This window comes from Succiniclasticum sp. (assembly GCF_056977735.1).
On sequence record NZ_DBMCWA010000017.1, the window covers coordinates 1 to 50,275 of the forward strand.

The 50,275-nt window shown below is 46.3% G+C and carries 48 protein-coding genes, 1 pseudogene and 1 other annotated feature; of the genes and pseudogenes, 39 read left to right on the plus strand and 10 right to left on the minus strand.

Annotated elements, in window-relative coordinates; all coding sequences use genetic code 11:
- Positions 1-164 precede the first annotated feature (164 nt).
- From ACZOWY_RS09820 to ACZOWY_RS09830, 3 genes are all read right to left on the minus strand, one after another.
- The gene (locus ACZOWY_RS09820; protein WP_484396631.1) at positions 165-365 is read right to left on the minus strand and encodes a hypothetical protein; all 201 of its coding nucleotides are present in this window, start codon (positions 363-365) and stop codon (positions 165-167) included.
- A gap of 35 nt (positions 366-400) precedes the next feature.
- A complete protein-coding gene (locus ACZOWY_RS09825) occupies positions 401-589 on the minus strand; it encodes a hypothetical protein (protein ID WP_484396635.1) in 189 nt (62 codons plus the stop codon).
- A gap of 249 nt (positions 590-838) precedes the next feature.
- Positions 839-1,396 (minus strand): helix-turn-helix domain-containing protein, encoded by a 558-nt coding sequence (locus ACZOWY_RS09830; RefSeq protein ID WP_484396638.1) that lies wholly within the window; start codon positions 1,394-1,396, stop codon positions 839-841.
- Between the two features lie 424 nt (positions 1,397-1,820).
- On the opposite strand from ACZOWY_RS09830, the gene ACZOWY_RS09835 reads away from it, so the two are divergent.
- From ACZOWY_RS09835 to ACZOWY_RS09895, 13 genes are all read left to right on the plus strand, one after another.
- On the plus strand, positions 1,821-2,654 hold the full coding sequence (locus ACZOWY_RS09835) for a hypothetical protein (protein WP_484396642.1): 834 nt from the start codon (positions 1,821-1,823) through the stop codon (positions 2,652-2,654).
- Positions 2,655-2,964: 310 nt separating this feature from the next.
- Positions 2,965-3,207 carry a hypothetical protein gene (locus ACZOWY_RS09840; protein ID WP_484396647.1) on the plus strand — a complete coding sequence of 81 codons (243 nt, stop codon included), beginning with the start codon at positions 2,965-2,967 and terminating at the stop codon, positions 3,205-3,207.
- 284 nt (positions 3,208-3,491) lie between these two features.
- On the plus strand, positions 3,492-4,085 hold the full coding sequence (locus tag ACZOWY_RS09845; protein WP_484396652.1) for a hypothetical protein: 594 nt from the start codon (positions 3,492-3,494) through the stop codon (positions 4,083-4,085).
- A gap of 201 nt (positions 4,086-4,286) precedes the next feature.
- Entirely contained in the window at positions 4,287-4,808 is a 522-nt protein-coding gene (locus ACZOWY_RS09850) for a lecithin retinol acyltransferase family protein (RefSeq protein WP_484396657.1), read from the plus strand.
- 17 nt (positions 4,809-4,825) lie between these two features.
- On the plus strand, positions 4,826-5,524 hold the full coding sequence (locus tag ACZOWY_RS09855) for a DUF6557 family protein (RefSeq protein WP_484396663.1): 699 nt from the start codon (positions 4,826-4,828) through the stop codon (positions 5,522-5,524).
- A 44-nt stretch (positions 5,525-5,568) separates the two neighbouring features.
- Positions 5,569-6,156, plus strand: coding sequence for a hypothetical protein (locus ACZOWY_RS09860; RefSeq protein WP_484396668.1), 588 nt, complete (start codon positions 5,569-5,571; stop codon positions 6,154-6,156).
- Positions 6,157-6,297: 141 nt separating this feature from the next.
- Positions 6,298-8,619 (plus strand): cell division protein FtsZ, encoded by a 2,322-nt coding sequence (gene ftsZ, locus ACZOWY_RS09865; RefSeq protein WP_484396672.1) that lies wholly within the window; start codon positions 6,298-6,300, stop codon positions 8,617-8,619.
- Positions 8,620-8,892: 273 nt separating this feature from the next.
- Positions 8,893-9,375, plus strand: coding sequence for a hypothetical protein (locus ACZOWY_RS09870; RefSeq protein WP_484396676.1), 483 nt, complete (start codon positions 8,893-8,895; stop codon positions 9,373-9,375).
- A 30-nt stretch (positions 9,376-9,405) separates the two neighbouring features.
- Positions 9,406-9,729, plus strand: coding sequence for a hypothetical protein (locus ACZOWY_RS09875; protein ID WP_484396681.1), 324 nt, complete (start codon positions 9,406-9,408; stop codon positions 9,727-9,729).
- 284 nt (positions 9,730-10,013) lie between these two features.
- Positions 10,014-10,226, plus strand: a complete 213-nt coding sequence (locus ACZOWY_RS09880; RefSeq protein ID WP_484396686.1) for a helix-turn-helix domain-containing protein — start codon at positions 10,014-10,016, stop codon at positions 10,224-10,226.
- A gap of 31 nt (positions 10,227-10,257) precedes the next feature.
- The gene (locus tag ACZOWY_RS09885; RefSeq protein ID WP_484396690.1) at positions 10,258-11,151 is read left to right on the plus strand and encodes a TFIIB-type zinc finger domain-containing protein; all 894 of its coding nucleotides are present in this window, start codon (positions 10,258-10,260) and stop codon (positions 11,149-11,151) included.
- Positions 11,152-11,334: 183 nt separating this feature from the next.
- The gene (locus tag ACZOWY_RS09890) at positions 11,335-11,955 is read left to right on the plus strand and encodes a hypothetical protein (protein ID WP_484396694.1); all 621 of its coding nucleotides are present in this window, start codon (positions 11,335-11,337) and stop codon (positions 11,953-11,955) included.
- 293 nt (positions 11,956-12,248) lie between these two features.
- Positions 12,249-13,871: an NADase-type glycan-binding domain-containing protein gene (locus ACZOWY_RS09895; protein ID WP_484396698.1), complete on the plus strand. Its 1,623-nt coding sequence runs from the start codon at positions 12,249-12,251 to the stop codon at positions 13,869-13,871.
- Between the two features lie 166 nt (positions 13,872-14,037).
- Here ACZOWY_RS09895 and ACZOWY_RS09900 read toward each other — a convergent pair whose 3' ends face one another.
- Complete coding sequence (locus ACZOWY_RS09900; RefSeq protein WP_484396702.1) at positions 14,038-15,036, minus strand: transglycosylase domain-containing protein; 999 nt, start codon at positions 15,034-15,036, stop codon at positions 14,038-14,040.
- Positions 15,037-15,253: 217 nt separating this feature from the next.
- Here ACZOWY_RS09900 and argF point away from each other — a divergent pair, with 217 nt between their 5' ends.
- From argF to ACZOWY_RS09930, 6 genes are all read left to right on the plus strand, one after another.
- Entirely contained in the window at positions 15,254-16,195 is a 942-nt protein-coding gene (gene argF / locus ACZOWY_RS09905) for an ornithine carbamoyltransferase (protein WP_484396707.1), read from the plus strand.
- A gap of 232 nt (positions 16,196-16,427) precedes the next feature.
- Positions 16,428-17,657: an argininosuccinate synthase gene (locus tag ACZOWY_RS09910; RefSeq protein ID WP_484396712.1), complete on the plus strand. Its 1,230-nt coding sequence runs from the start codon at positions 16,428-16,430 to the stop codon at positions 17,655-17,657.
- On the plus strand, positions 17,657-19,069 hold the full coding sequence (gene argH / locus ACZOWY_RS09915) for an argininosuccinate lyase (protein WP_484396715.1): 1,413 nt from the start codon (positions 17,657-17,659) through the stop codon (positions 19,067-19,069). The genes ACZOWY_RS09910 and argH overlap by 1 nt, the downstream gene beginning before the upstream one ends.
- A 245-nt stretch (positions 19,070-19,314) precedes the next feature.
- Complete coding sequence (cdaA, locus tag ACZOWY_RS09920) at positions 19,315-20,202, plus strand: diadenylate cyclase CdaA (RefSeq protein WP_484396718.1); 888 nt, start codon at positions 19,315-19,317, stop codon at positions 20,200-20,202.
- Positions 20,199-21,143 (plus strand): CdaR family protein, encoded by a 945-nt coding sequence (locus ACZOWY_RS09925; protein ID WP_484396723.1) that lies wholly within the window; start codon positions 20,199-20,201, stop codon positions 21,141-21,143. The genes cdaA and ACZOWY_RS09925 overlap by 4 nt, the downstream gene beginning before the upstream one ends.
- A 33-nt stretch (positions 21,144-21,176) precedes the next feature.
- On the plus strand, positions 21,177-22,853 hold the full coding sequence (locus ACZOWY_RS09930) for an NAD(P)/FAD-dependent oxidoreductase (RefSeq protein WP_484396828.1): 1,677 nt from the start codon (positions 21,177-21,179) through the stop codon (positions 22,851-22,853).
- Between the two features lie 103 nt (positions 22,854-22,956).
- Here the strand turns inward: ACZOWY_RS09930 and ACZOWY_RS09935 are convergent, their stop codons facing one another.
- Both ACZOWY_RS09935 and thrS read right to left on the minus strand, forming a co-directional pair.
- On the minus strand, positions 22,957-23,610 hold the full coding sequence (locus tag ACZOWY_RS09935; protein WP_484396728.1) for a 3'-5' exonuclease: 654 nt from the start codon (positions 23,608-23,610) through the stop codon (positions 22,957-22,959).
- Positions 23,603-25,519 (minus strand): threonine--tRNA ligase, encoded by a 1,917-nt coding sequence (gene thrS, locus ACZOWY_RS09940; RefSeq protein ID WP_484396734.1) that lies wholly within the window; start codon positions 25,517-25,519, stop codon positions 23,603-23,605. Before thrS ends, ACZOWY_RS09935 begins: the two co-directional genes overlap by 8 nt.
- 559 nt (positions 25,520-26,078) lie before the next feature.
- Here thrS and ACZOWY_RS09945 point away from each other — a divergent pair.
- The 10 genes from ACZOWY_RS09945 (at position 26,079) to ACZOWY_RS09990 (ending at position 34,037) form a co-directional block, all read left to right on the plus strand.
- Positions 26,079-27,743 carry a DUF4127 family protein gene (locus ACZOWY_RS09945; RefSeq protein ID WP_484396739.1) on the plus strand — a complete coding sequence of 555 codons (1,665 nt, stop codon included), beginning with the start codon at positions 26,079-26,081 and terminating at the stop codon, positions 27,741-27,743.
- An 18-nt stretch (positions 27,744-27,761) separates the two neighbouring features.
- A complete protein-coding gene (locus ACZOWY_RS09950; RefSeq protein WP_484396744.1) occupies positions 27,762-27,965 on the plus strand; it encodes a hypothetical protein in 204 nt (67 codons plus the stop codon).
- Between the two features lie 81 nt (positions 27,966-28,046).
- Complete coding sequence (locus tag ACZOWY_RS09955; protein ID WP_484396749.1) at positions 28,047-28,643, plus strand: chromate transporter; 597 nt, start codon at positions 28,047-28,049, stop codon at positions 28,641-28,643.
- 15 nt (positions 28,644-28,658) lie between these two features.
- A complete protein-coding gene (locus ACZOWY_RS09960) occupies positions 28,659-29,234 on the plus strand; it encodes a chromate transporter (RefSeq protein ID WP_484396755.1) in 576 nt (191 codons plus the stop codon).
- Between the two features lie 262 nt (positions 29,235-29,496).
- Positions 29,497-30,012 carry a translation initiation factor IF-3 gene (infC, locus tag ACZOWY_RS09965; RefSeq protein ID WP_484396834.1) on the plus strand — a complete coding sequence of 172 codons (516 nt, stop codon included), beginning with the start codon at positions 29,497-29,499 and terminating at the stop codon, positions 30,010-30,012.
- A 15-nt stretch (positions 30,013-30,027) separates the two neighbouring features.
- The gene (rpmI, locus tag ACZOWY_RS09970; protein ID WP_484396759.1) at positions 30,028-30,225 is read left to right on the plus strand and encodes a 50S ribosomal protein L35; all 198 of its coding nucleotides are present in this window, start codon (positions 30,028-30,030) and stop codon (positions 30,223-30,225) included.
- A gap of 28 nt (positions 30,226-30,253) precedes the next feature.
- Positions 30,254-30,610, plus strand: coding sequence for a 50S ribosomal protein L20 (rplT, locus tag ACZOWY_RS09975; RefSeq protein WP_484396764.1), 357 nt, complete (start codon positions 30,254-30,256; stop codon positions 30,608-30,610).
- A 172-nt stretch (positions 30,611-30,782) separates the two neighbouring features.
- Entirely contained in the window at positions 30,783-31,592 is an 810-nt protein-coding gene (locus ACZOWY_RS09980; RefSeq protein ID WP_484396767.1) for a TrmH family RNA methyltransferase, read from the plus strand.
- A 14-nt stretch (positions 31,593-31,606) separates the two neighbouring features.
- Complete coding sequence (locus tag ACZOWY_RS09985; protein ID WP_484396770.1) at positions 31,607-32,512, plus strand: LysR family transcriptional regulator; 906 nt, start codon at positions 31,607-31,609, stop codon at positions 32,510-32,512.
- Positions 32,513-32,780: 268 nt separating this feature from the next.
- Positions 32,781-34,037 (plus strand): SLC13 family permease, encoded by a 1,257-nt coding sequence (locus tag ACZOWY_RS09990; RefSeq protein WP_484396775.1) that lies wholly within the window; start codon positions 32,781-32,783, stop codon positions 34,035-34,037.
- A 184-nt stretch (positions 34,038-34,221) separates the two neighbouring features.
- On the opposite strand, the gene ACZOWY_RS09995 is transcribed toward ACZOWY_RS09990, so the two are convergent.
- On the minus strand, positions 34,222-35,439 hold the full coding sequence (locus ACZOWY_RS09995) for an iron-containing alcohol dehydrogenase (protein ID WP_484396780.1): 1,218 nt from the start codon (positions 35,437-35,439) through the stop codon (positions 34,222-34,224).
- A 181-nt stretch (positions 35,440-35,620) separates the two neighbouring features.
- On the minus strand, positions 35,621-36,220 hold the full coding sequence (locus tag ACZOWY_RS10000; RefSeq protein ID WP_484396784.1) for a hypothetical protein: 600 nt from the start codon (positions 36,218-36,220) through the stop codon (positions 35,621-35,623).
- 243 nt (positions 36,221-36,463) lie between these two features.
- Here ACZOWY_RS10000 and ACZOWY_RS10005 point away from each other — a divergent pair, with 243 nt between their 5' ends.
- Together ACZOWY_RS10005 and ACZOWY_RS10010 are read left to right on the plus strand one after the other, a co-directional pair.
- Positions 36,464-36,946: a GAF domain-containing protein gene (locus ACZOWY_RS10005; RefSeq protein WP_484396787.1), complete on the plus strand. Its 483-nt coding sequence runs from the start codon at positions 36,464-36,466 to the stop codon at positions 36,944-36,946.
- Between the two features lie 85 nt (positions 36,947-37,031).
- Positions 37,032-37,196 carry a hypothetical protein gene (locus ACZOWY_RS10010; RefSeq protein WP_484396790.1) on the plus strand — a complete coding sequence of 55 codons (165 nt, stop codon included), beginning with the start codon at positions 37,032-37,034 and terminating at the stop codon, positions 37,194-37,196.
- A gap of 216 nt (positions 37,197-37,412) precedes the next feature.
- On the opposite strand, the pseudogene ACZOWY_RS10015 reads toward ACZOWY_RS10010, so the two are convergent.
- Both ACZOWY_RS10015 and ACZOWY_RS10020 read right to left on the minus strand, forming a co-directional pair.
- Positions 37,413-37,807, minus strand: a pseudogene (locus tag ACZOWY_RS10015) (hypothetical protein).
- Between the two features lie 9 nt (positions 37,808-37,816).
- Positions 37,817-38,059 (minus strand): hypothetical protein, encoded by a 243-nt coding sequence (locus tag ACZOWY_RS10020; protein ID WP_484396794.1) that lies wholly within the window; start codon positions 38,057-38,059, stop codon positions 37,817-37,819.
- A 426-nt stretch (positions 38,060-38,485) separates the two neighbouring features.
- Positions 38,486-38,689 (plus strand) — a binding site (T-box leader).
- A gap of 94 nt (positions 38,690-38,783) precedes the next feature.
- Between ACZOWY_RS10020 and pheS the strand changes: the two genes are divergently transcribed.
- The 8 genes from pheS to ACZOWY_RS10060 all read left to right on the plus strand — a co-directional run.
- Entirely contained in the window at positions 38,784-39,809 is a 1,026-nt protein-coding gene (gene pheS / locus ACZOWY_RS10025; protein ID WP_484396839.1) for a phenylalanine--tRNA ligase subunit alpha, read from the plus strand.
- Positions 39,810-39,823: 14 nt separating this feature from the next.
- Positions 39,824-42,256 (plus strand): phenylalanine--tRNA ligase subunit beta, encoded by a 2,433-nt coding sequence (gene pheT / locus ACZOWY_RS10030; protein WP_484396799.1) that lies wholly within the window; start codon positions 39,824-39,826, stop codon positions 42,254-42,256.
- A 110-nt stretch (positions 42,257-42,366) separates the two neighbouring features.
- Complete coding sequence (locus tag ACZOWY_RS10035) at positions 42,367-43,566, plus strand: coenzyme F420-0:L-glutamate ligase (protein ID WP_484396803.1); 1,200 nt, start codon at positions 42,367-42,369, stop codon at positions 43,564-43,566.
- 138 nt (positions 43,567-43,704) lie between these two features.
- The gene (gene guaA / locus ACZOWY_RS10040; RefSeq protein WP_484396808.1) at positions 43,705-44,688 is read left to right on the plus strand and encodes a glutamine-hydrolyzing GMP synthase; all 984 of its coding nucleotides are present in this window, start codon (positions 43,705-43,707) and stop codon (positions 44,686-44,688) included.
- Between the two features lie 44 nt (positions 44,689-44,732).
- On the plus strand, positions 44,733-46,346 hold the full coding sequence (gene pckA / locus ACZOWY_RS10045) for a phosphoenolpyruvate carboxykinase (ATP) (protein WP_484396812.1): 1,614 nt from the start codon (positions 44,733-44,735) through the stop codon (positions 46,344-46,346).
- A 316-nt stretch (positions 46,347-46,662) separates the two neighbouring features.
- Complete coding sequence (locus tag ACZOWY_RS10050) at positions 46,663-47,724, plus strand: Fic family protein (RefSeq protein WP_484396817.1); 1,062 nt, start codon at positions 46,663-46,665, stop codon at positions 47,722-47,724.
- A complete protein-coding gene (locus ACZOWY_RS10055; RefSeq protein WP_484396822.1) occupies positions 47,721-49,223 on the plus strand; it encodes a class I SAM-dependent DNA methyltransferase in 1,503 nt (500 codons plus the stop codon). The genes ACZOWY_RS10050 and ACZOWY_RS10055 overlap by 4 nt, the downstream gene beginning before the upstream one ends.
- A 75-nt stretch (positions 49,224-49,298) precedes the next feature.
- A partial coding sequence (locus tag ACZOWY_RS10060; protein WP_484396825.1) for an HAD family hydrolase occupies positions 49,299-50,275 on the plus strand: 977 nt, incomplete at its 3' end.

Consider the following 50,275-nt stretch of genomic DNA (forward strand, 5'->3'; position numbering starts at 1 on the left):
TGGTTTCTTTTCTCTTCTTGCCATAATAAAAGGCCTCCTATGATTTTATTTTATCATAGAAGACCTATTTTTGCTTTTTACAGACTTTTTTTCATAGTCTCAATAAAACCTAAGAAAATGCGTTCTGACAATGCTGATTGCCAGAACGCATTTTTTAATACGGTTTAATCGTCGTCCTCATTATTGCTACGTTCACTTCTCCACTCATTTATTTTTTCTCTATCAGATCTAAACTTATCACGAGCATCATTAAACTTTTCTCTTTGTTTATCATTCATTCTATTGCCGTATTCTTTTTCTAAGCGATTAAAAGTTCGTTCGCGATTATCGCACATGTCATTGAACAGTTTATCCAAAAAACTCACTATAATCCTCCTTTTAAAAGACTAATAAAAAATTGTCATTCATCTTTCAGTTTCTGTGCTTTATCACGATTTCGCTTTGCTCGGTCAAAAGCATCTCTTGCTTTAGCATAGTGTTCTCCACCTTGTCCATTTTTAGCGTATGCCCATTCTCTTTTCCCTTTCTTTTCATAAGTATCTGCCGTAGACTCAAAACGTTTAATAAGAGTTTCTTTTGATGCTGTCATTAAAACACCTCCTCAAAAAATGAACAACAAGATCATTGTTAACATTTCATCTTTATGGATACAAAAATTATATCATGTTAATTTTAGAAATACAATATTTCAGTCGTATCGTAAACGTCATATTTCAAAATCTACTAAAATACTAGGGAAGCCCATAGTTTAAAGCTTTATGTAAACCATTGTTCCTATTAATGTTGATCCCACAAAATGCCCAGATGTCAATTTTAATCTTGCACTGAAGATTTGCAATCAATTGGAATCTAAGGAAATAAGAATCATTCTCAACGCCTGAATATCTTTATCAAGTATTTTAATTTTCTTTTTTGCCTGGATAAGTTCACGTTTATACTCTATGGTATCAACCGGCTCGAGCTCAAGTTCTTCTAACTCAAGTTCAGCTTCCTCCTTCTGTATTTTTTTTAATTTAATCGTTTCTTCTACAGTTACTTTATTATCTGGTCGGGTTGCAATGACGTTTTCGTTGCCCCAATTAGGAACAATATTATTTCTTATTGCATAATTTTCTAATACTTCACGGCGGATATGGTAACTTCCACGACCACGTCCACCTGACACTTCATAAGGTATCAAACCTTCTTTCATTTTTTTGAGGATTGTGGGTTTGCTCATTCCCAAGACTTGCATCGCTTCTTCAGTGGTATACAAATCTTTTAAATTATTAGAGGATTCTTTAATATCAAGTCCGTTTATTATTGCAGCACCTGTTGTAGCCGCAGCACCTACTGCAATGCCGGCAGGTCCAAATAAAGCACCGATTGCGGCACCTAAAAACAATGGCAAAGACATGTAGCATCACTCCTTTCAAATTTATATAAGTTATCAAGATTAATTTCTAACCTAATGATACTATAAAAGATAAAAATAATCAATAGTAAAATAAAAAAATATTTTACAAAACTTGATTAAAAAACAATTTAAATTAAAATTAAAATAAAAATTTTATAAAATAAAGATTGACAAAAGATAAAACACTTGATATTATAATTACGCAAAACAGAACATTGAAAATTAAATACCGGTAACCCCAAACAGAAACCTGTCCAGTGAGAGAGCCCCTTACAATGTAAGGGCGCGACGACCTCACATGCGCGAGCGTGATGAAACTAACGAAACGGCAGGCGAAGACCGCAGCAGGAAGATGAGAGTGTGTTACTGTTGAAAACCAGTGCGATTATTAAAACATTGTTCATTTAAAAAAAGGAGAAAATGGATGAGTAATAATACTATGTCGGACAAAGGAAATGTTGGAAATATTGTAAAGAATGGTTATGAGTTAAAGGCTGGTATTGAGGCATTAAATCGTGCTGGTCGTAGTAAGAATCTGCACGGAAACGTACTTGAAGTGATGTTCAAAGATGGCTACAATGCGAATCCTGGAAATTTCTTAAATGGCAGAACCTGTCAACTCACGAAAAGCACAACGGCCCAGATGAAAGATGTTATTATGACGAAAGGAAATAAGGTTTGCGGGCATGCGCAATTAAAGGATACAGCACGGAGCATAAGCAAGACCGTGAAACAAATAAACAGCGGTCATTATGATAAAACGCGCGTGTATGGAACAACAGAAACAGCAGCAAAGATAGCAGGAAAGACAAAACAAGCGGTACATGATACCGGAATTTCAAGCACAACTACGAAACGGATTGCAAACAAGGCATTGGGCAAGATGCCGACTGTCGGAGCGGTGAGTACAGCAGCAAAAGCCGGTGGCGTTACAGGAGCAGCTGTTGGTGCAGGAATAGAGACGATCTGTTCAATCGGTGGCGTGATTACTGGGGAGAAAGATATTGTAGACGCAGCTTGCGACATTACATATGCGGGAGCAAAAGGCGGAGCAGCCGGATATGCGGGAGCTGCAGCGGGAGCAGTAGCGGCAGGAGCAGCAGGTACTGCTATCACGGCTTCAGGGATTGGCGCAGGTCTCGCGGCAGGCGGCGCGGCAGCTACTGCGGTAGCATTTGCCCCGGCAGTAATTGGATTTGGCGTTGCTTGTGCTGTAGGAAGTTTGGTGTGCGATTTGTTTGATTCAATTTTTGGCTGATAATCGTTAATGAATAAAGCATCTGTTTTATTGGAAAGAAGAACATGGCGATTCTTTATAAAGTTGCTTATATAGAGTTGTTGCGTTGAGAGTAGGCATATACACATGTTTCAATGTATAAAGAATTAGTACAAGCAACAGAAAATCAATTACATTAAAACCGCAGTCTACGAGATAATTGAAATCAAATCTTCATTGAAGTTTCAGTATGAACATGATACAATAAAAATGTATCAGTTTGTTGATACTGAAATGATGCAGGTTCATAAGTATTAAATAGCACGATTAATTGCTTGAAGAGGTTAAGTTTATGTTAACAGACGATATGTTAGGCAAAATATTCAACGAAGGTGCAGATGCTGGCTATCAAAAAACTAAAACAGAAATGGAATTAGATGAACGAACTGATATTAATGATGATGATAAATTAATGTTGTACTTAGGTGCAGCAAAGAGAGCTGGTGCACCAGGGAAAAGTTTCGAAGAAGAACTAAAAAAATTCATCAATGAATATGAAGAAAACGGAATGTCTTTTAATGGAATGAAGTGGTAGTTGGCTCCGGATGTTTGACGCTCACAAGTGCGGTCTGTATGATTGCAGGCTGCACTTCATTTTAATTTAATAAATTTGTAAATATTTTTGCCATGGACAATATGTGTCCATGGCTGTTTTTATAATACAAAGTGTAAGGATGGTCGTAAAGGTTAGCAAAGCGGTTATCCAACAAAGAAATATTATAAGAACGGGAGGGAAAAAGAAACATAAAGCACACACTATTACGTTATTCGTTATCTGTCTTAAATTAGTGAATGATAATTTCTTGGAGGTGTAGGAATATGTTACCGGTATTGATTGGCGCTGTAATCGGTGCGGTTGCTTACAGTTGTTTATCCGATGATAAGGAAACTGAAACTTATAGTAATGGCGAATATAAAGAGCCCGACTTTTTGAAAGACGAGACTGACAGGACAGAGATTGAGGAGCTGGCGGAGAGTTTAAAAGAACTGGTCCTGAACAAACGCAAAAGTCTTTTTGAAAAACGGGAAGAGGCGCTGGAACGGCGCGATGTGGAAGCGGCCCGGCGGATTGATGAAAAGCTGAAGCTGATGGAAGAAGACCTGTTAAAGATTGCGCAGATTGTGGACAGTGTTGCGGAAGAGCGCAGGGAAGTGCTGAAGAAACTCTTGAAAGAATTCTCGGTGCTTGTGGAGGATGTCACAAAAAAGTGCAAAGAAGAAAAGAAATCTTCGACCAAAGCCAAAGACGCGGATTCTGAGGAGGCTTCTTTGAAGAAAAAAGATATCGTGGATGTGGAGGCAGAAGTTACGGAAAAAGAGTTGAAGGATTTGAAAGAAGAAGGGCTGAAGACCGAAGAAACCTTAAAGAACATCCGCGAAAATATGAGGAGACTGTTGTTGGAAACAGACTGAGTACATTTTTCCGAAAGTTGTTTTACCAACAGTGATTAAGCAAAAGTTTCAAAGTTATACGGGAAATTCCCGTCATAAGCGTGAAATGCTCATAATTCCGGGAGTGACAGTTATTGTCACTCCCGTTTTCCAACACTGAAACTAAAGGTAAAGCGACGAAGCAATTGTTGAAAACAAAATTAAGGATAAAGGGATGGTGCAATGATCGGCGGGTTATTACTGGGAATCGGCATTGGGTTCATTGGATCGATGCTTGACGGGGAAGATGAGACGTGGGACAGGCCGCAGGTTCATAAGCGGCTGTATCCCGGAGACGTTATCTGTGTAAAACGCTGGGGAAATCTGTATCGGCATTATGGCGTATATGCGGGCCATGGGAAAGTGATCCATTATGCCGGCACGCATGGAGATTGGAGCGGGGAACGTTCTGTAAGGGAGGTTCCCCTGAAGGATTTTATGCGGGATGCTGAGCGGTATATGATCTGCGCATTTCCGGAGCATTGTGATGTCCCGGGTTATCATCTGTACAGTAAAAATGAAACGGTAAAACGGGCCAGTTCCCGGTTGGGGGAACATGAATATGATTTAATTTTCAATAACTGTGAACACTTTGCCGTCTGGTGCCGGACGAACGTGGCGGAAAGCAAACAGACGAAGCGGGTGGAAGATGCGATGCAGGGCGTGCTGGATTATCTGGATGAATTAAATGCGAAGTTGGAATAAGAGGGAAAGAGCTAACTATGAAAACCGTACAGGAATGTTTACAGGAACTGGATATCGAAGAATTAACGGATTCTTATCTTGCAATTCCCTGCATCCGCAGGGAATTGACGGAACTGATGAGAAAAGAAAGAACGATGATCTGCAAAAAAGCATGGGACGTATTTCGGAACAGAATCCGGGAGTATATTGGTTATATGCGCACAACACCTGTTGAAACATCTGAAGATCCGGCAATCCTGTATGTGTATGAAGTGTTGGAAGGAGATATCCGTAACAAATACTGGCACGGGCTGGTTTATCTTTCAGAACTGAAGGAAAAAGGCGTGGAAGCAGAGGATTATTCCTATACGCTTTGTTCATTTAAACAGATTGCCGGTTTTATGGTGGCTGATACAAAACTCACGCAGGATAATCTTCTGACCCTGATGACGGACGTTTTATATGAAGCCACGTTCAGCGGTTATACAGAAGAAGATAAGGAAAAAGAAATCCGGGAATTCGAAGAAGCCTGCAATGAAGTGGAGGCAGATGGAGAAGGCGCAGACGAAGAGGATGATGAATTCTGCAAAACTGTTTCGCTAAAACCAGAGCCGGAAACGCGGTCTGAAGAGGAAATCAGATTAGCGGATGCGTACAGAAAGGCCAGAGAGGAGTACAGTGATTTTCTGCGCAAAAAAGCATTGCGTGACGTGATAGATTCCCTGGGTCTGAAATAAAATGAATCAATTGCTGCCGGAACGGTTTGCTATGGGGGACATATATGAATCTTTTAAACTGGATAGCTGCATTTGGTATATTGATCGCAGGAGCCGTGCTATCAGTCTGGACGGATCTGCTGGCTCGCAGTAAAAATTACCGGGTGGCGATTGGCGGCAATCTCCTGAAGGCGATATTTGTTCTGGTTTTGGTAACAGGCGTATATTTTTCGGACCTGCTCCGTAAAGGGCGTTGGTCCGGAAATCCAGTGCTGGACATGCTGAACGTTATGGTGGTTCTTTTGGCTGCTTTGTTTTTGGTTATGTATTTTTGCAGCAAGCTGGAAAGGTGCCGGATCATATTAGATACACGTAACTGTTCCGTGAAAGAAAAACGGCTTTATTTATATCGCAGGCTGCAGGAGATGAATGCCGGGTTCCGGGTTGTATATGTGGTTGGAAAAAATATGCTGTTGTGGTTGCTATACGTAACTTTGATAGCGGGTTTGCTGGCTCACGCAGTGGTGTCTGATGATGCAAGTATCATTCTTACGGGGTTGTATTTGTTAATGTTTACGGGGCAGGTACTCAAGAAATTTGAAGAAGTAAAACGGAAACGGAAATTGCTGCGCCGGTTTGAAAACGGTTTGTAAGTATTTCTGGTTGCATCTTGTTTTTAGTTTTATAAATTTAGTAATATTTCCGCCATGGACAATAAATGTCCATGGCTGTTCTTATAATACAAGGTGTAAGGGTTGCACACAGATTCAGAAGCGTTGCAAAGGGGGATTATCATGTACAAAGAAACCGAAAAGAAAAAAACTGAAGAAAATATAAACTGTGTGGTTAAAATGAAAAATGAAAAAATGCCTGGCCGGGAAGAATATGCTTTTCCGCTGTTGGTTTTGTTAAATCCGGAAAAGAAGGGTGATTGGAAATACATCGACGAAACAACAAAGACACAATGTTCTGTCCTTGAGAGAACGCTGGCGGATTTCGGTGTCAGCGCCAGAGTTACAGGTGTGACAAACGGACCTTCTGTAACCCGTTTAGAATTGGAACCGGCGCCCGGTGTTAAGGTCGGTTCTGTTGTAAATCTGGCTGACGATATTGCGTTACGTTTGGCGGTTCCCTGTGTCCGGATGGAAGTACCGGTGCAGGGTAAAGCGCTCATCGGCGTCGAAGTACCTAATATGAAAGAAGAGCGGGTATGCTTCCGGACAATCGTAAACTGCAAAGAGGTCTGTAACAATCCTTCCGGGTTATACAATCCTTCCGGGTTATGCGTAGGACTGGGCGTCGACTTGGCGGGTAACGTCATTACGATGGATTTAACAGGGATGTCTCACCTGCTGGCAGCGGGAATGTATGCGCCCGATATAACAGGATTCATTGATACACTATTGGCAGGAGTGTTTTACAAAGCGCGTCCGGAGGAAGTCAAAGTAATTCTCATAGATAATAAGGCCGGACGTTTCATAAAATATAACGGCGTTCCGCATCTGTTAGGATCGGTTATAACCGATACAAAGGAAGCAGTGTCTGCATTACAATGGGCTGTAAAAGAAATGAAAACCCGCTGTCATACCTTTGCGGATTTCGGTGTCAGCGATATCAGGGCCTACAATGCCATCGTTGCGGAAAAGATGCCGTATATCATGATTGTCGTCAGCGAACTTTACTGTCTGATGGCGAAAGCGCTGACCGATACAGAGGATATGATTTACACTCTGTCCCAGATGGCTCCCGCCTGCGGGATCCACATGGTGTTGGCAACACAGACGGCGGGTACTGTAACAGAAGTTGTGAAGATGAGCATACCCTCCCGTATCGCATTTGCGCTTTCCTCACTGAAAGAATCCCGGACTGTTTTGTATAAAGGCGGGGCGGAAAAACTGCTGGGCAAAGGGGATATGCTGTTTTATCCGGCAGGCGCGACGAATCCGTTGCGTGTACAGGGCGCTTTTATCAGCGAAGAGGAACTGAACCGGGTGACAGATTATATAAAACGAAAGGCGGTTCCAATTACAGACAATTCTGAAGCTACAAATGCGGCGCTCACCTGCGGTGACCTGAAAGAAGAGATGATAGCCGCGCCAGAAGCGGGAACGGTACAGGAGGAATGTAATCAGGACGAACTGATGGAATTGTTGGACGGGGAAGAAGATGTGTGCGGTAGTCGTCCGGATGCTCCACCCGCAAAAATTATAGTAGTGGGTGTAGGCTGCGGGGGAATCTGTTGTATCAACAGCATGGTTTCCTGCGGCGTACAGGGGGTAGAGTTCCTTGCTGTGGATTGCGATGCACAGGTATTACGTTCTTCTATGGTTCAGAACCGAATACAGATTGGCAGACAACTGACAGAGGGGCTTGGCGCAGGTTCTCTCCCCGCAGTCGGCTGGACTGCTGCGGAAAAATCCAGAGACTTACTGTTGAATCGGTTAAAGGGTGCGGACATAGTCTTTGTAGTGGCCGGTATGGGCGGTGGAACAGGGAGCGGAGCCGCTCCTGTTGTCGCGGAATGCGCACGGGAAGCGGGAGCGCTGACGGTCGGTTTCGTTGCCAGGCCGTTTCATTTTGAAGGCAGGCACCGAATGAATCAGGCGGATTGTGCCATTGAAAAGATGAAGACTCATGTTGATGCGCTGATAACGATTCCTAATGACCGCCTTTTGCAGACGGCAGAAACAGTGGAAGAAGCTCCGGCTCTGTTCCACAGTGCGTTTGCGGATGCGTTGCGGCTGGGTATTCAGGGAATCACTGACATAATTGCAGTACCGGGACTGATCAATGCGGATGTTGACGATGTTAAAATGCTGCTTGCCGGTACAGGAACGGTCTCAATGGGAATCGGGACTGCCAGGGGAGATGACGCTGCGGCAGAAGCAGCAAAAACGGCTGTAAGGAATGCTTCAGTAAAAGGCGTCGGCAGTGTACTGTTCAATATTACAGGCGGAAACAATTTATCCCTGTATGATGCGGCCGGGGCTTCTGATATTGTTATAGAAGACGTGGACCCTGATGTGTCTGTGGCTTTTGGTGTGATCATAGATGAGAAGATGGAGGAGGACGAAGTGCGTGTAAGCTGTTATTTCATACCGGGCGCATCCTGTTGAAGAAGAAATATAAGAAAATACAAATAGTTTTAAAAAAATCTTTATATTTTTAATTAAATTTCCCGCTTGGCCAATATCTGGCCAAGTGGGATTTTATAATGGGAATACAATTTAATAATTTGATGAATAAACAGAACCTTGAAAACTGAATAAGACGCGGTCCCTGACCAGGCGGAACAGAAAGACCGGAACGCTCTGTGCCACAGGTATTTCTTTTTGTAGAAATATAGACGACTTCAGTTTCAGGCGGAGTTTTGTAAAGGGGGTATGTCTATGAACAATCGCAGTCGCATGATGCAGAAAGCAAAAGAACAGGTAGAAAAAAAGAATCGCTGGTGGGAAAAGCTAATGGAAACTATTAATATGGCAAGAAGGGATAACCGCAAACCCCACGAGAAAGTAATCGATACCACATTTGACAGAGCGCCGGAATTCTACGACGGATTCAAAAGTCTGACTACAGACGACCCGCAGGCAGAGTGCAAAAAAGGGCTGGAACACCTTCATCGCGGAAAAGGTTATGTTTGGGAGGAATATATGAAAGCCCATGTGTGTTTTTTGAAAGCGGCAAGGGCAGGTTTTTCGGAAGGTTACTACCGGTTAGGAAACATGTATATGTATGGGCGCTGTTATTCAACAGATTATAACATGGCGGAGTGCATGTTCCGTGAAGCGGCGAAAGGCGAATTTGCGGAACAGGCGGCAGATGCACTGAAAATACTTGCAAGGTACAGGGCAAAAGAAAAGCCGGAATAAATTTTTAGAAACCAGGGAGGAGGAACGCAGATGAATAAGCTGATGCAGCTGGCCAACGCAATGGTTTGCTGGTCTGAATTGGGGAAGCTTGACAAGAAAGAAAAAGGATTTCGCAGGATTGGCGATGTCTTTGATTCCTGGATCGGACGTTTAACGTTCTCGCTGATTCTGGCATTCGGCATTTTTAAGGGTTGGGTGCACATCCCGGGCTATCTCGGTGACGGGTACAGCTACGACAATTTTGACCGCAAATCATGTGATGACCCGGAGTACAATTATCTGAAGGGTTGTTATATGGATGAGCAAGGTATGCCGAATTCCGTGCCAGCTGTTAGAAGGGTGCATAATGTATGAGTTATTTCGTGAATTGATAATGCTTTTTAATAACTTTATAAGAGTTTTTGAGATGGACATTATCCGGCCATCTCATTTTTTATGCTGAAAATGAAATAACTGCTTAATTGCAGGAAATATGGCTGGCAGCTTTAGGAATTTTATCTGAGGGCTAATTATTAAACAATAAGTATATATATAGCTTTATAGTTTGTGGATATTTTTCAGAATTCTGTCATAATTTAAGTGTGGAAGGAATTCCCTGAAAGGAGGCTGGATAGTGATTGTTTGCGACGCAATATAAGATGATTGGTGCACGAATCGTTTACTATCGGAAGATACGGGGAATGACTCAGGAGTATCTTGCTGAAATTGTAGGAATCTCGCCTCAATATTTATCCAAAATAGAAAATGGAAATTATAGTAAAAGCGTATCCTTTTCAGTATTGATGCGGATAGCTGAAAAATTGAATGTAAAAATTGAAAAACTGGTTCATGACATTGATTCAGGAGAATGAGTTCAAATTGTTAAGCTAATGGAGGCAAATTATGTTAAAAAAACTATTATGTTCTTCATGCGGTAGCAATGAATTTGAAAACAAAGACGGAATTACCATATGCAAGTATTGCGGCACACAATACATTTCAGAACTGACAGAAGAGCAAATGAGGATTCAGGAGGAAATAAAACGGATTATTAAAAGTGCAGACTTGTCATTAATGGTTCAGGACTGGAACCGGGCAGAATCGATTTATGATAAAATTCTGGATTTGGACCCCTCTAACATTGAAATGATTTTCTTTATGGCATATTGCAGGATGAGAGAATCAATGCAGGTATCTAATTCCCCACTTGACAGACAGAATATAGCGAACGTTTTGATGAACTCTTTTGATATGGTAAAAAAGAATTTCAATTACTCTTCTGACGATTCTGTCGTCTCTATTGAAAAATTTGGCAAGTATGTCAATGATTTGTTTAACGCTTCTTATGTTTACAATGTCAAGACCGATCAGTATGGATTTGAAAAGGAAAACAATTCAGACGAAACACAAATTATTATTGTCCAGATTGTTATGAAATTTATCCTCATGATTGAAGATATAATTCACAAGTATTCGCCCAACAATCAAAATATTCAATATATTCAAAGACTGAATGATGTGTCTGCAGGATTATTAAACGGGGCAGATATGGAAGAAATAATACCGCTTAATAACGATGATTTGGTGAACAGAGCCAAAATGTTACAACAGCACATTGGATCCAGAAAACAGCTTTTTGAATCTGACGGTAATCTTGTTACAAAGTTTAAAGAATTTGAGGGTTCAAAAGAAAAAGTAAATTTGGATGCCCAAGAGTTTAATATTACAAATTCAAATATTACCTGGTATGAAATTGTTATTGCTATAGTTGTAATTTATTGGATGTTCTTCAGTTAACGCATTTTTATAAAAGTCTGCTTTTAAATAGTTATAGCTTTAAAAGTTCATAATGGAAATGTAGGTCACATGCCTGTTGCATTGCACAAGTGGGATTGGAGAAACAGTAAACGGAGAACTTAATTAAGACTGAACGCAGAAAAAAAGAAAAGGAGGGCCGAGCAACTGCTCGACAGAAAATCTATGAAAAAAACATTTAGTATTCTTCTTGTTATGCTGACAATTTTAACGGCGTTGGTTTCAGGTTGTGGCAAGCCTAAGCCATTGACATTTGCTAATTATAAAAGCAACTGGAACAGCATGGTGAAACAGAATATAGAGAAAAATAGGACAAATTTGCCAGAATCAGCTTTAAAGCTGCCTGATGCAAAACCGAATAAGGATTATACCGGCAAACTGGTTTATAATATACCTATTGTCAATGTCACACAAACAAAGAACATGCTGGTTGTTGGAGTTGATGAATCAGACCGAATTACATCCCTTGCGCTTCACGCAATGATTTCTGGCAAGAACGAAGCAGATGCAAAGGATGATTTTAGCCAGGTAGTAGATCTTACTAGCATTGCAATCGCTTCAATGAAAGCCCCTGATACGGATAAAGCGCTAAAAACCCTGTTGGGCAGCTCAAATTACGTACAGTTAAAGTATTTACTGGGCAGAAAACGCACATATACAGATGAAAACGGAAATGAATACTCAATTAACGCAACCGAAGGGGATTCCCAATATAACGGCTATGAGTACGTTCAGACTGCCTGCAGGATTACGTTAGTAATCAAGCCCAAACTTGAATCAAAATAGACTATAGTGAAAAACTATAGTATTATAACACCGGTTTAATGAAAAACTAACAACCCTTCTGCCTATATCGGCAGAAGGGTCGATCTGTGATTGAAGCGAAATTGGTAAATATCTTCAGTGGGTGTACCTAAAAGGAAATATTTTAAGGTTGCATAATATACTAAATACTACGTGTTGACAATCGCCTGTATAGTGAAATAGTTTAGGTAACGACGCTTTTCAGGAATGAAGCCAATACTAGTTTATTCGAACATTCCTAATATTATTGATTCAAATCAGAAAGGAGACCTGCGATGCAAAAAATAATATTTTTGCTAATGGCTGTTCTGATGGTATTATTATCTGGTTGTAGCAGTGAAGAAAGTAAAGCTGCACAGGAATTCAAGAACACTGCTAAAGAAAACTTTAAATTACTCCAATCAGATAAATCAAATATTGAAATTGCAAGAACGCTTGCTCAAAATGCATATAATGTAACTTGCAAAACTTACAAGGTTCAGGAACCGCTTGAGTCTGAAGAAGAGAAACTGATGGCAGAAGTTAATCTGGCAAAAGCTAAAGCTGTTTTAGGCTATATAGACAGGGGAAATCAAAATTTCTTTAGTCTAGGGGATAAAAATAGTGCAGATAAAGTAAAAAAAGATATGGAACCTGCTCTAAAAAAAATTAATGAATGGAAGGAAAAACATAAAGAATATATCCAGGCTGTAACAGAATACAACAACTCGATAAGTAAGGTTGTAGACCTATCATACAGTCGAAGGAATGAAGACTACTTTATTAATCCAAATATAAAAGGTGAAGCGATTCAATTAGCAAAAAGCAATAATTATAAGAATTTGAACTTCTCAGATTTGAATATGGAGAGATTTTTGGTACCGAACGAAAAAAGGTTGGAAGAAAAGCGAATGGCTAGAGAAATGCGTGAAGCTGAAGAAGCCAGAAAAGCTGAAGAAAGAAAACGGACTGAATCTGTATTGATGGGTGAAATTAAAGATAAACGTGCTGAATTGGTCACCACACCAGATGCAAATTATAAAGTTATACGCCCGTTAAATGTTGGGGAAAAGTTTATAGTCATGGACGATGATTCCGGGGGACCTAATATAAAGATTAAAATGTTGAATACTGGAGAAGAAGGTTGGATTTGGCACACATATGCGAAATATGACTACGTCAAAAAAGATGCTGTTCCACAAGCAGTACAAAATACCAACAGATCACTCTCTTCAAGTTCCAACGTATATTATGGTATTATAAATGGCAATGAAGTGAATGTTCGAAAAGGTCCAGGCAAAGAATATCAAAGCTTAGGAGTCTTCTTTAAAGGCGACAAAGTTCGGATAGTAGGTGAACAAGGTAATAATATTGGCGAAAATTGGTATCAGATTGAATACGATAATCCTTCGGCAGGCTTGATAAAAGGATGGGTTCGAAAAGATTATATTAACGTTAGTAAAACTGGCGAGACTGCTGCAGCCAATCAACCCATCAAAATTAAGCGAATTACCGGATCATCTCATTTAGTTATGAAAGAAATTAATAAAGCTTATCCTGCATCGCAAATAGCTGATGGAGTGATAGAAACTTGCTGGTCAGAGGGAATTCCCGGTTATGGGGTGAATGAAAAACTAAACTACGAACTTGATGATGTTTACGAAGTAAGAGGCTTCAATATCTGGACTGGATATCAAAAATCTGAGGACTTATTTTATAAAAATGGCCGGCCTATTGCGTTAATGGTTCGTAGCGAGGATGGTTACAGTAATTTACATAAGTTTAACGATTCTATGGGAATGCAACAAATTACTTTTACAAGGCCGATAAAAGCAAGATATCTATCTTTTACTATTATGGAAGTTGCGCCAGGTAAAACGTCTGAGGATGCATGTATTTCAGAACTGTCTTTGTTTTAATTGGTTGTATTGATATTTTAAATTATATTTAAATTCTTTGACACTTTTCCCACTTAGCTAATATCTGGCTAAGTGGGACTTTATAATTGGTATTACAGTTTAAGAATGCAAAGCAGTTATTTTAATTGCATATATGGAAGCAGGCAGGGGTTCTTTTTAATTATTTTTATTCCAGTAACAGTGTCCTGCCGTTTTTGAGGGTTACGCCTTTATCCAGCGCTTCCTGCAGTTCAGTGTTGCCGATGTATCCGTATTTCAGCATTTCTTTCAGGACGAGCCGCACCCGTTTGGCACAGCCGCTTGGATTCTCATAAGGGTTCAGGGCGCTGGGGGCGTAGGGCAGGGCTGCCAGCATGGCGCTTTCGGGAAGCGTCAGTTGCACTGTATCTTTTCCAAAATATTTTTGGGCAGCATCCCGGATTCCGTAAGCGCCGGCACCGAAGTAGGTTGAGTTAAAATACATTTCCAGTATTTCATCTTTGGAATATTTGCGCTCAACCCAGGTGGCCAGGATTGCTTCTTCCGCTTTCCGGGTCATCGTCTGTTCACTGCTTAAAAAAACATTTTTCACCATCTGCTGGGTCAGAGTGCTGCCGCCCTGCTGCACTTCGCCCGCTTTCAGATTGGCGAAAGCCGCCCGCGCGATGCCGGTAATGTCCAAAGCGCCGTGCTTGTAAAAGTCATGATCTTCAATGGCAAGCAGGGCTTTGCGGGTGTGATCCGGTATCTTTTGCAGACTCAGCCACCCCGGATCGGAACGCAGTGAGTTAACGGTTTCTTCCACGTGCCAGACAGTGGAGACTTTCACTAAAGCGGAATCACCGCCCTGTTTCACCTGTTTCCCTAATTTGTCTGCACCCTTGACAGCAGAATCTGCCAGCTTTCCTGCCTTATCGGGCAATGCAGTGCCTTCCAGCGTTTTCCCGGCATTTTTGGCTGCGTCACCGGCTTTATCGGTTACCGCTTTCGCATGTTCCCCGGTCAGGTCAATGATATTTTTTATTTTAGGATTCTGCTTAAAATCCGCCGCAGCCTGGCTTAAAGGCTTTGGTATTTCAGGCTGTGGGCCCAGCATACTCCAGCCGATAAAGAGCAGGACAAAGAGTACGGTCAGTCCCAGAATCTGCGGAATCCGACTATTTTTCTGTTTCTTCTTTTTACGCATATTAGCTCCGTGAAAAGGTTAATGTGTTTACTTGTAATTATTATTGTTAGTCTGTTAACACCATTGTATCAAGCCACAACGCATTTGGCAAAACAACTTTGTGAAATTTTTACTATAAAAATACAACAAAATATGATAAAATATAATACCATATCAGGCAAGCACTGCTTAATATGAGTTGACCGGTTTTTACAAAATAAATGTGAGAGGGGTTATTATGGGCTTACAGCATAAGGATCTGTTGTGCATTCATGACTTATCGACAGAAGAAGTTTTAAAAATTCTGGACGTAGCAAAAAAACTGAAAAAAATGCAGAAGAACGGGGTTCCCCATGAATTCTGTAAAGGAAAGACACTGGCCATGATGTTTTCCAAGGCATCTACCCGTACCCGTGTTTCTTTTGAAACCGGCTTCCATCAGCTGGGCGGTCATGCGATTTATCTGAATGACCGGGATTCCCAGATCGGCCGGGGCGAACCGATCCGTGATACAGCCCGGGTCTTATCCCGCATGGTGGACGGCATCATGATCCGCACCTTTTCCCACGACTCCGTCATTGAACTGGCGCAGTATGCGTCCATCCCGGTCATCAACGGACTGACAGATCTGCTGCATCCCTGCCAGGCGCTTACAGATCTGCTGACCATTGAGGAGCATCTGGGCGGGTTGAAAGGCCGCAAGCTTGTATATGTAGGGGATGGCAACAACATGGCCCATTCCCTGATGTATGCCTGCGCCAAAGTCGGTATGGATATGGTTTGCGCCAGCCCGAAAGGCTACCAGCCGGATCCCGCAGTGCTGAAGCAGGCGCAGGAAGATGCGGCGCAAACGGGCTGCACTGTTTCTGTGGAAGAAGATATCTTTAAAGCAGTGAAAGGCGCCGATGTATTGTATACGGATGTCTGGACCAGTATGGGACAGGAAGCGGAACGGGAGATCCGCCTGAAAGACCTGCATGATTACCAGATTAACAGCGAACTGCTGAAAGCAGCGAATAAAGGCGCAATTGTATTGCACTGTCTGCCGGCCCACCGGGGCGAGGAAATCACGGAAGAAGTGCTGGAAGGGCCGCAGTCCTTTGTATGGGATCAGGCCGAAAACCGCCTGCATACCCAGAAGGCGATTATGGTGCTGCTGATGAGCGACGCGGAGTTGTGATATTTAGTAGTGAGATAAGTTCACACCGGTTTTTGCGGTATCGAAAAAGTCCGCTGTATACAGTGTACTGCATGAAATATTTTATATTTATTCAAAAATAATGGAAAATATTGCATAAAAACACTTGCAATATTTTAATAACGTGCTACAATAAGCATGTTAAAACTTTTACCTTGCATAAAATGCAAACGGGTACAGGAATATCAAATTACGACAAGGGAGGCCTATTGAAATGGCAAAAGTAAAAAAGGAAAACATTAAAAAAGTTGTATTAGCATACAGCGGCGGTCTGGATACCTCCGTTATCATCCCCTGGTTAAAAGAAAATTATAATAACTGCGAAATCATCGCGGTCTGCGCGGACCTGGGCCAGGGCGACGAACTGGATCCGGTTCATGACAAGGCCATCAACTCCGGTGCCAGCAAATGCTATATCCTGGATCTGAAAGAAGATTTCATCGCCAACTATGTATGGCCCTGTGTGAAAGCCGGTGCTGTATATGAAAAGAAATATCTGCTGGGTACTTCCTTTGCCCGTCCGCTGATTGCCAAACATCTGGTGGATATCGCCCATAAGGAAGGGGCTGACGCTGTAGCGCATGGCGCAACCGGCAAGGGCAACGACCAGGTTCGTTTTGAACTGACCGTCAAATCCCTGGATCCGGATCTGGCGATCATTGCTCCCTGGCGTGAATGGGAACTCCGGTCCCGCGATCAGGAGATCGATTATGCAGCAGCCCATAACATTCCGATTCCCGTATCCCATGAAGACGATTACTCCATGGACCGCAACATGTGGCATCTGTCCCATGAAGGTTCCGATCTGGAAGATCCCTGGAATGCGCCCCAGGCAAAAATGTTCCGGGTAACCTGCACACCGGAAACGGCGCCGGACAAACCGGAAATGATCGAGCTGGAATTTGAAGAAGGCGTTCCGGTAGCGGTAAACGGGAAAAAGATGAGCCCGGCTACCATCGTTGAGACCCTGAATGCCATCGGTATCCGCAACGGCGTAGGCATCAGCGATATCGTGGAAAACCGTCTGGTCGGCATGAAGAGCCGCGGTGTGTATGAAACTCCGGCGGGCGCCATCATCTACTATGCCCATAATGAACTGGAAAACCTGTGCCTGGACCGGGATACCTATCATTACAAAGAAGGCCTGGCCATCAAATACGCGGAACTGGTGTATGACGGAAAATGGTTCTGCGCGCTGCGGGAAGCACTGGAAGCTTTCGTTAACGAAACCCAGAAGACCGTTACCGGTACAGTCCGCCTGAAACTGTATAAAGGCAACATCATCAGCGCCGGCGCCAAATCCCCGTATTCCCTGTACAGCAAGGAATATGTGACATTCGGTGAAGACGAAGTATACGATCAGAGCGACGCAACCGGATTCATCAATCTGTTCGGCCTGCCGTTAGCCGTACGGGCCATGATGAAGAAAGGTACCTTAAAATAATGGCCAAATTGTGGGGCGGTCGGTTCAGTAAGAATACGAACGAATTAGTGGACGCATTCAATGCGTCCATTAATTATGATAAGCGTTTGTATCAGGAGGATATCCGGGGCAGTATTGCCCACGCCAACATGCTGGTAAAATGCGGCATCATTCCGGAGGCAGACGGAAAGAAGATCGTGGCAGGCCTGCAGGATATTCTGAGCGACATAGAAGCCGGCAACTTTGAATTCAGCGTAGCGCTGGAAGATATCCATATGAACGTGGAAGCGCGACTGACGGAACGGATCGGGGATGCGGGGGCAAGACTGCATACGGCCCGGAGCCGTAACGATCAGGTGGCGCTGGATATGCATATGTATATGAAGCGGCAGATCGTGGAAATTGCAGAACTGCTGCTGGAGTTTGAAAAAGTGATCCTGGCCATGGCGAAAAAACATGACAAAACGCTGATGCCAGGTTACACCCATCTGCAGCGGGCCCAGCCTATTACCTTTGCCCATCACCTGCTGGCCTATTTTAATATGTTGCAGCGTGACTTCCGCCGCCTGCTGGATGTGTGGGAAGATGCGGACATTATGCCGTTGGGCGCGGGCGCCATTGCCGGAACTACGTTCCCCATCGACCGCTTTTATGTGGCGGAACAGCTGAATTTTGCAAACGTATATGCCAACAGCATGGACGCGGTCAGCGACCGGGACTATGTGCTGGATTTCCTTTCCTTTGCATCTGTACTGATGATGCATATGAGCCGCCTGTCCGAGGAACTGTGCCTGTGGAGCAGTACGGAGTTTGGTTTTGTGGAACTGGATGATGCCTTTGCCACCGGTTCTTCCATGATGCCCCAGAAGAAAAATCCGGATATCTCGGAACTGGTGCGGGGCAAGACCGGCCGCGTCTACGGTGAACTGATGGCCATGCTGACTACCTTGAAAGGCCTGCCGCTGACGTACAATAAAGATCTTCAGGAAGACAAGGAAGGCTTATTCGACGCCATCGATACCGTGAAGTTCACGCTTCAGGTCTACAAGGACATGATCGCAACCATGACGGTGAAAACAGATCGGATGAAATGGGCGGTTGCACACGATTTCTCCAATGCTACCGACCTTGCGGATTATCTGGTCCGGAAAGGTTTGCCGTTCCGCAAGGCTCATGCGGTAGTAGGACAGTGCGTAGCGTATGCCATTAAAGAGAATAAGTTCCTGCTGGATATGACTTTGGACGAATACAAAACGTTCAGTGAGCTGTTTGAACCTGACCTGATGCAGGCCCTGGATCCGGAACATTGCGTCAATGCCCGTGTCTCGTACGGGGGACCCAGTTATGTAGAAAATGACAAGCAGCTGGAAAAAGGCGAGGCCATCCTGAAAGCGCAGGAAGATAAACTGAAAACCTTGCAAAAGAAAATTTGATGATTCATAATAGAACTCTTTTGACAGGATGTTTCCTTGTGAAATGTAAGGAAGAATTTCTGCAAAAGAGTTCTTGGTTTTTATAGCAGATTTGGGAAAAGTTTGTTATAATAAAAAATAAGGCAAAATTTGTGTTTGGTTGCTTGTTTTAGATGATCCGAAGGATACCGGCTTCTGATTCAGAAACAGTAAATGATGTATTCCGCCGGTCAATCTTTTCAGTTTAGAAAGTAAGGGTGAAACCATTGCTGGAACAATTTCAGGCATTAGGCAGGACGATTGGCATTCTGGATGTCATTGATACGGGCCTGGTTGCTTTTTTTCTGTACAGAATTTATATTATGCTGAAAAATACCAGGGCTGCGGCGCTGGTTAAAGGGTTGATGGTGCTGGCGGCGCTGGTTATTGCCAGTAAATGGCTGAACCTGCATGTCATCAACTGGATACTGGAAAAAGCAATGACCATGATGATGGTTGCGTTGCCGGTGGTTTTCCAGCCGGAATTGCGCCGCGCGCTGGAGCAGATTGGCCGCGGCCGTCTGTTCCGTAAACATGTGGAACTGGATGAAACGGAACTGAATGATATGATCGAGGCGGTAGCCAATGCTGCGGTCATTATGGGGCAGCGAAAAGTTGGCGCGCTGATCGTGTTTGAACGGGCCGTGGGTCTGGAAGAACGGATTGAAACCGGTGTAAAAATTGACGGGCTTGTGACAGACAGCCTGCTCCTGAATATTTTTGAGAAGGATACACCGTTGCACGACGGTGCGGTCATTATCAGGGGGAACCGTATTATTGCGGCTTCCTGCCTGCTCCCGCTGACAGATGCCAGAGGCCTGAGCCAGGAGTTGGGCACACGTCATCGGGCGGCGATCGGTATTTCTGAGCAGTCAGATGCCCTCGTTGTAGTCGTCAGTGAGGAAACAGGTACCATTTCTGTTACCAGAAATGGCGAGATCTACCGTTACCTGCGGCGGGAAGATGTGGTAGATATGCTTCAGTCAGCCTTTGAGAGCCACCACCATCTGACGATTAGGCAGATGATCCGGGAAAAGCTGAATGAATTCCGCAATAAGACGAACGATGACAACGAATCAGAAAAGCAGATTGCTAAACCGGGAGGCAAATCATGATTAACAAGAATACCGAAAACCGTGATAAATGGTTTGCCCGGTTTATGTGTGTGTTTATTGCCTGCTGTTTATGGTTGTACGTGATGAGCGAACAGAACCCGATCATGGAAAAGGAATTTGCGGTTCCGCTGGCCCAACGTAATCTGGCTGAAGGAATGATCGTCTTTAATATGCCGGAAAAAGTCAGTGTACGGGTCCGGGGAACGCGAACCGCGTTGGCGGATATGCCGGTAAGTGATATTTTTGCTTTTGTCAACATGAGTAATCTTTCGGTGGGAACGCATACGGTTCTGATCAATGCCCGCTTTGCGAGAGGCGACGTGGTTCAGGTCACCCCGCCGGCGGTGAATCTGTTTATCGATGTGAAGAAGGATAAGATCGTGCCTGTCACGGCAGAAATTATCGGTTCGCCTAATAAAGATTTTGCCGTGGAGGCCCACCTGCTGACCCCGTCGGAAGTGAAAGTTGAGGGAGCCGCGACCCGTCTGGAAGCATTGGATAAGATTTTTGTTCCGGTAGATGTAGGCGGACGAAGCGAAGAGTTTACTGTAACACAGAAACCGCTGGCCGTAGCAAAAGATGGTATGGATATGCAGGACGTGAAGATTGATCCGGCGGAAGTTATTGTCCGCACTAAACTGAAAATGAGAAGCCAGATGGCTACGGTTCCTGTAAAGGTTGCTTATGTAGGCGAATTGGCGGACGGGTTAAAACTTACCAGTGCTACCGTAAACCCGTATAAGGTTACTGTGACCGGTGCGCCTTCCGTTGTAGACAATCTGAAGGAACTGAAGCTGGAACCGGTTGACCTGGGAAGGATTACCAAAGATGCAACCGTACCGGTGAAGATCATACTGCCGGAAGGGGTACGTTCATCCAGACAAACAGTGGATGTTGATATTACAGTAGACAGTACTTCTGCAGAGGGAACAAACGAATAAATCTTGAAACGGTAAAGGAATACGATGACACTGATGCAGTTGCGGGTAAACGATGTTCGGATGAGCCTGCTCAGGGAAAAGACGCTGAAAGAGTGTGTGGCAGACAGGCTGGGAGTCAGGAAGACTGCCCTGCGGAAGGTGCAGGTATTGCATCGCGCTGTGGACGCCCGCAAAAAGAATAATATAGCGCTGTTGTTTCATGTAACAGCAGAGGTGGATGTGCCTCAGTCTGTAAGCCGGAAGATAATCTGCCGGCCGGGTGTCAGTGAATTTGCCCCTGTACAGCCGGGCGTACCTGAATTGGGAGAAGTGCCCATGAAGGAACGCCCCGTTATCATTGGCGCCGGTCCTGCGGGTCTTACCGCGGCGCTGGAACTGGCAAAGTACGGGTACCGGCCTGTGGTTCTGGAGCGTGGCCGGAATCTGGCTGAACGGGTGACTGACGTTGAACGGTTCTGGCAGACCGGTGAATTTGATCCCGTGTCTAATGTGCAGTTCGGCATGGGCGGGGCCGGAACGTTTTCGGATGGCAAACTGACCACCCGTGTGAATGATCCGGTTATGGCTGATATCCTGCAGGCGTTTGTCAAAGCAGGAGCGCCGCGGGAAATATTAACAGAACACAAGCCTCATGTAGGCACGGACAAACTGCGGACGATGGTCCAGGGGCTGGTTGCGGAAATCGAACGATGCGGAGGGGAAATCCGCTGCGAAACGCAGGCTGTTGATTTTTCAGTCAGGAATGACAGACTGACAGGACTGCTGCTGAATGATGGAACGGTTCTGGCAACGGAAACGGTCATTCTGGCCTGTGGGCACAGCGCCAGGGATACCTATCAGGCACTGGCCTCCAAAGGCGTTGGCATGGAAGCGAAAGCATTCGCCATAGGTGTGCGCGTGGAACATCCGCAGGCATTGATTGACAAGGCACAATATGGGGATTTTGCAGGGCACCCGCGCCTTGGCGTGGCGGATTATGCCCTGGTCTATCATACGGAAGACAGGAAACGCGTGGCGTATTCGTTCTGCATGTGCCCGGGCGGGCAGGTTGTGGCGGCTGCCTCCGAAGAAGGCGGTGTAGTGGTCAACGGCATGAGCCTGTATCAACGGGACAGCGGTACTGCCAACAGCGCGCTGGTGGTCAATGTGACACCTGATGATTTCGGAACAGATCCGCTGGCAGGCGTTGCGTTTCAGAGAAAATATGAAAGACTTGCTTTCACGGCAGGCGGACGGAACTATAAAGCCCCTGCCCAAAGTGTGCAAAGCTTTTTGCAGGGGACGGCGCCTGCATTACGGGATGCGCAGCTGCGTATGAAAGAGTTTACTGCGCAATACAGGGATATTTCCGGGGCCGAAAAGACACTTTTGTCTGTTAACGGATCCGTACCCAGTTACCGGCCCGGTGTGACGGAATGTGCTTTAGAGCCGGTACTTCCCTCTTATGTTGCCGACACGCTGAAACAGGGGATTCACTATTTTGGCCGCAGGATAGAAGGGTTTGACGGTCCGTCCGGTATTCTGACAGGGGTAGAAACGCGAACCTCGGCGCCTTTGCGGATTGTCAGGGGATCCGATTATCAGAGTGTAACACATGCCGGCCTTTATCCCTGCGGGGAAGGATGCGGCTATGCTGGCGGCATTATGAGTGCCGCGCTGGACGGTTACCATGTGGCCCGGGCCATTATGAAAAAATATAAGCCGTTTTAATCAAGGCAGGAAAAGGAAATCAGTAAGTCCTTTCTGTTTTCATGATGTGATGAACTGTAAAGGATGCAAAAAAGAGTTGTAACAAAAACCGTTTAAAGTTTTGTTACAACTCTTCTTTTTTATTTTCGTATTCTTTTAACAGACACTGATAGACGGCCCAGGCAGAATAGCAGTCTGCAAGGGCCCTGTGCTCTCCTTCGGCCTGAAGATCATAGTATTTCATCAGTGCGTCCAGCCCAAACTTACCGCCTGTCTGCGTGGGCAGAAGCCGCTTGGCGATGCGCTCCGTATCCAGAAATTGGGGCAGGAACAGCTTCTGGCGCTGAAATCGGCGGCAGGCCATGTTAATGTTCATGATATCATTATAACCGATATCGTGTCCCAATACGATGCTGTCGCCTACAAATGCAAAAAAATCATCCAGTACGTCTGCCAGTTTTGGCTTATCTGCCAGCATATCTTCCGTGATTCCGGTTATGGCGATGACACGCCGGTTCAATTTGGTGATAGGTCTTACCAGCTGCTGGTAAACTTCCTGGACATCACCGGAAGGAGAAATCCGGATAGCAGCAATTTCGGTAATATCTTCCTCCAGAAAACCGGCGCCTTCCAGGTCAAAAACAATAAAACCGCAACGGCGAGGTTGGAGGATTTCATTTTTATTGACCTGGTTTTGCACTTGTCTGCGCCAGTTTTGCCTGCGTTTTTTTGCCAGGGCAAGTTTTTTTTGTTTGGGGGTCAGCGTTTCTTCAGTCATTGGCCTTGGTATCAATGTCTTTCTGCATGCGGGCAATGAAAGCGTCCAGCGTCATGGCGCCCAGATCGCCGCCGTGGCGCTGGCGGACTGCAACGGTGCCGGATTCTTCTTCTTTTTCACCGACGATCAGCATGAAGGGAACTTTCTGTACCTGGGCCTCACGGATCTTTTTGCCGATCTTTTCATTCCGGTCATCTAACTGGGTACGGTAACCCAGTTCAAAGAGTTTATCATTGATTTCTTTGGCATAGGCCTGCTGCTTGTCGGTGATGGGCATGACGCGCACCTGGTTGGGAGCCATCCATACGGGGAAGGAACCGGCATAGTGTTCGATCAGGATGCCGATAAAACGCTCGATGGAACCGTACACTACGCGATGGATCATGACAGGACGGTGCTTCAGTCCGTCTTCCCCGGTGTATTCGCAGTTGAATTTTTCCGGCAGCTGCATATCCAGCTGGATGGTGCCGCACTGCCAGGTCCGGCCGATGGAATCCTGCAGATGGAAGTCAATTTTCGGGCCGTAAAATGCGCCGTCGCCTTCGTTGACGATATAATCCAGATGGTTGGCTTCCAATGCCTTGCGCAGGCCTTCGGTTGCCAGTTCCCAGGAAGCGTCGTCGCCCATGGAGTTCTCCGGACGGGTAGACAATTCTGCGTGGTATTTCAGCCCGAAGGTGGAGTATACTTCGTTAAACAGTTTAATTACATTGGTGATTTCCGGCTGGATCTGTTCCGGGGTCATGAAGATATGGGCATCATCCTGGGTGAAGCAGCGGACGCGGAATAACCCGTGGAGTGCGCCGGACAGTTCATGGCGGTGTACCAGACCCAGTTCCGCATAACGCAGCGGCAGTTCTTTGTAGGAATGAGGATGGGAATTATAAACCAGCATGCCGCCGGGGCAGTTCATGGGTTTGATGGCGTAATCCATGTCGTCGATTTTGGTGAAGTACATGTTTTCGCGGTAGTGATCCCAGTGGCCGGAGCGGATCCAAAGATCCCGGTTCATGATCATGGGGGTCATAACCTGTTCGTAATGGTATTTACGGTGTACCTGGTGCCAGTATTCCAGAATGGCATTGCGGATCCGCATGCCGTTGGGATGGAAGAAGGGGAAGCCGGGTCCTTCGTCATGCATGCTGAAGATGTCCAGCTCTTTGCCCAGTTTGCGGTGGTCGCGCTTTTCTGCTTCTTCCAGCATGTGCAGGTATTCGTCCAGTTCTTCCTTGCTGGGGAAGGCGGTGCCGTAGATACGCTGCAGCATTTTGTTCTTTTCATTGCCGCGCCAGTAAGCACCGGCCAGGCTCATGAGCTTAAAGGCTTTGACACGTCCGGTGGAAGGGCAGTGGGGGCCGGCACACAAATCGGTGAAGTCGCCCTGGGTATACAGGCTGATGACTGCATCTTCCGGCAGGTCGTTGATCAGTTCCACTTTATAAATTTCGTTTTCTGCGGCAAAGCGGGCCAGCGCTTCCTTGCGGGGTACTTCACTGCGTACCAGCGGAAGGTTCTGTTTCACAATTTTTGCCATTTCTTTTTCGATGGCGGCCAGGTCTTCAGGCGTGAATACGTGCTCGCTGTCGATGTCATAATAGAAGCCGGTGTCGATGGCAGGACCGATGGCGAATTTTACACCAGGGAACAGGTGCTGGATGGCCTGGGCCATTACATGGGAGGCAGTATGGCGGATGGCATGGAGGCCTTCCTTGGTATCCGGCGTAACAAATTCTACGGTAGCATCTTTTTCGATGGTATCGCTGAGGTCTTTGTTCACGCCGTCCACAACGGCTAACAAAGCCTGTTTGCCTAATTTCTGGTTCAGGCTTTTGGCAATCTCCAGATAGCTGGAGCCGGCGGCGAATTCTTTGACGGACCCGTCTTTTAACGTTACTTTTACATCTGGCATTTTTCTTTTCCTCCTAAATAAAAAACGATTGCTTCGCTGAAAACGCAGGATTTCAAACAAAACCGGGATACTGCCTTTCGGGTTCCGTTCAGGGGAACATTGCTGGCCCATATGCGCGGGCACCGCCTAAACTCATTGGGTCAGCGTATCCTTAATCGGATCGCTGCGGCTGTCCCGGAAAATAAAAAATCCCCGTTCCCAACACACAGGGACGAGGTTAATCGCGGTTCCACCCTCATTGACTGCATACGCAGCCCACTCAATAACCGATAACGCAGTTTATGCGGCACTTGCTAATCAGAAAAGAACTTTTCACAAGGCAGTTTGAAGGTGGTTCCGTTTTACGCTTGCACTGCCGCTCTCAGCAACTGCGGCATTTTCTGTAAAGCAGTATGCAAAACATTGTCCTTCGCATTACTTTTACTTTTTTGTTTATGCGTAAATTATAGCACTTTAAATTCCCGTGTCAAGATTTCTGCTTTTTTTTTTAGCGTGCTTGGGGTATAATAATATAATCATAATTATTATGGCGTATTATGCGTCATTTTTACGGAGAAAAATGAAAGTCATTATGAACGGTGTACGTCTTCTTCAAGTTTTGATTACAACATTCAGTTTCATATTGTGTATGCTTTCCGGCCCGGCTGCACAGGCGAAAGAAAAGGCTGCTTTCCTATTTATTCCGCTGGATAACCGTCCGGTCTGCTATGGGTATCCGGTGAGGGTAATGGAAGCGGCGGGGTATAAAGTTTATACGCCGCCGGAGAATTTACTGGCAAACCGGACGAAGCCGGCCGATACGGAAAAGCTCTGGAAATGGCTGGAAAACCGGGCGGAAAAGGTGGACGCGGCCGTAATTTCTACCGATGCCCTTATTTATGGAGGCCTGGTGGCTTCCCGGACCCATTCCTTGTCTTTGGCAGAATTGGAGGCGCGGGTCAGACGGTTAGAAAAATTGCACATGGACAAGGATACCCGTTTTTATGGGTTCAGCACCCTGATGCGTACACCCCGGGAAAGCTACGGTAATGTGGAACCCGAATATTATTCCAACGTGGGTCCTGCAATTTACCGTTACTCCCAGCTTTCTGACAAATCAGACCTGCATGCGGAAACCTTGCTGGAAGATTTTGAAGTGGGGGCTTTTGAACGCAACCTGGCAAAAGCTCATCTCAAAGACTGGCTGGACCGCCGTAATAAAAACATGGAAATAAACCATCAGCTGGCCAGGCTGACGCGTGTAGGGCGTTTTGATTACTTCGCCATCGGCAAAGACGATAATGCGCCCTTATCCCATACTCACATGGAAGCACGCAAAATTTCCTTAAATAATGCATACCTTTCCGACGAATCATTCCAAATCCTGCCCGGTGTGGATCAGCTGGGCCTGTTACTGCTGACGCGGGCGGCCAATGCGCTGTCCGGCCAGTCACCGAAGGTGTACCCGATGTATGTGGAAGGCGTCGGACCCAAGACGATTCCGCAATACTCCGATCTGCCGCTGGGCAAATCTGTGCCGGAACAGATCATTGCTGCCGGCGGGAAGGTTGTGAACAGTCCCGAAACCGCTGATGTCGTCCTGGCCATCAATACGCCGGCGGACGGAACGATGTACGATTCCACTAACCTGTCCAATCAATATTATGCTTCCCCGGCGAACAAACGCTATATTGTGAACCTGGGAAAGATGCTGGACCGGGGCGTAAACATTTCGCTGGCTGACGTGGCCTTTTCCAACGGCGGTGATAACGGCTTCATGAACGAAATGTCCTTGCGGGGCTTTACTGAGAAACTGTCGGCGTATAACGGATGGAATACTGCGGACAATACGATTGGGTTTGCTATTGCCCAGGGGATGCTGGCACCCCGGATTGATAAAGAAAAACAGCTTATGCTGATGCGGGAACGCATTTTAGATGACTGGTACTATCAGTCCAATGCCAGGCGGATCATTACGGATGAGCTGGAAAAAGATAAGAAGGTATCATTTAAATATACGTTAAATGAAATGATGCCAAAAATCAGAAAGCAGGCACAGGATATTATCAGCAGGCTGGCGGTCAATTATGATATAACGGCAGGAACTAAATTTGATGTGGTATTTCCCTGGAACCGTCTGTTTGAAGTGGATATCATCAAGCTGCAGCAGGACAAAAACAAATTCCGTAACCGCAGCCGTTCGGCTAAAGGGATGCTGCCGGACGTCCCGGTGTATTCGAAATAATGGAAGGAGAACAGGCTTATGTTAGAGTCTATTTTTGAACCGGGTGTAACCGGCGTCAGCCCTTTCGCTATCATCATATCTTTATATCTGGCATATTATGTTCATAACGATGCGCGCAACCATAATAATCCCAGGGCATTATGGTGGGCTTTTGCCACGTTCATGGCATGGATCATCTTTTTCCCGTTGTACTGGTATAAAAACATGCGGGGGAGACAGTAAGTACTGATAAAGCCGCATATCCAGCCGATGTGCGGTATTTTCATAATTAATTATACCTGGTAAGACTTTTGGAGGGAGAGTATGGATCAGATAAATGCTGCAGCTGAAAAGGAAGCTGCCGGTTTTAAGCAACCGTTCAGTTACCGAAAATTATTCATTTCTACTTTTCTTATCAGCGCCTTTACGGTGGGCGGTGGTTTTGTGCTTATTCCGCTTATGAAAGCAAAGTTCGTGGATGAGTATGGATGGCTTAAAGAGAACGAAGCGCTGGACCTGGTTTCCATTGCTCAAAGCGCGCCGGGTGTCATGGCTGCCAATTCTTCCATTATTATGGGGTACAGAATGGGCGGCTTCCTGGGAAGTGTTACTGCTTTGCTGGCTACGATACTGCCGCCGCTGATCACCCTCACAATAATTTCTTTTTTTTATGATGCCGTTGCGGCCAACCCACATGTACGCATGTTTTTAAAAGGGATGCAGTGCGGTGTGACTGCTATACTGATTAAAGTGGTACTGGATTTGGTGGTAAAGCAAATAAAGAAAAAGCTGGCCCTTCCTCTGATTGTTATGGCAGGTACTTTTATCGCCGCAGTTGTGTTTAAAATTAACATTATGCAGATTATAGCGGTGGATGCTGTCATTGGACTGATTCTGATGCGTGATCCGCAGTATGACTAAGGGAGGCGAAGGCAGATGGATCTTTTGTTACAGCTCTTTTTAAGCTTTGCTGCAGTGGGACTTGTCTGTGTAGGCGGCGGGTATGCATCCATGCCGCTGATTCAGGCAGAGGTTATTGACAAACACGGCTGGCTGTCCATGACAGAATTTGTTGATATCTTTACCCTTTCCCAGATGACGCCGGGCCCTATCGGAATCAACGCCGCAACCTTTGTAGGAAGCAAGGTTGCGGGAATTCCGGGTTCCATTGCGGCTACCCTGGGATTTGTCTTTCCATCGGTTTTTATCGTTTTATTTTTGGGTTATCTATATTATAAATATGGAAATGTGGCAGCCATCCGCGGTATCCTGAACGGGCTTCGTCCCGCTGTGGTGGCGTTGATCGGCAGTGCCGGTGTCAATTTTATCCTGCTGGCCTTTTGGAATAAGGAAAAGCTGCCGGTAGATGTAATGAAAACAGACATGGTTGCGGTACTGATTTTTATTCTTGCCTGGTTTGCCCAGAAGAAAAAAACCGGAACCATTACATTGTTGTTTTCTTCCGGTGTGGCCGGTCTGGTGTTCTATCTTGTTACCGGGATGCATCCGTAACGATATCTCCTGACTTTTTCTTGCTTCATAGTCTTGACATCACACAGTCTCTGTGCTATTATATTTCAGTAACAAAGAAGAAGCCATCCGCTTCTCACCTTGCGGCTACGCTCGACAGGGTTGAATACAGCGATTTACGCGGGTGGATTTTGTTCCTCCCGCGTTTTCATTTTTGTTACGGTGAAAGACCAGACGGTTCTTTCAGCTGAAGCTGGCGCATGGTTCTGCGCCGGGCTTACATTACTTTTGGAGGTGAACCGCTATTAGCAAGGCAGACTTACGCATTAACGATGATATCCGCTGGCGCGAGGTACGCGTAATTGACGAGAACGGGCAGCAGCTGGGCATTATGTCCAGCCGCGAGGCGAACGCCATTGCCCAGGAGCGTCATCTGGACCTGGTGGAGATTTCCCCGCAGGCACGTCCCCCCGTGTGCAAGATATTGGATTATGGCAAATATCGTTATGAGCAGCAGAAACGGGAAAAGGAAGCCCGTAAGAAACAAAAAGTCTTTGAAGTTAAAGAAGTGAAGCTGCGTCCCGGTATTGAAGACCATGACTTTGGCGTTAAGTTTAAAAATGCAGCGCGTTTCCTGGAGGAAGGCAACAAGGTCAAGGTCACGATCATGTTCCGTGGCCGTGAGATGAGTCATCCGGAACTGGGCGAGGCGCTGCTGATCAGAATGGCTGAGGAGCTTGGCGACACAGCCGTTGTAGAAAAGAAACCGAAATTGGAAGGACGCAACATGACCATGGTCGTTGCGCCTAAGAGTAAATGAAGGAGGATGTAAATTATGCCTAAGATGAAAACCCGCAGAAGCGCGGCAAAACGCTTCAAAGTTACCGGTACCGGTGAATTCAAACGTGGTAAAGCATTCCGCAGCCACATTCTGGAACATAAATCTCCTACCCGTAAGAGAAATCTGCGTAAAGCAGGTCTCGTTCACAAGACTGATCATGAACGCGTAGCAAAAATGCTGCCGTACGCATAAGAGTTGAGGATACAGGAGGAGAAAGATCATGGCAAGAATTAAAACTGGCGTAACAGCCCATCGTCGTCATAAACATATTCTGAAACTGGCAAAAGGCTATCGCGGAGCAAAGCATCTGTTATTCAGAAAAGCGAATGAAACCGTAATGAAAGCGCTGATGTATGCCCGCCGCGACCGCCGCGCCAAAAAACGCGAGTTCCGTCGTCTGTGGATTGCCCGTATCAACGCTGCGACCCGTGCTAACGGCCTGTCTTACAGCCGCTTTATCTGCGGCCTGACCAAAGCCGGTATCGCGCTGGACCGCAAGGTGCTGGCCGATATGGCGATCAACGACGCAGCTGCATTTGCAAAGCTGGTTGAAACCGCAAAGAGCGCGCTGGCATAAAAGCAGGAAAACGTAAAGAACCTGAATTCAATTTCAGGTTCTTTTTTTATGGATCAGTACTGTTATGGTATAATAGGTTAACAGGTCTGTCGATGAAGAGTTTTCAGCTGTTGCGCAAAGGCTTCATTCAGGCAGTAATAGCTTATGCCAGGCAGTTTACAGGAGAATATTTATGGAAATCATTACCAGCGTAAACAATCAGCGTGTCAAAGACGTGGCGAATTTAAAACAGAAAAAATTCCGTATGGAAAGGGGAACTTTTTTTGCAGAAGGGCTCCGCGCCGTAAAGGAAGCGGTACAATACGCGGACGTGACAGATTTGTTTTTTACAAAAACTGAAGAAGAAACGCTGCGTGATATTGTAAACGAGGCAGAAGAAAAAGGCGTTCACCTGTATTGTGTTGATGAAAAAGTAATGGCAAAACTCAGCGATACCAAGACGCCCCAGGGTGTATTGGCGGTAATCCGTATGCCTGCTAACAATCTGCGGCAGCTGCGCCCGGGCACTGCATCAGATAACAATGCTCCGGTCATCATTCTGGACCGTGTCCAGGATCCGGGCAACCTGGGCACCATCATCCGTACGGCAGACGCGGTAGGGGCGCTGGGCATTATTTTGCTGGAAGGCTGTGTGGATGCATACAGCCCTAAAGTGGTGCGGGCTTCCATGGGTTCTTTGTTCCATCTGCCCGTTATTCAGAATGTTTTTTCGAAAGAAGCGCTTGCCTGGTGTTACCGCCACGGCTACGAACCGGCGGCGACTGCCCTGAAGAATGCCCACACTATATATAAAGCGGACCTTAGCAAAAAGATGGCCTTTATCTTTGGCAACGAAGCTAACGGTGTATCCGAAGAGCTGCAGGCTGCGGCGGAAACGCGCCTGTTCATTCCCATGGCGGGACAGGCGGAATCCATGAATGTGGCCATGGCGGCAGGCATCATTTTGTTTGAAGGGATGCGGCAACGGAAATTCTGCCGGTAAGGGAGTAATGTATCATGAATCTGAATTATTACCGGAATTTTTTGTTGGTTGTAGAAGCCGATAGTTTATCCCGGGCTGCTGAAATTGCGAATATTGCCCAGCCGGCCATTACGAGGCAGATGCAGTTTCTGGAAAAAGAATTTGGCGCAAAACTGCTGATCAGTGGCAGGGGGAAACATGAACTGAAACTGACGGATGCAGGCTGGATTTTTTATAAGCGGGCCAAACAATTGTGCCAGTTGGAAGATGAAACCTACCGGGAAATACAGGATTACACTGATGGCATGAAAGGGACTCTGACGATAAGCATGGCTCCTTCCCGGACGCCTGCCTTTATATCCAAGGTTGCTGTTCCTTTTACAGCTCTTCATCCTAATATCCGTTACGAAATCCACGAAAGCTTTCATATACAACTGTTGGATGATCTGCTGAAAGGCGTCTCTGAAATAGGCATTGCCAATGCGGTCATTCCGGATAATTATAAATTTGAGATTCTCTTCTCCCGGCCGGAACAGTTTTACTTGTTGGGAACACTTAACAATCCCTGGTTTGCTCTTGACGGATCAGTAGAATCCCTGCAAAGTGTCAGAGATATCCCACTTGTTGTCAGTCGCAGCCACCGTAAGATGATTGAAGATGTGTGCCGTGAGGATGGCTTTACACCGAATATTTTTATTGAGGCAGGTACAAAAACTTCGGCCTTAAACTTTGCCCAGGCAGGTCTGGCGGTGGCCCTCATACCGCTGGAACCCAAGGAAAGCCTGCCTGATGGCTTACTGTCCGTACCGGTAAACGAACCGCGCCTTTCCATTTCAAAAACATTTGTGAAACTGAAGGGACGCGAATTGTCCGCACCCATGCAGAAGCTGATAGACTTTTACAAGGAAAACGTTATGGAGCATATGGATCATATAGAATAATACAGAACCATTTCATGCAGGCTGATTAGCCGGTTAGTACTGTAAAAGTATGTTGGTTTTGCATTCCTTGCCCGAAGATTATAATTAATATTTATAACTTTATGATAAAATTATATTTTACATTATAGGTTTTTAGGAGTATAGTAATATCGGAAACTTAATTTAGGAAATTTTTGTACAGTCGGTTCCATAATCAGGATAGTAGCCATTCCATCCTTCTTTATCTAATCACTCTGTACCAATTTCCCGGACAGGAGATGGATTCATTTTGGCTCTGTTATCCCTTGGTTTGTTGCTGGTGGCTATCTTTTTAGGATTTTTCCGTCATATGAACACCGGACTGTTAGCTATCGGGTTCGCGCTTATTCTGGGACGGTTAAGCGGCATCTCCGATAAGGAGATTATCAGCGGATTCAATTACTCCCTGTTCATGATCCTGCTGGGCGTAACCTATTTGTTCAGCCTGGCGCAGCTGAACGGCTCGCTGGAGCTGCTGGCGAAAAAGGTGGTGGCGCTGGCAGGGAAGCATACTTTTATGATTCCCATCGTCATTTACGTGTTTTCTGTTGTGCTTTCGGCACTGGGTCCGGGCACGGTTCCTACCATGGCGATCATGATGGTGTTTTCCATGGCGCTGGCAGCGGAAATGAATATTAACCCGGCCATGCTGTCCGCATTATCCGTATTGGGCGCATCAGGCGGCGGCGTCTCCCCGCTGGCGGCCACGGGTATTATCGGCATTAATCTGTGCGCAGGCTTTGGTCTGACCGGTATAGAAAAACCGTTCCTGATGAATGGTGTCCTGTCTTCCACCGTGTATGCAACGATTGTGTATTTCCTGCTGGGCGGATACAAGCTCCACTCAGATAAGGTCATCAGCCAGAAAGATATTCCTCCCTTTAATAAGAATCAGATTATCACCCTGATCGGTATTGGGGTGATGGTGGTACTGGTGCTGTTTTATAAAGTGAACGTGGGGCTGACCGGTTTTGCGGTGGCCATGGTGTTGTCTTTCCTCCACGTAGCGGATGAAGGGGAGGCTATCAAGCGGATTCCCTGGGGCACGCTGCTGCTGATTACGGGCGTAGGCGTGCTGATGCATATCATCATCAAGCTGGGCGGTATCAAACTGTTGTCGGAAGCGCTGGCCAGCGTGATGACGCCGGCCACAGCCGTAACGATCATGGGCATTACGTCCGGTATCATGAGCTGGTTCAGTTCTACTTCCGGCGTGGTGATGCCGACCCTGATTCCCACGATTCCTGAAATTTTAACCAGGTTAGGCGAAACCGGCCCGATGCTGGAACTGGAAATGGCGACGGCCATCACCATGATTTCCAATACAGCGGGCATCAGTCCTCTTTCTACCGGCGGAGCTTTGGCTTTAGCAGCCTATTCCTCTGCGGCGAATGCATCGCCGCAGCTGCAGCACCGGCTGTTCATCCGCATGTTTTCCATCTCTGCTCTGGGTGTGTTGGTGCTGAGCATACTGGCATACTTCGGATTGTACCGGATGCTGCTTTAAATTAATCGGCGTTTTCTTCATTCATATAACGTAATTGCTGAATTGCGGAACAAAAAAACTCTGACGCTTTGACAGGCGCCAGAGTTTTTTTATGAAGATATGAACTGTGGTTTTATAAGGGGACGCTGATTAAATGTGATTGTGCGAATTTTCCAGTGATCCCATAATCTTGCCGGACGAAAAATCAGAAATCCACTTCTGTGTCGTAGTAGCAGCACTTCAGCAGTTTCACCATTTCTTCCTGGCTGGGCTGGCGGGGATTGGAACCGGTGCAGGCATCCAGGATGGCGTCCGCCGCAATCTGTTCTACCCGCTTCAGGAACACTTCTTCCGGAACAAAGCCTTTCTCTTCCGGCAGGCCTTTCGGACCGTAATGGTTGATGCTGTGGGGAATATTCAGGTCGTCGTTCATCTTGCGCAGGTACGCGATCAGCAGATCGACCTTTTCTTCGTCGCTCTTGCCGCCCAAATGCATGTAATCGGCAATGACGCCGTAGCGTTTTAAAGCTGCGGGGTCTTTTGAGTTAAACTTGATTACCTTCGGCAGGTACATGGCATTGGCTGCACCGTGGATGATGTGAGCGCCGTAATCCGCGAAAGCCGCGCCGGTCTTGTGGGCCATGGAATGGACGATGCCCAGCAGCGCATTGGAGAACGCCATGCCGGCCAGGCATTGTGCGTCGTGCATGATGTCCCGGGATTCCATGTTGCCATTATAGGATTTCACCAGATTTGCCTGGATCAGTTCAATGGCATGGATGGCCAGGGCATCCGCATAAGCGCTGTGCGCTGTGGACACATAGGCTTCGATGGCGTGGGTCATGGCATCCATGCCGGTGTGGGCCGTCAGCTTTTGTGGCATGGTATGTACCAGTTCCGGATCCACGATGGCGATATCCGGTGTAATTTCAAAATCGGCGATGGGGTATTTGATGCCTTTCTGGTAATCGGTAATGATAGAGAACGCCGTTACTTCCGTGGCGGTGCCGCTGGTGGAAGAGATGGCGCAGAAGTGCGCTTTGGTACGCAGCTTCGGCAGGCCAAACACCTTGCACATATCGGCGAACGTAGTTTCCGGGTATTCGTATTTGATCCACATGGCTTTGGCTGCGTCAATCGGACTGCCGCCGCCCATGGCCACGATCCAGTCGGGCTGGAATTCCTGCATGACGGCTGCGCCGTTCATAACGGTTTCCACGGAAGGATCGCTTTCAATTCCTTCAATGACCTTCGTTTCCATGCCGGCTTCATTCAAATACGCCAGCGCTCTGTCCAAAAAGCCGCCCCGCTTCATACTGCCGCCGCCGACACAGACGATGGCCCGTTTGCCTTTTAAGGTTTTCAGTGTTTCCAGCGCACCTTTTCCATGGTACAGATCGCGGGGTAACGTAAATCTTGACATAATAAGGACCTCCTATACGTGAATAAATATATAAAAAATATGTGAGAGTTTTATTTAATTAAGATCTCACTGAACCTATTATACTACAATGCAGGTTTTATTACGACGAACGAATTGTGAAAAATGAAGGAACAAAAGTAAAACTGCCATACGATTCGTAAAATCGTATGGCAGTAAAAGTTTATTTCAAATCATTAACAAAGTCATTACAGATACGGTTCAGCATGCCGTCGTAGCCGCCATCATCCCGCGCGCGGTCATCACGGCAGTTATAAACTGTCCGGCCGGTAGCGCGGTCTTTCAGGGTAAATTCCACTTCCGCATAGGCATTAGTGATCCACTTTCCCGGATGATGGATGACTTTTTTGACAGGGAAGGTGTATGTTGTTTCTTTTCCGTCCTTGTCTCTTTTTACTATTTTTTCATTTTGATAGGTTTCTTCTGTCCATGGCTCTTTCCAGTACGTGTAGGTTCCAACCAGATGTACCGTAAGAGTCAGATCTACCCTGCAACGTGCCGGCTCTTCCGGTGGAACCACAAGATATTTATTCTTTTTCGCCATGGCAGTTCGCAGGGGGTTCAACGTGCGGTTTACGGGATTGTCATCATGCCGGAGGTCTTTCCACTGCTTATTTTCGGGGTTATAAACGGATTCCGCCAGATAAATGTTCGTAATGCTTTTGAAATCATAACGGGGATCCTTGAATTTGCTCTTGGAAGCAGAGACGGTTCCCGTGAAGGCCATTAGCAAAACCAGAGTCAGAATAAAAAGTTTTTTCATTGAGTCCTCCTGATTATTAAAAATAACTTTTAAAACGACAGTTCATAAAACAGAGCACTTTTCTGTATAACATAATTATAACAATATTTTGTGATTTGGAAAACACTTCTACTTTAAAATATAAGTTATCCTGATCAATTCATGGTATAATACATAAAACGTTGTGCACCAGTTCGGTGCAGGTAATATGGTACGGTGAGAGTCCGTATCCAGTTGTTTTTAAGTTTTTTGAAAGGAAAAATAATGATACAACAGAATAAACAGGCAAAACCCGATTACGATCTGCTGGTGCAGCAGGTGAAAGCGTTGGGAGAAGAAGAAAACTACTGGCTGCCGGTGCTGGCCAACACATCAGCATTGTTGATGAACGCGCTGCCGGATTTGAACTGGGCAGGATTTTACCTGATGAACCGTGATTCCTTAGTGCTGGGGCCGTTCCAGGGCAACCCGGCCTGTATCCGTATTCCCCTGTGCGCCGGTGTATGCGGTGCGGCAGCCCTGCAGGATAAAGTACAGCGTGTGGACGATGTGCACAAGTTTCCCGGCCACATTGCCTGCGACAGCGCAAGCAATGCGGAAATCGTGATTCCCATCCATAAAAACGGAAAGCTGGTAGGCGTGCTGGACTTAGACAGTCCTGTAAAGAACCGCTTTACAGAAGAAGACGAGGCCGGGTTAAAGAAAATTGTGACAGCGCTGGAAGAGATTGCAGAGTTTACGGATTAAGGAAGCGCTGATTTTATTATATTTTTTTATAAAGTTACCATTTGCATTTTTTATAGAATACAATCTTACGATGGTGGTCTTTGCTATGTCTATTGAAACCTTTTGCTCGGAACAGATCCAGGACACCGGGGATTCCATGGACATTTCCGCGGAAGTGGAGCGGCACACTAAAATTGCAGCCAGGGCCATCGTGCCGATTTCCAACATGATCCGGGAAATCAGCGCCAGAGTAGAGAAGGCAAAGAAGTGAATGAATACCCGGTGAAATTAGGGCATTGTCCCATAATTGAGGAGGCAGCGCTGCCAGACGATAGGATGTGCGCAATGCATGAAGAAGAAGTAATAGCTCTTGCTGCATTCACCAAAATAAAACCAGTCTTAGCATCCATGGCGGTGTTAAGACTGGTTTTTTACTCTCTGTGGCAGTTGTCAAGTATTCCTTGACAGTTGGGTCCTTCTTTACTGTTCAGGCGGTTCTTCCGTGCGTCAGCAAAAATCGTTCCATAGAAGAAAGCGTTACCTTTTTGTAAGCGTTTGATTTATCATTGGATGCGGTTCGATGCCAATAATTGTGATGTCGCCTGTTTCCGGTCCATATACCCAAAAGATACGTGCGGCAGTCGGCGTGTTGTTTTCCAGATAGGATTCCCATACCTTGATCCCATACCGGACAGTCAGAGCGTCAATTTCATGGGAATGTAAACCGGGATGACGGGGATTTTGAGAAAGTAGTTTCATTGCTTTTCCCATTTGCCTGTATAGTTTTTCTTCCTTTCGGTTTGCCAATCCGGTTTTGATTTTTGTAGTCAAAGCGTCCCACAAAGATTTCATTTCCGGAACCCCTAAATGAATTATGAACATGGTCGCTCCTCAAAAATCAGAAAGATCGACTGCTTCAGACGCATTACCGGTTTTCAGATTTTCGACGGAAGCATCCATCATGGCTAATGTGTTAGCGGAAACCTGAAAAGGAGGCATGAGCACGCGGGGTTCCAAAACAATCCGGCCGTCTTCGTATTCGGATACATGATAATATTCAAAAATTACGCTGCGCAATGTGATTCTCTTTTTTGTATCAAGCTTTGCGTCGTATTCTTTTACAGCTACCTGCATTGTGTTACCTCCAATCTTCGGTGTGGGATATAAAATATTGTGGGATTTCCCACATTGTAACATAATAGATCAATGGCAGTCAAGTATTCTTATTTTGCAAAACTGATGAAGAAAAATGGAGGGCAAGGTTTGCAGGCCGAAACGCAAAGCCTCCACACTCTTGCAGTTTGTCAGTTGTATCTTCCGGCTTTGCCGGTACAGACATACAAACTGACTATCCTTAAAAACATAAGAGTTAGCAGAAGTAAACCCCAGTATTCATGCATATTTGCAATTCAAAGTTGGTCGTAATTACGACCAACCTGAAGGAAGCAAAGGAATCCTGTATAAATCTGGACAGCCAAAATAATAATAGACACTTTTTCTTGCCCAACCCTCTCACTTGTGCTATAATATTTCAGTCAATTAAATACGTCCCTAACAGTATTTTGCACAAGGAACAGGAGAGTAGCGTTTTTAAAGCATAAAGAGAGTCTGGGCAGGTGGGAGCCGGATTGCGGAGATTGCGTGAAGTTCACCTGGGAGTGTCTTGGCTGAACAATATTTACAAAGTAGGCTGAGCGTTTGCCGCGTTAAGGCGCAAGAGAACAAATTAGGGTGGTACCGCGGAACATCACTTTCGCCCCTTCACAGGGACGGAAGTTTTTTAATTTGCGACAAAATTCCAAGAAGCAAGCCCGTAGGGCGAAGCTGATTGGGAAATTTAGGAGGCAAAAAGATGAGTATGAAAGAGATGCTGCTGGAGCTGCGTGAAAAAGCGCTGGCAGACCTGGAAGCTGCTGCCAGCTCCCAGGAGTTGCAGGACCTGAAGGTCAAGTATCTGGGACGCAAGGGTCCCATGACGGAAATCCTGCGCGGCATGGGCAAAGTGCCGGCAGAAGAACGTCCGAAGATCGGTGAAATCGTAAATCAGGTAAAGCAGACGCTGGAACAGTGTTTGAAAGACCGCACGGAAATTTTGCGGGCGGAAGCGCTGAAAGCGAAAATTGCCAACGATAAAGTGGACATCACGCTGCCGGGGCGCAAACCGGCGGGCGGACATCTGCATCCCATTACCTTAACCAACAGGGAAATCAAAAAGATTTTCATGCATATGGGCTTCGATGTAATCGAAGGCCCGGAAATTGACAACGATTACTTTAACTTTGAAGCGCTGAATCTGCCGAAAGATCATCCGGCCCGGGACATGCAGGACACTTTCTATATTACGGATAATTTCCTGTTACGCACCCAGACCAGCGGCGTGCAGGCCCGCACCATGCAGAGCAAGGAGCCGAACACTCCCATCCGCATGATTTCGCCAGGTGCGGTATATCGTAACGACTACGATGCTACCCATTCCCCCATGTTCCATCAGGTGGAAGGACTTGTAGTGGATAAAAATATCAGTCTGGCAGATTTGAAAGGAACGCTGGAAACTTTCTGTAAGGAAATGTTCGGCAACAGTGTGAAGATTCGTTTACGTCCCAGCTATTTTCCATTTACGGAACCCAGCTGCGAAGTGGACATCAGCTGTGTAATTTGCGGCGGCAAAGGCTGTAATGTATGCAAACATTCCGGCTGGCTGGAAATTCTGGGAGCCGGGGAAGTGCATCCCAATGTGCTGGCTATGAGCGGATACGATCCGTCCATCATGAACGGGTATGCTTTCGGCATGGGCGTAGAACGTATCGCCATGCTGAAGTACGGTATTGATGATTTACGGTTATTCTTTGAAAACGATCTGCGGTTCATCCGCCAGTTCCGGTAAGGGAGGGATAGAAAATGTTAGCTTCGATTGCGTGGTTAAAGCGCTATGTTGATATTGATGTAACTCCCGAAGAATTAGCAGACAAGCTGACCCGTGTAGGGCTGGAAGTGGAAAGCGTGATTCATCAGGGACAGGGAATCTCTGGTGTTGTGACAGGAAAAGTTACAGCCATTGAACGGAATCCCAAGAGCGACCACCTGTGGGTATGTCAGATGGATTACGGCAGCGGTGAGATCGTACAGATTCAGACCGGAGCCCAGAATGTAAAACTGGGGGACATGGTTCCCGTTGCCACGTTAGGCGCTGAGTTGCCTAACGGAATGAAACTGAAGAAGGTAAAGATGGCCGATGTGTATTCCTACGGTATGCTGTGCAGTGCCAACGAGCTGGGTATAGACAGCAAGCTGCTGCTGCCGGAACAGCGGGAAGGAATCCTGATCCTGTCCCCGGATACACCAATCGGCAAAGATATTAGAGACGTGCTGGGTCTGAACGATACGGTTCTGGATATTGATTTAACAGCCAACAAGCAGGACTGCTTCTGCATGACCGGCATTGCCCGGGAAGCGGCGGCAGTGCTGGGTAAGACGATGCACATGCCGGACATGAGCGTGAAGGAAGCGGCCGGCGGCAATGTAAATGACATGATGCGGAATGCGATTGAAATTCCGGAACTGTGCAGCCGTTTCACCAACCGGGTACTGAAAAATATCAAGATCATGCAGTCGCCGGACTGGATGCAGAACGAACTGCGTGCCTGCGGCGTTCGTCCCATCAATAACGTGGTCGATGTGACCAACTATGTGATGATGGAACTGGGACAGCCCATGCATGCCTACGATTACGATACGCTGAAAGACCATGCGCTGATCGTGCGCCGGGCCAAACCCGGAGAACACCTGCAGACCCTGGACGATCAGGACCGGGCGTTGACACCGGACATGATCGCCATTGCCGACACGGAAAAAGCGGTGGGCCTGGGCGGCGTCATGGGCGGCCTTGTTACGGAAGTAACGGATAAAACCAAAACGGTTATTCTGGAAGCGGCGGCTTTCAACGGCCCGTCCATCCGCCGTACATCCAAGGCATTGGGTCTGCGCAGCGAAGCTTCCATGCGTTTCGAGCGCGGCGTGGATATTGCCAACTGTCATCGTGCTCTGGACCGGGCGGCGCACCTGCTGGAAGAAATGGGCGCCTGCGAAACGGTCTGCGGCATTGCAGACGCGTATCCCGTTCCCTATAAACCTGCAGTCGTTACAGTTACGCCGGAAGCAATCAACACCCGGATCGGCGTGGAGATTCCCAAAGAAGAAATGGTGGATATCCTGACCCGTCTGCAGTTTGAAGTAAAGGAAGAAAACGGCGCGCTGGTCATCACTGCTCCTACCTGGCGGCAGGACGTGACCTGCGACGCGGACATTTCCGAAGAGATTGCCCGCATGCATTCTTACGATAAAATCGAAAGCCACAATCCGGAACTGGCGCTGCGTCAGGGTAAGGAAGACCCCATGGAAGAAGTGAAGGGCGAAGCAGAGGATTATCTGGCTTCCGCCGGTCTGGACGAAGTGATGACCTACACCTTCATCCATCCTTCTTTCGTAGATAAGCTGATGCTGAAAGCAGACGATGCCCGCCTCAATGCGATCAAACTGATGAACCCCATCAGCGATGAATTCGGCGTGATGCGTACTACCATGCTGCCCAGCCTGCTGAACACGGCGGCGTACAATCTGGCCCGGCAGGCGGAAAGCGTGAAGATTTTCGAAGTGGGCCGGGTGTATCTGCCCAAGTCCCTGCCGTTGACTGATCATCCGGAAGAACGCCGTATTATCGGCGCGGTGATGAGCGGCCGGCGCAATGAACTGACCTGGACCAGCGGTAAGGACAGTGTGGACTTTTACGACATGAAGGGCGTTGTGGAAGGCCTGCTGGCAAAGATGCAGCTGACGGATTACGAACTGGCTGCCTGTGAGGAACCGTACATGCATCCCGGCAAGAGCTGCGTGGTCAACGTTGGCGGAAAGCGCATCGGTTATTTCGGCTGCCTGCATCCCACGGCGGCGGCTAACTTTGATGTGCCGGAAGAGACCTATGTGCTGGAACTGGGGCTTGCGCCTCTGGCCGAATCCGCCCTGCGGGTTCCCCAATACTCACATCTTGCCAAGTTCCCCGGTACCAGCCGCGACATTGCGGTGGTGGTTCCCAGGAACGTAACGGTGCAGGAACTGGAAGGCGTGCTGCGGGCCAACGCCGGCGAACTGTTGCAAGGGATCCGTGTCTTCGACGTGTACACCGGCAAACAGGTGGCGGAAGGATGCAAGTCCGTGGCCTTTAACCTGACCTTCCAGGCAGAGGACCGTACCCTCACCGACGGCGAGATCGACCCCATCATCAAAAACGTGGTGGAAAAAGTGGCGGAAGCTTACGCGGCGGAGCTGCGGAAATAAGAAATATTATTTATATCAGGGCTTGCCCTCTTATAAAAATAAAGGTAAAATATATAGTGGTATGTTTTTTATAAATCCGGCCTTGCGGCCTTAAGAAGGGAATAATTTTTATGGAAAACAAAGAACGTTTGGTAGGTACTGTATCCAGAGGCATCCGTCTTCCCATCATCCGCCAGGGCGATAACCTGGCCGACATTGTGACGGACAGTGTGCTGAAAGCGGCGGAAAGCGAAGGCTTCGCTCTGCGCGACCGGGATGTCATTTCCATTACGGAATCCATCGTGGCACGTTCCCAGGGAAATTACTGCACAGTAGACGATATTGCGGCAGACGTGAAAGCAAAGCTGGGCGGCGAGACCATCGGCGTCATCTTCCCGATCCTGTCCCGTAACCGGTTTGCTATCTGCCTGCGCGGCATCGCCAAAGGCGCAAAGAAAGTTGTGCTGATGCTGAGCTATCCTTCTGACGAAGTGGGCAACCATCTGGTCAGCCTGGACCAGATCGATGAAGCGGGTGTCAATCCCTTCAGTGATGTGCTGACCCTGGAAAAATACCGGGAACTGTTCGGCGCTACGGTACATGAATTTACCGGCGTGGACTACGTAGATTATTATAAAGAGCTGATGGAGTCCAGCGGCGCGGAAGTAGAAGTGATCTTTGCCAACCATCCGGAAGCGATTCTGAAATACACGGACAAGGTACTGAACTGCGATATCCATACCCGCGCCCGCACCAAACGCATCCTGAAAAAAGCAGGGGCAAAGATCGTCTGTGGTCTGGACGATATTATGAATGCTCCGGTGAACGGCAGCGGCTACAACGAAAAATACGGTCTGCTGGGGTCCAATAAATCCACAGAAGAAAAAGTAAAGCTGTTCCCCCATCAGTGCCAGTCCCTGGTGGAAGAAATCCAGGAACGTATCCTGAAAGCCACCGGCAAGCATGTGGAAGTGATGGTATACGGCGACGGCGCCTTCAAAGATCCCCAGGGCAAAATCTGGGAGCTGGCGGACCCGGTGGTTTCCCCGGCGTTTACCAGCGGTCTGGTAGGCACGCCTAATGAACTGAAACTGAAATATCTGGCAGATAACGATTTTGCGTCTCTGTCCGGTGAAGAACTGAAGAAGGCCATCACGGAGAGCATCGTGAAGAAGAGCGGCAGCCTGGTTGGGCACATGGCTTCCGAAGGCACGACGCCCCGCCAGCTTACCGACCTGATCGGTTCGCTGTGCGACCTGACCTCCGGGTCCGGTGACAAAGGCACGCCGGTCGTACTGGTGCAGGGCTATTTTGACAACTATTCCAATTAAAAAAAGTTATTGCATAGCAGGCCTGGATAAAAGCCTGCTATGCATTTTGTAGTTTTAAAGGGAACGTAGTTTAAAAAGTTTGTGCGTTTTCCGAGCAAGAGAAAGTATAGTTTTTACGAATCTGAAGGAGGCTCATGTATGGAACAGGCGAAACGTCCGGAAAGCATGGAACGGATCACGACGGCCGAACTGGCCAAAGCATTTATTGAAGAACAGGTGGCAGAACTGCGGAAACAGATCGGCGGAAAAAAAGTGCTGCTGGCATTGTCCGGCGGCGTAGATTCCTCCGTTGTGGCCGCGCTGCTGATCAAAGCGGTGGGGCAGCAGCTGGTGTGCGTCCATGTAAATCACGGACTGTTGCGCAAAGGAGAACCGGAACAGGTCATCAAAGTGTTCAGGGATGAGATGAAGGCCAACCTGATTTATGTTGACGCCACGGAACGGTTCTTAGGCAAACTGGCCGGTGTCAGCGATCCGGAAACCAAACGCAAGATCATCGGCGGCGAATTCATCGAAGTGTTTGCAGAAGAAGCGAAGAAACTGGAAGGCATTGAGTTCCTGGCACAAGGGACCATTTATCCGGATATTCTGGAAAGCGAGCAGGGCATCAAGGCCCATCACAATGTAGGCGGCCTGCCTCCTGAACTGAACTTTGAACTGGTGGAACCGGTCAAACTGTTATACAAGGATGAAGTGCGCGTAGTAGGAAAAGAGTTAGGCCTGCCGGACAACATGGTATATCGTCAGCCCTTCCCGGGTCCTGGCTTAGGCGTGCGCTGCCCCGGCGCCATCACCCGGGACCGTCTGGAAGCTGTCCGGGAAAGCGACGCGATTTTGCGGGAAGAGTTCGCGAAGAACGGACTGGCCGGCAAAGTATGGCAGTACTTTACTGTAGTGCCTGACTTCAAGTCCACCGGTATCAAAGACGGCAAACGCACCTTTGAATGGCCGGTCATCGTTCGCGCCATAAACACGAAAGACGCAATCACCGCAACGGTAGAAAACGTTCCCTTCGAACTGATGCAGCATATTACCGAACGCATCGTCCATGAAGTAAAAGGCGTGAACCGTGTGCTGTACGACTTCACGCCGAAACCCTCCGCGACAATTGAATACGAATAAAAACGAATACGAAATATAAAGTTAAAGGAGAGAGAGTTACCAGAATGGCAGCATTGGATTTAACACAGTACGGTATTACCGGAGCAACAGAGATCATTTACAATCCGTCTTATGAATTCCTGTACGAAGAAGAAATGAAGCCCGGGTTGGAGGGGTATGAAAAAGGCCAGCTTACCGAACTGGGTTCTGTGAATGTCATGACCGGCGTTTATACCGGGCGGTCCCCAAAAGACAAGTACATTGTCATGGATGAAAATTCCAAAGATACGGTATGGTGGACGACACCGGAGTATCCGAATGATAATCATGTGATGAGTGAAGAAACCTGGGCAAAGGTAAAAGACCTGGCTGTGAAGCAGCTGTGCGGTAAGCGTCTGTTTGTAGTGGACGCATTCTGCGGCGCCAATAAAGACACACGCATGGCCGTCCGCTTCATTATGGAAGTGGCATGGCAGGCGCATTTTGTAAAGAACATGTTCATTGCTCCCTCAGAGGAAGAGAAGGCAAACTTCAAACCGGATTTCGTAGTATATGCTGCTTCCAAGGCCAACGTTGAAAATTATAAAGAATTGGGCATTAACTCCGAGACCTGCATTGCGTTCAACATCACCAGCCATGAGCAGGTCATCCTGAATACCTGGTACGGCGGCGAAATGAAAAAAGGCATGTTCTCCATGATGAACTACTACCTGCCGCTGAAAGGCATTGCTTCCATGCACTGCTCTGCCAACACGGACCTGAAAGGAGAAAATACGGCCATCTTCTTCGGTTTGTCCGGCACCGGCAAGACTACCCTGTCCACGGATCCGAACCGCTACCTGATCGGCGACGACGAACACGGCTGGGACGACAACGGTATCTTTAATCTGGAAGGCGGCTGCTACGCCAAGGTTATCGATCTGGATAAAGAATCCGAACCGGATATTTACAATGCCCTGCACCGTGACGCATTGCTGGAAAATGTGGCTGTTGATGCAGCAGGCAAGGTAGATTTCCATGACAAGACCGTAACGGAAAATACCCGTGCTTCTTATCCGATCAAACACATTGAGCATAACGTTAAGAAAATCCGTGCGACCTCTTCCGGTCCCGACGCGAAAAATGTCATTTTCCTGTCTGCGGATGCGTTCGGCGTGCTGCCTCCGGTTTCTATCCTGACAGCAGAACAGACCAAGTATTATTTCCTGTCCGGCTTTACTGCCAAACTGGCAGGTACGGAACGGGGTATCACCGAACCGACGCCGACGTTCTCTGCCTGCTTCGGTCAGGCCTTCCTGGAACTGCATCCGACCAAGTACGCAGAAGAACTTGTAAAGAAAATGGAAAAATCCGGGGCCAGGGCCTTCCTTGTGAACACGGGCTGGAACGGAACCGGCAAACGCATCTCTATTAAAGATACCCGCGGCATCATTGACGCCATTCTGAACGGCGATGTGAACAAGGCTCCTACCAAAAAGATTCCTGTTTTTGATCTGGAAGTTCCCACGGAACTGCCCGGCGTGGATCCGGCCATTCTGGATCCCCGTGATACCTATGCAGATTCTGCGGAATGGAACGCGAAGGCCAAAGATTTGGCAGAGCGGTTTATCAAAAATTTCAAAAAATATGAAGGGAATGCGGAAGGCAGGAAGCTGGTGGCTGCCGGCCCGAAGCTGTAAAAAACAAATAATAAGGAAAATAAAAAATTCGGAATACCTGATCGTTTCGGGTATTCCGTTTTTTTTGCGATGCGGGTTCTGTGAAAAGCTCTTTGTATCTTTTGATAAAAGAACTTTCAATTGCATCACGTTAGTTTCAATTTGTTCAAATTTACGAAAATGATTAAATTGAAATTGACAATGACAAAATCAGAGATTATAATTTAATTGTATCAAAATGATAAAAATGATAAAAATGAGAAAATTAAAATGCCTGGCACATTTGTTTTTAAATTATGTTCATCATATTTGATTTGGATATAAGAGGATATTTGGAATGAGAGATTTCAGTTACAAAAATAAATGGGAAAAATTATTGACGCCTGAGATTGTGTCAATGCTAACGCAGATACATGAATTTAAAGGTGAACAAAAGCTGTTAACAGAAACCAAAAAGGATGAATTAACGCGATTAGTTGAAATTGCAAAAATTCAAAGTACGGAAGCTTCGAATAAAATTGAAGGAATTAATACTTCAGACAGCCGCCTGCGCGCTTTGGTGAGTGATAAAACGCGTCCGCGAAACAGAAATGAACGTGAAATTGCCGGCTATCGGGACGTATTGAAACTTATCCATGATAACTATTTATATATTCCGGTCAGGCCGTCGATTATTTTACAGATGCACAGGGACTTGTATAAATTTGAAGGTTATAATATCGGGGGAGCGTATAAAACTTCCGATAATAGTATTGAGGAAGAAGATGGGAACGGTAACAAATTTGTACGCTTTAAACCGGTTGCGGCCTGGGAAACTCCGGAAGCTGTGGAAAAATTATGCGATGAATTTGACGAAGTAAAAGCACTGGGGCAAACAGACATGCTTCTGTTGATTCCGATGTTTGTTCTGGACTTTCTGTGCATTCACCCGTTTAATGACGGGAACGGGCGGATGAGCCGGCTATTAACGTTGTTGTTGCTTTATCGCGAAGGTTATATGGTGGGGAAATATGTCAGCATTGAAAAACTGATAGAGAATACTAAAGAGGCTTACTATGACTGCCTGCAACAAAGCTCTCGGGCATGGCATGAAAACGCAAATTCATATGAACCTTTCGTTAAATATATGTTAGGCATAGTCCTTGGCGCTTACAGAGAATTCTCCAACAGAATTAATATTTTAAACAGTAACGAACTTTCTAAACCGGATAAAGTTAAAGAAGTGATTAAGAATACAGTGGGAACAATTACCAAAACAGAAATTTTAAAAGCATGTCCGGATGTAAGCCAGATTACCGTGCAGCGTACTCTTGCCGAATTATTAGAAGCAGGAAAAATCACGAAAATCGGCGGCGGCAGATACACAAAATATGTTTGGAATGAGGAGAACAACTTATGATTACCGGAGAATTAAAAAATAAAATTGACGCTCTTTGGGATATATTTGCGGCTGGCGGACTGGTCAACCCATTGGAAGTCATTGAACAAATTACCTATCTGATGTTTATCCACGATCTGGATGACGCGGACAACCGGCGTGCAAAAGAGAGCGCGATGCTTGGATTGTCGTTTAAGAGTTTGTTTTCCGATGAAGTTAAAATAGGTGAGCGGGTTATTGACGGTTCACAGCTGAAATGGTCGGTGTTCCACGATTATCCTGCTGACAGGATGTACAGCGTTATGCAGGAATGGGTTTTCCCGTTTATCAAAACACTGCACAGCGATAAGAACAGCGCCTATTCCAAATATATGGATGACGCGATTTTTAAACTACCTACCCCGCTGTTGCTTTCAAAAGTTGTGGATTCATTAGACGGAATTTATCAGATGATGAATGAGTCGCAGTCTGCGGATGTGCGGGGCGATGTGTACGAATATCTACTTTCCAAAATTTCCCAGTCCGGTAGGAACGGGCAGTTCCGTACGCCGAGGCATATTATCCGCATGATAGTGGAACTGATGGATCCCGGAGCTGACGAAATCATCTGCGATCCAGCCTGCGGGACGTCCGGCTTTTTAGTTGCTTCGGGGGAATACCTGAAAGAAAAACGGAAAGAAGAAATCTTCTTTAACCGGCAGAAAAAAGACCATTACATGAACCACATGTTCCACGGCTACGATATGGATCGGACCATGCTGCGCATCGGGGCCATGAACATGATGACCCATGGGATCGATAACCCGTTCATTGAATACCGGGACAGCCTGTCCGACCAGAACCCTGACAAAAATATATACACGCTGGTGCTTGCCAATCCGCCCTTTAAAGGCTCGCTGGACGCGGAATCGGTGTCGGCGGATTTGCTGAAAGTCTGCAAAACAAAAAAAACAGAGCTGTTGTTTTTAGCTCTGTTTATTAGAATCTTAAAAATTGGCGGCCGATGTGCCTGCATTGTACCGGACGGAGTATTATTCGGTTCTTCAACGGCCCATAAGGCCATCCGCAAGGAAATTGTGGAAAACCAGAGACTGCAGGCGGTGATCTCAATGCCGTCCGGTGTTTTTAAACCCTATGCGGGTGTTTCCACTGCCATTCTCATTTTCACAAAAACAGAACACGGCGGAACCGATAATGTCTGGTTCTATGACATGACGGCAGACGGTTTCAGCCTGGATGACAAACGGACCGTAATTACAGAAAACGATATTCCGGACATTGTCGCGCGGTTTAAAAACCTGGAAGCAGAAGCCTCCCGCAAACGCACAGAAAAATCGTTCATGGTGCCGAAGCAGGAAATTGTGGACAACGAGTATGACCTCAGCATCAACAAATACAAAGAAACCGTGTACGTGCCGGTGGAATATCCGCCTACCTCGGAAATTATGGCGGACCTGCGCGAATTGGAGAAACAGATTGCCCGGGAAATGGATGAACTGGAAAAATTGCTGGATTTATAAAAGTTGATTAGTTAAGCCTTAATATTAAGAGACATTGGAATCAATATTATAAACTCAAACATTGGGAGGCTTATTATGGATAAAAAGGTTTTTGAATTAGAAGAAAAGGGAAGCAATCCAGTTATTGCAATCTGTTATGACTTTGACAAAACTTTGTCTCCTGACGACATGCAAGCACAAGGATATATTCAGTCTGTAGGATATGATATTAACGAATTTTGGAAGGAATCCAATTCATTAGCGCAGGATAATGATATGGATCAAAATTTAGCATATATGTATAAAATGGTAGAAAAATCACGAGGTAAATTTTATGTTACAAAAGAAAGCTTGGCGGCTTATGGTGCAAAAGTAAAACTGTTTGATGGGGTTGAAGGATGGTTTGAAAGAATCAGACAATATGGCTTTAATAAAGGCATCATTATCGAACATTATATTATTTCTTCTGGATTGAAGGAAATGATTGAAGGAACAAAGATGGCGAAAGAAAATGCATTTAAAAGAATATATGCCAGCTCATATTATTATGATTCTGATAATGTTGCTATTTGGCCTGCTCAAGCTGTTAACTATACAAATAAAACACAATTTCTTTTCAGAATTGAAAAAGGCACATTAGATGTAAATGACGATAGGGTTAACTATTATTTTCCGCCGGATGAAATCAGAATTCCGTTTCGGAATATTATATATATTGGTGATAGCGCAACGGATATTCCTTGTATGAAATTAGTAAATACTTTTGGTGGATATTCAATTGGTGTTTATAATCCTCACAATAATGATAAGACCCAAGTTTACAACATGATGAACGAGAATAGAATTAAATATTTTGTTCCTGCGGACTATTCTGAAGGTAGTGAACTTGATAAACTTGTCAAAAGAATTATCGATAAAACTGTTACAAACGAAATTCTTGAGAATCAGTATTATTCAAATAAAAAGGAAGCAGAAGAGCATAAAAGTAACCAAGCTGATGGATTAAAAAACAATTTGATTAATGGTTTAATTAACAGTCGTAGTTTTGCTACAACACATACTATCATTAGTAA

Excerpts from the sequence above, each read along its gene's own strand:
- ACZOWY_RS09825 (WP_484396635.1), bottom strand. The coding sequence starts at position 589 with ATGACAGCATCAAAAGAAACTCTTATTAAACGTTTTGAGTCTACGGCA.
- ACZOWY_RS09830 (WP_484396638.1), bottom strand. The coding sequence starts at position 1,396 with ATGTCTTTGCCATTGTTTTTAGGTGCCGCAATCGGTGCTTTATTTGGA.
- ACZOWY_RS09835 (WP_484396642.1), top strand. The coding sequence starts at position 1,821 with ATGAGTAATAATACTATGTCGGACAAAGGAAATGTTGGAAATATTGTA.
- ACZOWY_RS09840 (WP_484396647.1), top strand. The coding sequence starts at position 2,965 with ATGTTAACAGACGATATGTTAGGCAAAATATTCAACGAAGGTGCAGAT.
- ACZOWY_RS09845 (WP_484396652.1), top strand. The coding sequence starts at position 3,492 with ATGTTACCGGTATTGATTGGCGCTGTAATCGGTGCGGTTGCTTACAGT.
- ACZOWY_RS09850 (WP_484396657.1), top strand. The coding sequence starts at position 4,287 with ATGATCGGCGGGTTATTACTGGGAATCGGCATTGGGTTCATTGGATCG.
- ACZOWY_RS09855 (WP_484396663.1), top strand. The coding sequence starts at position 4,826 with ATGAAAACCGTACAGGAATGTTTACAGGAACTGGATATCGAAGAATTA.
- ACZOWY_RS09860 (WP_484396668.1), top strand. The coding sequence starts at position 5,569 with ATGAATCTTTTAAACTGGATAGCTGCATTTGGTATATTGATCGCAGGA.
- ftsZ (WP_484396672.1), top strand. The coding sequence starts at position 6,298 with ATGTACAAAGAAACCGAAAAGAAAAAAACTGAAGAAAATATAAACTGT.
- ACZOWY_RS09870 (WP_484396676.1), top strand. The coding sequence starts at position 8,893 with ATGAACAATCGCAGTCGCATGATGCAGAAAGCAAAAGAACAGGTAGAA.
- ACZOWY_RS09875 (WP_484396681.1), top strand. The coding sequence starts at position 9,406 with ATGAATAAGCTGATGCAGCTGGCCAACGCAATGGTTTGCTGGTCTGAA.
- ACZOWY_RS09880 (WP_484396686.1), top strand. The coding sequence starts at position 10,014 with ATGATTGGTGCACGAATCGTTTACTATCGGAAGATACGGGGAATGACT.
- ACZOWY_RS09885 (WP_484396690.1), top strand. The coding sequence starts at position 10,258 with ATGTTAAAAAAACTATTATGTTCTTCATGCGGTAGCAATGAATTTGAA.
- ACZOWY_RS09890 (WP_484396694.1), top strand. The coding sequence starts at position 11,335 with ATGAAAAAAACATTTAGTATTCTTCTTGTTATGCTGACAATTTTAACG.
- ACZOWY_RS09895 (WP_484396698.1), top strand. The coding sequence starts at position 12,249 with ATGCAAAAAATAATATTTTTGCTAATGGCTGTTCTGATGGTATTATTA.
- ACZOWY_RS09900 (WP_484396702.1), bottom strand. The coding sequence starts at position 15,036 with ATGCGTAAAAAGAAGAAACAGAAAAATAGTCGGATTCCGCAGATTCTG.
- argF (WP_484396707.1), top strand. The coding sequence starts at position 15,254 with ATGGGCTTACAGCATAAGGATCTGTTGTGCATTCATGACTTATCGACA.
- ACZOWY_RS09910 (WP_484396712.1), top strand. The coding sequence starts at position 16,428 with ATGGCAAAAGTAAAAAAGGAAAACATTAAAAAAGTTGTATTAGCATAC.
- argH (WP_484396715.1), top strand. The coding sequence starts at position 17,657 with ATGGCCAAATTGTGGGGCGGTCGGTTCAGTAAGAATACGAACGAATTA.
- ACZOWY_RS09925 (WP_484396723.1), top strand. The coding sequence starts at position 20,199 with ATGATTAACAAGAATACCGAAAACCGTGATAAATGGTTTGCCCGGTTT.
- ACZOWY_RS09930 (WP_484396828.1), top strand. The coding sequence starts at position 21,177 with ATGCAGTTGCGGGTAAACGATGTTCGGATGAGCCTGCTCAGGGAAAAG.
- ACZOWY_RS09935 (WP_484396728.1), bottom strand. The coding sequence starts at position 23,610 with ATGACTGAAGAAACGCTGACCCCCAAACAAAAAAAACTTGCCCTGGCA.
- thrS (WP_484396734.1), bottom strand. The coding sequence starts at position 25,519 with ATGCCAGATGTAAAAGTAACGTTAAAAGACGGGTCCGTCAAAGAATTC.
- ACZOWY_RS09945 (WP_484396739.1), top strand. The coding sequence starts at position 26,079 with ATGAAAGTCATTATGAACGGTGTACGTCTTCTTCAAGTTTTGATTACA.
- ACZOWY_RS09950 (WP_484396744.1), top strand. The coding sequence starts at position 27,762 with ATGTTAGAGTCTATTTTTGAACCGGGTGTAACCGGCGTCAGCCCTTTC.
- ACZOWY_RS09955 (WP_484396749.1), top strand. The coding sequence starts at position 28,047 with ATGGATCAGATAAATGCTGCAGCTGAAAAGGAAGCTGCCGGTTTTAAG.
- ACZOWY_RS09960 (WP_484396755.1), top strand. The coding sequence starts at position 28,659 with ATGGATCTTTTGTTACAGCTCTTTTTAAGCTTTGCTGCAGTGGGACTT.
- rpmI (WP_484396759.1), top strand. The coding sequence starts at position 30,028 with ATGCCTAAGATGAAAACCCGCAGAAGCGCGGCAAAACGCTTCAAAGTT.
- rplT (WP_484396764.1), top strand. The coding sequence starts at position 30,254 with ATGGCAAGAATTAAAACTGGCGTAACAGCCCATCGTCGTCATAAACAT.
- ACZOWY_RS09980 (WP_484396767.1), top strand. The coding sequence starts at position 30,783 with ATGGAAATCATTACCAGCGTAAACAATCAGCGTGTCAAAGACGTGGCG.
- ACZOWY_RS09985 (WP_484396770.1), top strand. The coding sequence starts at position 31,607 with ATGAATCTGAATTATTACCGGAATTTTTTGTTGGTTGTAGAAGCCGAT.
- ACZOWY_RS09995 (WP_484396780.1), bottom strand. The coding sequence starts at position 35,439 with ATGTCAAGATTTACGTTACCCCGCGATCTGTACCATGGAAAAGGTGCG.
- ACZOWY_RS10000 (WP_484396784.1), bottom strand. The coding sequence starts at position 36,220 with ATGAAAAAACTTTTTATTCTGACTCTGGTTTTGCTAATGGCCTTCACG.
- ACZOWY_RS10005 (WP_484396787.1), top strand. The coding sequence starts at position 36,464 with ATGATACAACAGAATAAACAGGCAAAACCCGATTACGATCTGCTGGTG.
- ACZOWY_RS10010 (WP_484396790.1), top strand. The coding sequence starts at position 37,032 with ATGTCTATTGAAACCTTTTGCTCGGAACAGATCCAGGACACCGGGGAT.
- ACZOWY_RS10020 (WP_484396794.1), bottom strand. The coding sequence starts at position 38,059 with ATGCAGGTAGCTGTAAAAGAATACGACGCAAAGCTTGATACAAAAAAG.
- pheS (WP_484396839.1), top strand. The coding sequence starts at position 38,784 with ATGAAAGAGATGCTGCTGGAGCTGCGTGAAAAAGCGCTGGCAGACCTG.
- pheT (WP_484396799.1), top strand. The coding sequence starts at position 39,824 with ATGTTAGCTTCGATTGCGTGGTTAAAGCGCTATGTTGATATTGATGTA.
- ACZOWY_RS10035 (WP_484396803.1), top strand. The coding sequence starts at position 42,367 with ATGGAAAACAAAGAACGTTTGGTAGGTACTGTATCCAGAGGCATCCGT.
- guaA (WP_484396808.1), top strand. The coding sequence starts at position 43,705 with ATGGAACAGGCGAAACGTCCGGAAAGCATGGAACGGATCACGACGGCC.
- pckA (WP_484396812.1), top strand. The coding sequence starts at position 44,733 with ATGGCAGCATTGGATTTAACACAGTACGGTATTACCGGAGCAACAGAG.
- ACZOWY_RS10050 (WP_484396817.1), top strand. The coding sequence starts at position 46,663 with ATGAGAGATTTCAGTTACAAAAATAAATGGGAAAAATTATTGACGCCT.
- ACZOWY_RS10055 (WP_484396822.1), top strand. The coding sequence starts at position 47,721 with ATGATTACCGGAGAATTAAAAAATAAAATTGACGCTCTTTGGGATATA.